Below are 57,421 nucleotides of genomic sequence, written 5' to 3' on the forward strand. Positions count from 1 at the left end.
GAGCTTTAAGTCACCGACGGTAACCCCTGAGATCTTCTCCATATCCAGTGTGGTCCCCTGACCATCCATCCGCCAGGTCTTCAGCAAGCCGTATTGAGTCAACGAATCCCCCCACCAGGATGGATTCAGCCTTCCCCGACGGTCACCGAAATCGCCGGGACTCGTCCAGGTGCCAATCTCCACGTCGTTGACCCATACCGTAATATCCGAAGGCCAGTTATTATCGTAATTCGGCGCCTCGGAGCACATTTCCATAGACAATTCCAAGGCATCGATGCGGGCATCCGGCGGTATTTCAAGCGGGAGCAAATATTCGAGATATCCTTTCCGCAGCCAGATAATCTGCGCTCCGATATGCTTGGGATGATAAAAACTTGAGGGTTCATCTTCCCGAACGATCATGCCGTCGCTATTCGCCATCCCGCAGGTAGGGTGTACCTCGCAATCACTGTAATGACCAATCGGCATCTCCATCTCGTAAGTACTCAGCGTACGTCTTGGAATAGTCTTCTCCACATTGAAGGTTATGCGGACGTCATCATAATTACGGCTGCATACCTTCATCGCGCCGCGCGAAGCCGGAAGCAGTGTGGTATTGATTAACCGGGCCGCTTCAAGTACCTTCACATTATTGGCAACCGTGGATACCGGAAGCTTGAGCGTTTCCGCCAGTTCCACGACATTCATATTCTTCGTGCTGAGCAGCCGGAGCATATCTACACGTGCACGGGTGGATAAAGCATGAGCAACCGTGACCAGCTTATCCGAATCATCAAAACTTAACTCCAGCATAGTAGTAGGTGTCCTCCATCTTCCGTCGATAATTACAATGATTTTACCTGAAAGCGCATTAGGGTTCAACATTATTGGAATAAAACATAATTATTGGAGCCCCGCCCTCTGCAGATGAATTAGTTCAACTTTATCCCCTATTCAGTCAATTTTCGCACCAAAGGACCGCAGGAACAGCACCGCCTGTTCACGGTCCATTCGCACTCCTTTGACATCCAGCGACTTCAAATCGACTCCCTCCAGATTAGCTCCGCGAAGATCTGCTCCAGTGAGCTTCACTCTGCTGAGAATCACCCGCTTTAGGTCACTACCCCTGAGATCAGCTTTCTCCAGTACTGCATCACTCAAATCCGCCTCACAAAATTTAACCTCGCGCAAATCCTGCCGGTTCAGCCGGGCATGCCGCAGATTGGTATAGGACCAGTCCCCTTTGATGATTGTAATCCCGTCCAGCTGGGCGGCGGCGAAGTCCGATCCGGTCATTTTACAGTCGGTAAATTTAGATACAAAGAGATTCGCAACGTTAAAATCACAATTCTCAAAAGCCGTCTCTGTATGTATTGAACCGTTCAGCAGCGCGCCCCGAAAGTCACACTCGATGAACCGGCAGTTGCTTGTCATTATTTCCTCCATGGAAGCATTGGCGAAGCTGCATTTGATGAAGATGCAACGGGATAGCTCCCCATGGCTTAATTCGCGGCCGCTGAAGTCCACCGCATCATAGGTTTGATCCTGATAGTGAAACAAAGTAAATCCTCCTCTAAACAATATTGAATCTGCAACAGAAATCCAGCGATTCGAGTCAATATAACCGTGTCACGAAGCCAAACTTACGATCATATTGAACTCTGGAACCGTATTCTAAAATAAGTATAACACGCCCCTGTCAAGCCCCCCCCTTTTGTATAAAGAACTCTAAAGTACACATCTCCGATCGACCTGTCAGCTCACAGTCCCAAAACGAAACTCAGGCTGTCGAGAAAATCTCGACAGCCTGCGGATAAGCCATTTATTCAACAGTACTAAACCCTGCCACAAGATCCATTCTTATTGACTGCGCTTATTATATCTGCCAAAGACTATAATGGTCAGCACCATACCGACAATGCCCATACCCGTTAGAACCCCTTGCACGAAATCCATCAGATTGCTCCCGTTAGACTGCATAATCCGACTCACTGTTAACGAAAGAAAAGAGACTGCAAACAGTATTGCTAAACTTTGCTGTTGTTTTTTACTCATTATTCCCGCTCCTTATTATGGGTTTTGAAGATGCGGTCTTAAATCTTGTACGCCTTCATCGCTTTGCGGATCTCCTTGATCGTCGGGCGTTTGCCGTACATCAGTACGCCTGTACGGTAGATCTTGGCAGCAAGCCAGCCCATACCGAGAATCGTCACCAGCAGAATCACAAGAGACATAATAATCTCCCAAGGCGCAATTTCACCTACCCCTATACGCAGCAACAGGGTCAGCGGCGCGGTAAACGGAACGTAGCTTGCGATCTTCACCAGTAGCGTATCCGGGCTAGAAATGCTGAACAGCGGAATGTAGAATGCTGCGAATGCCAGCATCATGATTGGCATCACGGCCTGCCCCAGATCCTCAGTACGGCTGACAATGGAGCCGACAGCAGCGTACATCAAGGCGTACAGGAAGTAACCTAGGATATAAAGAACAAGGCCGAGAGTCAGTAGACTCACATTCATCTGTCCAAGATCCAGGTCGTTATCCGTAAGAATAGACGCATTATGCGGCAGAGTCAGATTGGCAGCCACCGTTGCAGCAATAATAACGATCTGCAATAGTCCCACCATGAAAATCCCGAGCACCTTACCGAACATCTGCGCCAGCGGCGATGCGCTGGTAATGAGAATTTCCATAATTCGCGAGCTTTTTTCCGAAGTGACTTCTGCGGCAATCATATTACCTGTCATCATGATAGACATGAAGAATAACATCAGGAGTACATAAACAATCACATAATTAATGATTGGAGTATCCTTCTCTTCCTCGGCCCCGCCTGTACCATCTGTGCTAATCTGTTTCGTATCAATCATAACAGGTGTATTCATCGCGCTAATCTGTTCCGGCGTCAACTTATTACCGGCAATCAGCTGCGCGTTAACCTGCTGTAACGCAATTTGCAGGAACGATTGAACCTCACCTTCCAACTTCCCATCTTGACTATAGAAGGTTACGGAAGATAGTCCGGGATCGCTATCCGTTCCGAACTCAACATATCCATCCACTTTGCCGTCCTTGATGTCCTGCTGCAGCTTGGAATCATCGGCCGAAGTATACTGATCCACTGTGATTTCACTTGCAGGCTGCACACGTGATACATAACTCTTCAGCAGCTCTGAGGCCTGGTTGCCGCTTTGGGCCACCACCGCGAGATGCACACCGGCATTTTCGCCTCCGTCATCCCCCTGGAACATTTTAATCATATAAGGGATATTCATCCCGATGCTAAGCAACACCACCAGGATCAGTGTAATCACCATAAAAGATTTCGTTTTAACTTTGTTTTTAAAAGTGAAGCCGATAATGGTCCCCATTTTATTCATGAGATTCACCCACCGCTCTGATAAAGATTTGGTTTAACGTCGGTTCCTTGATTTCAAAATGTTCCACTTCGCCTTGTGCAATCGCGAGCTGAAGGATTCGCTGCGCCGCTCCCACATCATTGATCGACAGCAGATAACCCCGCTCCTGACGCTCTACACCGGTTACCCCAGCGATAGAATTTAACCCCGTAACCTCGCCTGCGGTACGCAGCAGCACTTCTTCTCGCGGATAACCCTTCTTGATTTCACGGATATCCCCCTGCACCACCGTATTGGAACGATCCATAATCGTGATATGACGGCATAATTCCTCAACATGCTCCATCCGGTGAGTGGAGAACAGGATACTCGTACCTTGATCGCGCATCTCCTTGACCGTATCCTTCAGCAGCTCCACGTTAACCGGGTCCAGACCGCTGAATGCTTCGTCGAGGATAAGAATCTGCGGCTTATGTACAACCGCTGCTATAAAGCCCATTTTCTGCTGATTACCTTTAGACAGTTCTTCAATCCGCTTGTTGTAATAATCCGGGACATCGAACCGGTCCAGCCAGTAGCGCAGGCTCTTGTCCGCCTCACTTGCCGACATCCCGCGCAGCCGGGCGAGATAAATGATCTGATCACTGACCTTCACCTTCGGGTAGAGTCCCCGTTCTTCCGGCAGATAACCCGTGATCTGCTGCAGCTCGCTGCTGAAGGCTTTGCCATTATACAGGATATTACCTCCATCCGGATAAATCAGCCCCAGCACCATCCGCATGGTTGTCGTCTTCCCGGCGCCATTCGCGCCGAGCAGACCGTAGATCTCCCCTTGCCCCACACTGAGATTAATCTTGTTCACTGCGGTTTTCTCCCCAAACTGCTTCACTACATTCTCCAGCTTCAATGCTTCCATGCCTTAATCCCCTCTCTTCAGGTCAACTAATTCCGGAACATAACCCTCAGTCCATAAGCTCAATATTTCATCCAGCTCTAAGCTTCGGCTCTTGATAAGCTTTACGCCCAAATCGTGCAGGCGTTTCTCAATTCTATGAAAATCTTCTGCGATAAAAGAAGCCACACCCGCCGTGTCCATACTCCAGTGAAGTGCATCCGGGAATTCTGCGGCTAATTCTTTAATCTCCTCTTCGCTATCTGCACCAACCCAAACCTCACTCCACTGACCATAAAGGCTGTCTTTCTCGGCCATCCCCAGCACCATTCCGCGATGCATCAGCACGATATAATCAGCCAGCTTCCGTACCTCTTCTACGATATGAGTCGAGATTAGAATGGTGGCTTCGTGTTCATTCATATATTTATGGAGCACTTCGATCATTAGCTTCCAGGCAAAAGGATCCAGCCCCGAGGAGGGCTCATCCAGCAGCAGCAGTTTCGGTTTCGGTGCGAGGGCGGCTGCGATTTCGAATTTCCGGCGCTCACCCTTGGACATTTTGCCAAGCTTCGAGTCCCGCGGCACTTCAAATTGATCCAGCAGCTTCAGAAAAAAATCATGATCCCACCGTGGATACCAATATCTCCGGAATCCTGCCGCCTCTTCCACAGTCCATCCGCTCTCTTCACTCAGCGAAACCTCGGGCACGTATACCATAGACTGGCGGAGCTGCAGCGGAATGGCCTCGCGGTACTTGTTACCGAACCACTCAATTTCGCCCTCTCCCGGATGGATCAGTTGCACTAGCAGCTGCATCAGTGTACTTTTGCCGGATCCGTTCTGACCCACCAAAGCGATGATATGTCCTTCAGGCAGATTCAAATTCAGAGGTCCTATCGTTTTGGTGCGGCGCTGTTTGCGCACATTCCTCAGTTCGATCGCTATTCGTGCCATACGGGCAGCTCCTCTCTTCACTCCGTCTTTTTATATATGCGCTTCACGATTTCACTAAACATTTCATTTAAATCTTCTTCACTGCTATGCACGGAACGAGCCAGCTCTACCGCTGCCTCAAGCGCCTTCATAACCGTATCCCGCTTATAGTCCAGGCGAGCACCCTCCCCTACATGCGACACAAAGGTTCCGGTTCCTTGACGCGTCCGCAGCAGTCCCTCACCCTCTAGATCCTGATAGACCCGACGGACGGTAATTACACTGCAGTTCAGGTCCCCGGCAAATTCCCGGATGGAGGGCAGCAATGTACCTTCTGCAACCACACCGCTGATAATCAAGGAGCGAAGCTGCATTTTGATCTGGTGATACAAGGGTTCTGCGCTGTTTTCGTTAATGTGAATCGGTATCGACATGGTACCACCGCCTTCCGCTCAAGTCCTGCCGGAGCACTGCCCGGTATTCGCGGCTCATTTGAGATCACGCTTCTTCAGGCGATGTGCCGTCCATTTAGAGAACAACTGCATGGATATAACCCCTGTCAGAAGAGTTGCCCACATAAGCGGGGACAATAACCCATCCTGGGAGCAGTTGATCGAATAGAACATCAGGTTTCCACCGCTGAAATTCACCAAGAACGAGATACCAATGCATATCCCTATAATGACGAACATATATCCGCAGTATGCCCTGCCGCTGCATAGCAGTTCGATGACGATATAGATCCCCGTAATTGCAAGCCCGAAGCCGACCCAAGTCAGCGCGAACGCCAGATAAGCTATAGGAGAGAGTTCTTCACGAATGCTGCCTGCGAGCCCATAAATCATTGCAAAGTACAGGATTCCGTTAAAGGTGAAAGATAATAACGCCTGAATTTTTCTTTTGCACAGAATAACCCTGATGGGAACCGGGAGGCTTCGCAGGTAAGCGAGCATCTTGGTATAGGAATCCTCACTCCAGTATTTGAACGAACGACGGGAATAAGTGAAACCCAGTATAGGCACCATTGTGATTAACATGAAATCACTTACTGCAGAACGGTCACTACTTCCTGCGGAGTCATTCAATATCATGGCGGTGAAGAAACTCAAGTAACTGATCATCGCGATGGAGAATACAAGCGTCCCTACAAGCCTTATCTTGTCACCACGTAATTCGCTGCGGATCATGAACCATGAATCCTTCAGAGTTGTTCTCATGACATTCTAACCTCGCTTTATTAAGAATAATTCCTGGTAGACCAAGATATTGTTATATCACTGTGATTACTGTATATATCTATATACACAGTATATGCCCTTTATTTTCCATCGTCAAGAGCTTTATTGTAAAAAAATTGAATCCACCCACAACCAGAGTAACAACAAAAGCAGCCTTCCCCTAACATAGGAAAAGACTGCCTTAGTTATCTTTATGTAGAAAATTACTGAGAATACGGGCATACTAAACTATTAGCAATGATTAATGCCGTGAATTGATGGGTAAAATATCAAAAAAATAGAATGTCGTACAATATCACTTATGCGACATTTTGCGTGCAAAAACAGTAGTTTTGGTATATTTATATGAGTCTTAATAACTATCCTAGTATTATAGGCCATTTGTATAATAATGTATAGTTATACTGGAAAAGCAACTTATACCTTGTCTAATTTTGTCTTTTTAATGGATGAAATCCCTTAAGCAATCCTCCACAAAATCAGGAGCGGCTTTTTGTATCTGTTGCACAGTGTGCAAATACCGCTGAGTAGTATTGATATGGGAATGGCCCAGAGTTTCCTGGACCTGCTGAAGTGAAGCCCCTTGTAAAAGAGCGAGTGTCGCATTCGTATGCCTGAGCCAGTGGGGTGTCAAATTCTTTTTTATATAACTGCTTCTGCCAGCGTCTTTAATAATCCGCTCCACCTGCCGCGAAGACAGCGGGAACAGCAGTAGCTCCGAATCCGGCGATACACCCCCGGAAAGTGAACGCGATAATTCAGCATACAACTCCCATAGAAGAACAGGCACTTTGATCTCCCGCATTTTACCGCCCTTAGCCTTCGTAATCGTAAGCCACACGGATGTCTCCAGCGGATCCCGCTGAAAATCCCCCCATTTTATTGCTGTCAATTCTGATACACGCAGCCCCAGCAGCACCAGAGTCAATCCGATTAAATAGTTTCGAAGGCTTTGTTTCTGCAATTGATTGAGCAAATCCCCCACTTCTCTTTTGGTGAGAAAGTTCCTTCTACTCGTAACTGTAATTGTCGGGATCCGTACGCTGGCGGTCGGATTATGACTGAAAATTGCGATATGCTGATCACTTCCCCATTTATAAAACGATTTTAGGGGAGCAAGAAAAGCAGCAATACTAGCCGGTGCCAACATCCGCGGATAGCTGTAACCACCTTTCGCCAGAAAGATCTTATAAGCTTCCATCTCCCTCCAACTAACATTTTTCAAGGGCTTCCCTGATATGAATTTACGAAAAAGCACAATGGCCCGCTCATAATTCCGCCGTGTGTTTTCGGTTCTGCAGCATGTTGCCAGAAACATTTGAACAATTTGATCGTCATTGTAAGAGGCTTCTCCGGTCTCAACCAACGATAGTGGATAATAGCTTGAATTCGTTTGTTCGGTGTTCATCCTAAATTCCTCCGTATGAAATAAATGTCGCATAAGTGATATTGTACGACATTGCACGACAGTTGGTCTGCCGTATTGGAGCGGGAGCATCTTAGGAGGGAAAGAATTGAGTGATTTAGCCGTACTTGTTAAGAAGGTGGAGATGGTACTAACTGAAGAAGCAACGGTGAGTATATGGATGGATTTCCTGCGTGACAAGCATCCTGAAACTCACCGTCATTCCGTGAGGGTAGCCATGCTTGCCGAAGAAATGGCACTAGAAATGAAGCTAAGTGTTAAGGACCGCAATGATCTCGTACGCGGATGTTTTTTGCACGATATCGGTAAATCATTTATACCCGTGGAGATCCTGGATCAAAAAGAGCCTCTAACTACCGAACAATGGGAACTGTTGAAGTTCCATCCCGTGCTTGGCGCCAATTTGGCTGGAGGCTTTCCGGGAATTGCTAAAGGGGTAACCGATGTTATCCGCTATCACCATGAAAGATGGAACGGTGAAGGTTATCCTTGTGGCCTGAAAGGCGAGAATATTCCTTTACTTGCCCGGATCTGTGCCGTTATCGATGCCTTTGACGCCATGTTATCCTACCGTATTTACCGCGAACGCAGCACCATTGAGCGGGCCAAAAACGAGCTACTCGCCGGTGCAGGCACACAGTTCGACAGCAACATCGTTAATATCTTCCTCTCCTTGACCGATCAGCAAATCACGCTGTAGGAAGAGTTCATGCGCATACTTATTTAACGCCATTAGCCTGCGCCCCGCACACACACCAACGTATAAACACTAGGGGCTACAGGCAATTCCGACACCCCAACATAATAAAAAGGCATTTGAAAGGTCCCCCTCCCAAATACCCCTTTTATTTATCCCCGGGTAGTAGCCCGCTTCTCTTAAGCCCCTAAAATAACTTCCCACACCGGTTTTGTATGGCCGCCCGGATACATCAGGTAGAGCAGCACGTACACCAATACGCCTGTAATTGCCGTGGCGAACCAGATCATCGCCGTAACACGGCCCCATTTACGATGTGTAGCATATTTCTCCTTGAAACCTAGAACCAGCGTGGTAATACCGAATACTGCAGCAACTGTCGCCAGAACAATATGAAAGATCAGAAACACATGATACAGCACCGATAAATCCTTCGGACCGCCCCATGCGGTATTTCCTACAAATGCCGTCCTTGATGCGTAGACGAGGAAGAACAGAATGGCAAAAACGGCTGCAGCGATCATTGTTTTCTTGTGCGCCTCGCGTTTGCCCTTAATGATGAGTCTCCAGCCAATCCCCACCAGCACCGCACTGATCACGATGAATGATGTACTGATCGTTGGAAAGAGCGTGAAAATATCCATGAGTATCCTCCTTGAAATTGGCCGGCTATACCCGGGTCAAGCTTCCGCCCCCTATGTCGCCAGATGACGAAGCGGCTTCTGAACCTTCTTGCCCGTTCTCTTTTTTATACCACTGATAGAACACAAAGCCAAGCATGGAGGCGAAAATAAATTCCTGAATGAACTTCATGGCGATACCGCCGACCTGCTGGTCCACTTTTGGAGACAAATATCCGAAGGTTGTCGGTCCGCCGAAGGCCTGGAGCAACGCTGCCGGATCTCCGGAAACACAATAGCCCATAGCACGCGCCCATGTAGCCGGATCACTGTAAGTAGCATATAACGGATGATCTGCAAAGATAATCAATCCGCAGGCTGGAGTCAGAAGAACCATGTTCAGAAAAATAAAGCCGATTTTCGCGAGTCCCGTGGCCATTCGCCGCTCTGGCAATGGGTTAACCAGTGTCCACCACATGAGCCCTGAAGCCAGGAACAAAACTGCGTAATACAAACGATGTACAGTGAAGTGCAGCATGACATAATCATGAATGGCCGGGATGTGATACAGGGAGAATAAACCGTTGAACAGGAGTGCCGCCACCACAGGTTGTGCCAGAAACGATAGACGCCGCAATGGATTTCTCTTCAACGCTGCACGCCACAGCCACTCCGGAATTCCCAGCATGATCAGCGGCACCGCTACCAGATAAGACAAGGCCATGCTGACCATGTGGAAAGAGAACATAATATGACCCAGCAGGCTGATCGGGCCGCCTTGAGCCAAATAAAGGGCCAGCATACCCGCAATAAATAATGTGCGCTTCCAAAGAGAAACCGGACCAGATCCGGTAAATCGGCCGGACAACGGACCAATGATCACAAAATAACCCGCCGTCACTAGTAGCATCACCGCCATAAACAACGGACTCCACAGCTCAGCAAAGCTAAATGAGTCTAATCCCAGCATTGTGTCCGCCTCCCGACCTGAATTAGGGATAATCAGCCTTCTTAATGTATGTATTCAGAGCCCCAGAATAAGCACAATGCATCGCTCTGGCTATGCGCGTTTTCCCGAATTTACCTTTCACTTACGTACCGGAGCAGAAAATGTCGAGGGAGTCCGTCAAACAGCCCCCGAATTACCCTTCAATCCCGATTTACCTATAAACCCTATAAATACTGGAGTTAATTTGACGAAAAAGGGACGTTTAGAGCACTTACATGGAAAAAGTGGAGTTAATTCCAGCGTTCTCACCCAAACAACTCCATTCCCAAGGATTTAAAGGTAGTTTTTCCATGTAAATCACCACGCATGAGAAATTCAATTAAATTAACGGTAGAAATTCCAGCTAATTGTGCGGAAACGCTGTACCCCTCCGATATTCATGCATGCGGCCGCCATTGGAGGAAGGACTTTCGCTTTTTTCCCGACTAATGGCTAAGGGGCTTAAATATCCTATCTACCCCAGGTCTCTTAATTTAAAAAAAGAGGGGGCTACTTAGGCCACCCTCAATCCTCTCACTCCGCTCAATCCCACCAGACCCAGTACAACGCCATCACAATGCAGGTCCCGGCGATAAAGAAACCTCCCAGCATAAAGATGATCGGCAGCATATGCCCTTTATCCTTGAGATGCATCCAGAAACCCATCTGCAGGATGACCTGAAGTACCGCCATCACCAGAAGTAGAATGACCGCAAACGTCGCATTAACCCCTCCGGCAGCAACCGCCGCAAAAGCGATCAGCGTCAGAACGATAGAAAATATAAAGACCACAATATGCCTTTGCGGGCCCTCCGGCCGGTGGCGGTGCTTGACTCCATTTCCTTGCGAGTGCTGTTCTGTCATCATGGCTTAGCCCACCTTTCCAAGCAGGTATACCACCGTGAAGATGAAGACCCATACGACATCAATAAAATGCCAGTACATGGCCGATACATAGATTTTCGGTGCGGTGACTACTGTCAGACCCTTGCGGGCCAATTGTCCGATCAACAGTGAGATCCACAGGATCCCGAAGGCGACGTGCGCACCGTGAAATCCAACCAGCGTATAGAAGGCCGAACTGAACGCACTGGTCGTCATACCGAACTCTTCATGTCTTACATACACGGAGAATTCATAAATCTCAAGACTGAGAAAGCCCAGTCCAAGCAATACAGTAATCACCAGCCAATTGCGGATCAGCGCCGGGCGGTTTCTGTGCATCGCCTGAATGGCGAATACACTGGTAAGACTGCTGACCAACAGCAGGAAGGTTGCCGCCGCAACCAGCGGAAGATGGAACAGTTCATTGGCCGAAGGCCCTTCATTCGTCTGATTACGGAGCGCCAGAAAGGTGGCAAAAAGCGTCCCGAACAATACCGACTCGCCGCCCAGGAACAACCAGAAAGCCAATACCTTATTGCGCCCCTCGGCAGTCGCCTTCTCCGGTTCGTGTGGAAGATTTCCGTTAACTGCTTCTGCATGTGCCGTTGTCATGACTTCTCACCTTCCTTCCAGCTCTTCAGGCTCGATATGCCAGCCGTGGTCGTCATATAACGAGCGGATCAGCATCGAACCAAACGTAATGAGAAGCCCGATTGCGATGACCAGATAATGATTGAAAAGAAAGTTCATAAAGACATTGCCGAAATCATCCCGGCTGAACATAAATCCGAGTCCGGCAATAAAGATCCCCACCGACATCACAAATGGCAATATTGTCGCAGAAGGCATATGAATGGAGCCGACCGGCTCCGCTGGAGTCATGGCTTTGTGCCCTGCTGTTTTTTCCTTCCAGAAAGCATCAATACCGCGTACAAGCGGCGTTTGTTTGAAGTTGTATTCCGGAGGCGGTGAAGGAATGCTCCATTCCAGCGTACGGCCGTCTTCCCATGGATCATCCGGAGCATCTGCAGGTCTTCTTGAAGTCAGGAAGATATTGGCGAGGAAGAAGAGCATCCCCACACCCATCAGCATCGCACCAATCGTACTGACCAGGTTCAGCAAGTCAAAATGCTGGTTAGGCAGATACGTGAAGACACGCCGCTGCATACCCATAAGCCCAAGGAAATGCTGTACAAAGAATGTCAGATGAAATCCGATAATAAACGTCCAGAAGGTCCATTTGCCCAGTGTTTCATTCAGCATACGTCCGAACATCTTCGGCCACCAGTAGTGAAGCCCCGCGAAGAGTCCCAGTACTAAACCGCCGACAATAACGTAGTGGAAGTGGGCAACGACGAAATAGGTGTCATGAAACTGAAAATCCGCCGGGGCCGAAGCCAGCATAACACCCGTTACGCCCCCCATAGTGAAGGTCGGAATAAAACCTGACGCGAACAAATTCGGGGTGGTGAACCGCACCTGCCCGCCCCACATCGTGAACAGCCAGTTGAAAATCTTAATTCCTGTCGGAACGGCAATCAGCATCGTCGATACTGAGAACAGCGCATTCGCTACCGGGCCGAGTCCCGTGGTGAACATATGATGCGCCCATACCATGAAGCCTAGAAAGGCAATAAGTATAGTCGCGAACACCATAGAACTGTAGCCGAACAGCCGCTTGCGCGAGAAGGTCGGAATGACCTCGGAGATAATACCGAAGGCAGGCAGGATTAGAATATAAACCTCAGGGTGTCCGAAGATCCAGAAGATGTGCTGCCACAGTACGGCATTACCGCCTGCTGTTACATCAAAGAAGTTAGCTTCTAATATGCGGTCGAAGGTGAGCAACACCAGTCCAACCGTAATAGCGGGAAAAGCGAACAGGATAATTGCAGAAGTTATAAATGTTGTCCATGCAAACATCGGCATCCGCATAAATGACATGCCCGGAGCACGCATCGTAATTACCGTAGCCAGGAAATTGATCCCGCCAATCAGGGTGCCAAGGCCGGCAATCTGCAGACCAATCGTATAGAAGTCCACCCCGTGTGTGGTGCTGTAGGCAGTAGTGGATAAAGGCGTATAGGAGGTCCAGCCCGCATCCGGGGCACCGCCCATAATCCAGCTCAGGTTAAGCAAGATACCACCGAACAGAAAGGTCCAGAAACCAAGTGCATTCAGAAATGGAAATGCAACGTCCCGGGCTCCAATCTGCAGGGGAATGACTGCGTTCATCAGCGCAAAGATTACCGGCATGACTCCGAGGAAGATCATTGTAGTCCCGTGCATCGTAATCAGTTCATTGAACGTCTGTGCATCCAGGAAATCATTCATCGGCTTGATCAACTGGATTCGGATCAGAATGGCCTCCAGGCCTCCAATTCCGAAGAACAGTCCCCCTGCCCACAGATACAAAATTGCTATTTTCTTGTGGTCTACCGTAGTGAGCCAATCCATCAGACCGGTGTGGCGTTTAACGCTGTGCCCATGTCCCAGCGGCTTGGTTGAATTCAAGGTATGTGCGTGAGCCAAGGTACTTCCCCCCTCATATACGAATATGCTGCTTCCCAGGCTGGGTCATTAGTCCAATTTATAGTTGGCCAAATACTCCGCGATGCCATCGATTTCCGCATCGCTCAGGCCGAGGTCTTTGGGGTTTGGCATCAGGTTTCCAGGTTTCACGCTTTGAGGATCATGCAGCCAGGTTTTAAGGTTCTCTTCCACCGGGGCTCCGTCCCCCCGTGTATCATCATTAATCAGGATGCCGGCAATGGCTTCTTTGGAACCGATACCCGTAAGGTTCGGTGCATTCATAATTCCCTGGTCTCCAACCGCATGGCAAGCAAGACATTGGTCTTTAAAGGTCTTAGCCAGCGCAGGATCTTCCGGAAGAACCGCAGGCGCTTTCATATTATCGATCCATTGATTGAATTCATCTTCACTTACGGCTTTTACTTTGAATTCCATAAATCCATGGGATGGTCCGCACAACTCGGCACATTTGCCGCGGTATACCCCTTCCTTAGGAGCACTGAAGCTGAAACGGTTAATGGTGCCGGCGGGGTTCGTGTCTATTTTGCCGGATAATGAGGGTACCCAGAAGGAATGCAGTACATCTTTGGTCTCAAGCTCGAAGGCAATGTCCTTACCGGCCGGAATAATCAAATCCTGCGACGTGATTACACCGTAATCGGGATACTCAAACTCCCACCAGTACTGGTGCCCGGTTACCTTCACCTTGATCGCATTTTTGTCATTCGCATGATCGTTCCCGGAGGCGAACACCTGCTTGACCGTCGGAACTGCCAAGACGATAACCAGAATCAGAGGAATAACCGTCCAGAGGATCTCCAGCTTAAAACTGCCTTCAATCTGCTCCGGGATCTCATTCTGCTCCGGCTTTCTGCGGTACCTGATCATGACATAAGCCGCAATCGAGAACACTATCAACAGCACAACGATCATTACCGTAATCGACAGTTTTATCAGGTCCAGCGAGCTTTCAGCCATAGGCCCTTGGGGTCTGAGCACGGATAAATCCTCACGGCCGCAGCCGGTAAGAAGGAGTCCGAACATGGTCATCAAGGGAAGTAGCCGCTTAACAGTCTGCCAAGTTTTCATCATTGATCTACCCCGCTTCATCCCGATTTCTTAGAATAATTAATTAGCTCTGTCAATTATAACAATCACTATTAATATAAGTTTATGGGGCTGTTTTGTCAATCGTTCACAACTAGTTCACAAAGTGTTCTAATATGAAAAAAAGGCTTGCCCCACTTGAATTTGCAATCGCTTTCATAAAAGTTAAACTTGTTTTTTGGACCATTAAAGCGCTCTCATAATGTCTTTTACCATTCTGTTCATTTGACAATTTTGTGAGAATTGAATCAGCCAACCCATACAAAAAAACCGATTCCACGGCAGCACGCTGCCGGGTCTCGGTTTATGAGAATCCTCATGGATGACATACATAAATGATTGTCGTCAAAGAAATGGTCAGAAGGCGCAGGCTCCATTATCTGTTACGATACAGATGAGTTCATCCGTACCAGCTCATGCTCCACAACCATAGTCAGCTCTTCTTCATAGCCTCCCGTTATCCGATACTTACGGACATATTCCTTAACGAATTTCTTGGGATCTTTGGGCCGGAAAATGCGTGTCATTTCCCGTAAACTTTCCTTGACTTCATTATGACCTTTACTTGCCATGATCAGTTCCCTCCCAAAACATTGAAAATGAATGCTCCGTTGTAGAGAATGCATGATGAAAGTAACTTCGTAATGCAAGAAAATACCACTGCTACGTTCACTTGCATTAGCCGCCTACACATATCCTGACAACGAGGTCTGGAGTATGTATGGATCGGTGAAGCAGGTTCGTCGTGATTTGGGCTGAGAGCTTAAGATGTTCTAATGGACACCTTGACACTATAGTTACCCGAAGAGCCAAAAACTGAATCACTCCTTTGGGGCCTTATCGTTATATTGTATCATATTCCAGATCAACTTCCAGCTTTCCTTGTAAATTGTACTCATGAAATATATTTTCGGTTTTACCGGCACAAAAATTTATATCCGCCGTAAATTTTTGCCCTAACGCCTCATAGGCTTGTAGTGAGAGACGGCCAGGTCATACATTCGAGAGAATCTGCCTGTGATCGCTCCCTGCCATTCATAAGGAGAGTGAGTGAATGTCCCCCTTCCGTTCATCGACTGGATTACCCGAACATGTTGCTGGCGCGTTATGTTATTTCTTCCCTTTTGTTGGAGGCATTGTGTTTCTCGCCTTGGAGAAACGAAGCCGCTTCGTCCTATTCCATTCCCTTCAGTCACTCATTGCTTTCGGAACACTGATGGTCTGTCATGTCCTGAGCGGCTTCATCCCCCTGCTCGGTCCTCTGTTGGCAGTCCTGCTCTCCCTGTGCAGCTTCGCGGTTTGGCTGCTGATGATTTATCACGCCTTAAGTGGAAGATGGTACAAGCTGCCTTGGGCAGGCCCCATTGCGGAAAGACAGCTGCGTCATTTCTGACCCGGTGGACTTCGTTCATGCAAAAAGGATTCCCTTTTCTCCAGTCACTCCTTACAATAGAATCAGGACAACACTGACTCTTTGGGAGCTGAAGAAACAGCATGTATTTATTTATTATTAATCCGCGTTCCGGCGGAGGCGCCGGGGAACGGACATGGCATACGGTGGAAGGTATTCTGCTGGAACGCCAAATCGCTTACAAAGCCTTATTCACCCACAGCGCAGAAGAAGCAGAACGCTGCGTACAGCAGGCATTGGATCAGCGTGAATCCTGGAAGGCTGCCGTCGTCATTGGCGGCGACGGGACAATTCACAGTATTTTGGGAGCCTTGCAGCATAGCCAGGTGCCAATGGCCGTTATTCCAGCGGGTTCAGGTAATGATACCGCACGCGGCTTCGGCATCCCTTTAACACCAAAAGCTGCGCTGGAGACAGCACTTGGCGATCATCTTCTCAGTGCCGATCTTCTATCCGGCGCTGACGGATATACACTTACTGCCGTAGCCAGCGGCTTCGACGCCCAGGTGGCGGAGAATGTGAACAACAGCCGCTATAAGCGGCTATGTAATGCCATCGGGGCCGGACGGCTGGCCTATATCATCGGTATCCTCCATACACTGATAACGTACAAGCCTTGCCGGGTAACTGTATCCTGCGATGGCACGGAACATATCTACGACAAGGCCTGGCTCGTCTCTGTCTGCAACTTGCCCAGCTATGGCGGTGGACTGCTGATCTGCCCGCAAGCCAAAGGCGATGACGGCCACTTGGATGTTTGTGTCGTTCACGGCTGCAGTGCAGGCGAGCTCCTTCGTCTGTTCCCTACAGTTCTGAAGGGCAATCACTTGTCTCTTCCCTTCGTCTCCATGCTGCGCGGCCGCAGCATCACTGTCTGCTTCGAGGAACCCCGTCACGCCATCGGCGACGGAGAGAGCATTGGCGCGAAGCCGCTGAACGTCCACTGCGATCCGGGTGCACTTCGGGTGCTTTCTCCACTGGGCAATCTTGCGGTGCTTTCTGAATTATCTAAAATTGATTTAAGGGACGTTGTTATTCACTAGAAACTCACATGTCAAAATACAACAAGCCGGAAACCGGGCCCTGGCCCTAAGTTTCCGGCTTGTTTATTCAGCTGAGAACAGTTGTTAAAGACCAGTCTTATCAGCCCGCAAATCCTTCATTATCCTCTACGAAAGTGACTACTCCGTCCTCCAAAGAGGCAATCCGCACGAGAGACTCTACACGGTAACCCGCCTCTTGCAGCAGCTTGTTTCCAGGCTGGAAAGATTTCTCAATCACAATTCCGATACCAGCCACGCTGGCACCCGCCTGTTCGACGATACGGGCGAGTCCAAAGGCTGCTTCCCCGTTGGCGAGGAAATCATCAACAATCAGAACCCGTTCTCCCGGCGCAATAAATTTCTTAGAGACCGTAATTTCATTGCTCTCTTTCTTAGTGAAGGAGTATACCTTCTCTACAAAGATATCTTCGGTAAGGGTCAATGACTTCTGCTTGCGGGCAAAAATCAGAGGAACTCCAAGCTCCAGGGCAGTCATGATTCCCGGCGCAATACCGGAAGATTCAATCGTCAGCACCTTCGTAATTCCTTCCTCCGCGAACCGCTGTGAGAATTCTCTTCCCACTTCACGCATTAAAACCGGGTCCATTTGATGGTTCAAGAAAGAATCCACCTTGAGTACTCCCTGACCGAGCACAATACCTTCATCCATAACCTTTTGTCTCAGCAACAGCATATGTACTCCTCCTCTCCATGCATGGACTCTAGCTTCCCGTTACAGGCCAAGCGGCTTCTGCGGCAATAAATTGCCTACAATGGATTTCAGCTCGCCTTCCTGTGACCCATTTTTTTCTTTCCCCGTATCAAAGCTGGTGATTCTGATTTCCGAATAATTGTCGGCCGGATTAACGGGCTTAAAGATCATTTTCTCGCGGTCCACCAGGGTAACGTTAAACTTCATGTCCTTAAACATTTCAACAAGCTGGTTTTCCCCGGGGCCAGAATCCTTATCGATAAATATCAGGCCGCGCAGGTCCTTGGACCCTTCCTTATGAAGCACTTCAAAATGAACAATACATTCCATGCTGTGCTCACCTCCCCATCATAATCTACAAGATCTATCCTGTTATTCTTCTTTGTCTTCAACCTTATCATTCTGTTCATGCACTACATACTTGCGGTAAATACTGGCGTAACGCTCACCGTACTTCCGTTCCAGCTCCGGCCCCATATCCTGCTCCAGTTCAAAAAGCACCATTTCCTGAGTAAAGTGGTTCAGCAGTAACTCAACGAGTACTGGATGCTCTGTAACAACCGCCTGTGCCGTCCCGTCCTCATAGCGCATGCCCAGCATGCACCAGCTCCGATCGATCACAAATGAGAATTTACGGCCATCCTTACGGGCAACTCCTCCATTCAGGGGCGCCCACGCCGGATAGGGCAGAGGTCCGGAATTACCGCCGGAGAATGCCCACAGGAGTTTCACCCCGCGCAGTTCAGCCTGCTCCAGCTCATTTCGGAGGAGAGAGGCCTCTTCCCTCCACATGTCGACCACAATCTCTTTACTGGCTGAATTCAACTGGCGTATCAAGGTCCCCAGTACGTTACGGTCGCCTTCCACATTGTAAAAGGACGGACTGACCGGGCCACCCCGGGGCATTTCGTTCTCCACGAACAATAAAGAGGTTTGAACTCGGCCGGAGATCATTACGGTTAGCTCCTCCGGCTCCAGTGCACTGTAACGGGCCGGTTCCCCTTCCCCACATCGGATATAACCTTGTTGGGTCAACCGCTGAAGAGCTGCATACACATTAGATCTGGATATGCCAAGCTGCTTGGCAACCTCATAACCCGAAGCTTGACCTTTAGCTGCCAGCTCCACCATAATTTTGGACTCCAATTCTGTGAAGCCCAGATTGCGCAGATGCTGCAGCAATTGTTCCATTTCGTTTGTCCCCCTAAGCTGACTTGCTGTTCACTATATTTGCTCTGATCCGCAGCGCGGACACCACATGGAACCTTTAGGGAGGTCTACACGGCAAATCTGGCATTTCACCGTATTCTCCGTCCCCGCTTCCTCAGATTCCGTCTCTATCATCTCACTAGCTTTCCAATCACGGATCCGGCGGTCCAGTTCAAGCTGTCTTTCCCGCTCCCTCTCCAGTTCATCATAGGCATATGGGATGTCTTTCACGGCTTGCAGATCTTCATCATACGACTTAAGCGGAAGCGGCATCTCCTCTTCTTCATCCTCAATTTCCTGGATATTGAATGGGAGCTCCTGCTCAGACTCTTTTCTAAGATTCAGCTCAGAGTGTAGCGGATGCCCCTCTTCCATTTCATCTTTCCGAAGGGCACCAGCGCTGGCTGTGGATGCTGGTGCCGTCTTAGCACTAACTTCCTCGAGCTTGCGGCCGCAGCTTGGACAGAAATTAGCTTCCAGCGTGGCAATGTTTCCGCATGCGCACAGCCGCTCATTTTTCAGTTCAGCAATGCGGCGGCGCACACCGTCGATCTCCTCTTGAAGTTTGGAGCACGTGCGTGAAATTTCAATCATTTTACTTTCGGCGAGAGACATGTCCCGCAACCGGTATCCTTCATAAAAAAACTTTCCCATTTTCATAAACTCATTTTCCATCTCATGCTCAATATCGGAAATCCGGCTGTTCAGCTTACTGATTTCCACCGAGCCTTGTGCTTTTTCGGTGACCCTGCTGGCACCGTCTTTAATACGCTGCAAAAAATTCATCGACAGTTCCTCCTTCTCCACAGTGAGAACAGGCAAATCGGCCATGTAACAGACCCTTCGCTCCAGACAATGCTGTAAACGTGACTCTATCATACCAAATGTGCCGGATAGATTCATTATTTGTCGATCGGTGTATAATACTAAAAATGATTATGGCCATTCTATCCAAAAGATGGAGGGATTCAGCTTGCCTTCAAATGATCAGAAGAAACGTTATTTCGTTTCAGTAAAGAGCGGACTCATCCAGGATGTGCGTAATGAGACAGGCGAGTTTGAAGTATGGCTTGCGGACGAAGAATTATCGGGTCTGCGCGATTCCCTGGATCAACTCGGACAAGATGAGGAATACAGCTTCCGGCGTGCTTTGGTTCCTTACAAATCCGCCGATCACGATGATGCCATCGACCAATACGACGAGAAGATCATCAGGTTATATCAATATATACGAACCTATGGAACAGATGAGACCCGGCAGGCCATTGATCAGATGGGCGTGATTTCTAAGCTGGAGAATTCAGGCTATGAGGACAAAGGCTACGGAGACGGGTCACCTACCAATAAATAAATTCATTATTATAGATTGAACTAGTCCCTGTACCTAATACAGCCCCGCTTCGGAACCTATTCCGGAATGGGGCTGTCCGTGCGCTGTAAAAAAGCTTATTGATTTTTGCTTCAACAGGGGTCTATCGGTTAAAATAGAGTAGGCAACAAATACGTACACCGGGAGAGTAATCGTGAAAGAAGAAGAAAGTACACAGCTTACACTGGGTCAGTTACAGGTACATGTTCAGGACCTCCGCAACTGGGAGAAACACGGTGAATTCACCAAGCAGCTTGATGAGCTTAAGCAATTGCCGGCCCTTTACCGCCTGGCCTTGAATGAACTGCAGAATAAAATTGACGTCATCAAGACCGAATGGCAAATCCGCGACGGTTTTAGTCCGATCGAGCATATCAAGTCCCGCATTAAGGAACCCAAAAGCATCCTGAAGAAAATGGAACGCAAGGGATACGAACTCAACCTTGATAATATGGAAGAATACATTCACGATATTGCCGGCATGCGCATTGTCTGCGCTTTTGTTAAAGATATTTACCGGCTCGTAGATCACCTGTGCGTTCGCGAGGACATCCGCGTGCTTGAGATTAAGGACTATATTGCCCACCCTAAGCCGAACGGATACCAGAGCCTGCATATTATTGTCGCCGTTCCGCTGATTCTTCTGGATGGAACACGCTGGGTCAAAGCAGAAATTCAGCTGCGTACCCTGGCCATGGATTTCTGGGCAAGTATGGAGCATATTCTCTACTATAAATTCGATAAACAGCTCCCGCCGCATGTGGCGGAAGAACTAAAGGAAGCCGCACGTGCTGCCGATGAGCTGGATCAGAAGATGCTTCGCCTGCGATCTGAAATCCTGGAACTGACTGAAGGCAACGGCAAAGAGAACAGCAAATCTGAATAATTTGAAACAACCTTTTTATTAGAACGTATTAAGGGCAATCCCGTTAACAGAATCCTCTGTGGCGGAATTGCCCTTTTTGTTATAAATCTCTGATGTGGAGGAGTCGCCTATGGGCATGCCAGAATTCGTTATGATTGTTCCGGCCATTTTCCTGGGGATTTGGGTTTTGATGTGCGTCGCAACTATTATTAATCCCCGTTTGGTATGGAAGGTAACCCAGAGCTGGAAAGCAATCAGGGAGCCGCACCCTGCGTATTTTTGGTTCGCGCGGATCATGGCTATCATCTTTCTACTGGTTGCCTCAGCCTTGTTCTTCCCTGTCTTCTATCATTGATATGAATCCCGCGGATCGCTATGGATGATTACGGAGCTGTGCCCGACGCGCGGCCGCCTCAGCTACACGGTGAGTAATATGCGCCAATCCTTCTTGAACCTTTGGCGTCTGCGGCAATAGCGGGCGCCAATCTTCGGTAGCCTCGGCTATAACCGGTTTGGAGGGGAAGGGGCGGTCCGCAACCTCATGGAACAAGGAGCCCGGCTGATGAAGGGAACCTTCTGCCGCAGCCTCAGCCAGCCACTCTCCCGATGCAACCGCAGGACCTTTCCGCTCCAGCCTGGTCAACTCGGCAGCAAGTTTTTCAGCCGGATTGCCCGTTCCGCTCCCGGCCTGAGTATCAGTCACTACCCTAGACCAATGGGTCAGGACGGTATCGATAAGTTCCTCTTTGGGCAGCCCTTTTAGCTTCAGCACAAGCAGCGGCTGCTCCATAAGAGCTTCCTTTACCTGATCCAGCAGTTCTTGGGCCGCCATTTCACCGTTAGTGTCCGACGGACTCAAGGTTTCTCCTGCAAATATTTCAAGGCTAGTGAACCACTCAGGAGCCTTGCCTCTCAGCAGCGAATACACCTCGGCGGGACTTTCTCCGAAACGGTGTATGATTTCTTGCTGCGTGGAAGGCGTCCATAATGAGACCTCCAGCGACAACCCAGGCGGTCTCCCTGCATCCCGTACCCAGCTGGCCTTCAGTACTCCAGGAGCCACCTCCAGCGAGATTTCTTTTTTCTCGTTCATTTCATCCCTCCCGCCCTCTTCGATCTCAATATCGATATCGATATTTATTACATCCAATCTTGTCCCTGCAGTTCAATAAGCTCTTTCAGCTCATGATTGGACATCTCCGTAAGCCACGTTTCACCCGATCCTACAACCTGCTCGGAGAGACTCTTCTTCCGTTCGATCAATTCATCTATCCGTTCTTCCAGTGTTCCCTGGCAGATCAGCTTGTGCACCTGAACATTCTTATGCTGACCGATCCGGAAGGCCCGGTCTGTCGCTTGATTCTCTACGGCAGGATTCCACCAGCGGTCATAATGCAGGACATGGTTCGCACGAGTTAGATTAAGACCAACGCCTCCCGCCTTGAGCGAGAGCACGAAGAACGCCGTTCCCTCTCCCTCCTGAAAAGAACGCACCATTTCGTCACGTTCCTTCTTAGGAACTCCCCCGTGCAGGAATAAAGGCGTCTGCCCGTAGCGCCGGGCCAGCCGGTTCACCAGCATTTCTCCCATCGCCACATACTGGGTAAATATAAGCGCCGATTCACCGAGCTCGGCAATGCTGTCCAGCAACTCAAACATGACCTCCATTTTACCTGAATGCTCCTGCTTATGAGCACGGCCCTCCTCTTTACGAAAGAGTCCGGGATGATTGCAAATCTGTTTCAGCTTGGTCAGTGACGAGAGCACAAGTCCTCTCCGGGCCATGCCGGAATGTTCGCCGATCACTCCCAGCATTTCATCCACAACCCCCTGATACAAGGCAGCCTGTGTTTCGGAAAGCGGACAATAGGATTTCAGCTCCAGCTTCTCCGGGAGATCCTTGGAGATATCCGGATCACTTTTGAGACGGCGCAGCAAGAATGGAGAAACCAAACGGTGCAGCTCCCGCAGCCGCTCCCCGCCTTCACCCGAACCATAACGCTGACGGAAGGAATGATAAGTACCTAAATATCCTGGATTCAGGAAGTGAAAAATAGACCAAAGCTCGCCGAGCCGGTTCTCAACAGGAGTACCAGTCATGGCAATGCGTTGAGGCGCTGACAGCTTCATTACACTTTGTGCCTGCTTTGTCCGGTGATTCTTGATATATTGCGCTTCATCCAGCACTACCGTCGACCATTTCACCCCGGCCAAATCCTCACTGTCCCTGCCCGCCAGATGATAGGTGGTCAGCACAATATCATGACTCTCCACCAAGGACACGAAGCTCTCACCACGAACCCTGCGCCCGCCGTGATGAATATGCACCGTAAGCGAAGGGGCGAACCGTTGGAGTTCCCTCTGCCAGTTGCCAAGCAGCGATGTCGGGCATAGAATCAGGATCGGCCCGAATCTCTCACCTGCTGGCGTGGTCAGTGCACGGTCAAGAAGGCATGTTATGACCTGCACTGTTTTACCAAGGCCCATGTCATCCGCCAGGCATACACCAAACCCCATACCGCTTAAAGATGCCAGCCACTGGAACCCCCGCTCCTGATAAGGACGCAGGGTTCCATGCAATCTCGGCGGAACCGGGCGTTGTGGAAGAGTACGAAGCATATCGCCATGCATCAAGGAAGCCAGCAGACCTGAGGTCTCCATCCCTGTAACAGACATGCCTTTCCACTGCCTGTCTTCTTCATCCTCTGCCTGTAGCCGCATCCATTCGGCTGCCGACATTTCTCCACTTTCATGCCGTTTCATATACCTTAGAACCTGGCGTATCTCCTTGGGGTCTACTTCAATCCATTCCCCGCGGAAGCGGACAAAGGGTACCCCCGCCTCCATAATCTCGGTTAATTCCTCCGCGGTGATCGACTCCTCGCCAAGGGATGCCTCGATCCGGAAAGAGATTAATTCCTCCATGCCCAGAGCAACCGGAGCAGGTCCATCCGCTTCAGCGTAAAGCTGCTGCATTCTCATCTTCATCCCTGTCCGGCGACGCCCTTCGCGGCTCCACCTGGAAGGCATTTGAATTGTTATACCCCGGGCCGTCAGTTGAGGAACCGTATCTTTCAGAAAGTAGTACAGCCGCTCGGGTTCCAGCTCCACGCCTACCGGCGCAGGATAATCTAAACTGCGTGCAATATCAGGAGATATCCGGGCTGCCCGGCCCAGCAGACTCAGAAGCTGTTCCTGGATGTTCCGGTAATGCTTACCCCATAGTGTGAATTCCCGTTCCCGGCTGCTCCAGATATGCTCAGCAGGCAACCAGAATTCGTTCTCCTCGCGCCCTTCCGCCCAAAAAGACAACCGCCAGGTTCCTTCATCATCAGCAGGAGGCTCAAGCCGCAGACCAAGTCCCAGCTGTCCACTCTGCGCCTCTTCCGTCTCTGAACGCGGCACATCACTTCCACCTGTTTCCGCTACAACGGCCAGCAGCTCCGCGACTTCCGCAGGCGTTCCCTGCACGGGAATATCTCGGCTGCCGGTAAGGAGGCTATTCCACCACAACTCCGTTAACGGTGAATAACCCCGGCGATAGTTGGCCTTATATGGTGACAGCTCACTCTCTATCCGGGAGATAACTCCCTTCACTTCAGCGCTAATAACCCCCTGTAAAAAGGAATAGAGCACATAGGCTCCCGCCTCCTCACGGGTTATTAAATCGGTGGCTTCCGCAGGCGGGCTGCCCAGTGCAAGCACCGGCATAGCGGCGGATAACTGAATAAATATCTTGTGGTGTTCCTCATTCCGGAAGGCGGGAACCCAACTGGACACCGCCGCTTGCTCTCCCCCCCGGCGGCGTGAGCCAACCGGGTTCAGTTGCGTGGCACCGGGTACAAATCCGCCCGTACCGAGCAGTTCAAGGGCAAACCGGGCCGCAGCGGCCCAATATCTCATTTCCCCACCCGGCTCAATGCCCTGTTTCAGGCACAGAGACTCATCCCAGGCGAGCAGAAGCTCCAAAGCCTCTTTAGGCGTAAGAGCCAGCCCTTCCAGCGTACGTCCGGGCATCTGCCGCCGTGCACTTTTCCCTTCAACTGAGGCTACGGGATATTTCACTTCAGCCAAACGCAGCGCAGCACCCGCAAAAGGACGCAGACCGCCCTGCAGTTCCAGCCGCTTGACCACTCGGGTCCAGGCATCTACCTTCGGTTCCGAAGTTTCGCCGGAGAAGCAGAACAATACATCTCCTAACCATATTGCATACAGATGCTTAGTCATCGTGATCTCCTGTCTTTTAAGCAAGCAGAAACGGTGCCTCCGTCCGAATTCGTGGCAGCACCGGTTCAGCGAGAAATATTAAGAAGCTACGCCAAAATGGAACAAACCTCCGCGCAGCTTATGAGTGCTTAAATAATACAAAAAAAGGTTTTACCTTCATCTTATACGAAAAGTCTCTGATTTAAAAACGTTTCTGTATATTTTCCTCCGGATTTCATGAGCTCCTATGAATTTTCTTATTTCAGGAGACTTTAATCATGGTATAATTGAGAAAATTTTACATAGGTGGTGAATACAATGGGATCTGATCATCCGCTAGTTCTACACAAACGTTCGTTTATACTAGCACTTAGTCTGCTGGCAATGTTAATCATACTCACCACCCAGTATCCCGGTCCTTATAATACAGCAGATACTTTATTCCATTGGCTTGGAATTCGGGCATATTCTCATGAAGCGACACGCACAGGAGTGAATTATTCAGGCATTTTCACGCTGATCCTATTTACAGGGTGCATCACACTTTTTAACCGCGCACTATCCCGGCACCGTATAATAATGTTCATCGCAGTCATGTTTCTGCTCTCCACAACACCCGGCTGGCTCGTCCATAGTTATCAGCGTTTGGCCGCCTCTGGTGTCTATGCCCTGGAGCTTGATCCGAAAAAGATTGATTGTAACTACGCATGGGACAACAATCGTTTTACCGTCACCTGTCAGATTCCCATCACGAACTATAGCGACAAAGCTATCAGCGTCCGGCCGGTACTCGATATTCCCCAGATTTACGGAGATCCCATGGCAAGAGGCCCTGTCTCTTTGACAGAGCTTACTCTTACGCCGCAGGCCAGCGGTGCGTATAACACAACGTTTGAACTTCTAACGGAACCGAACGGGGTAACCAGCGGAAGAAGAACAGGCGGCTTCTCCCTCACTCTTGATGATGGATCACACACACGTAACTGGGAGTAGAATGGCCGGCCGGGAGCTCGTCACTCTATATCCTTTCGGATAATGCTCAGGCTCCCGCCTTCAGAAGGATCAGCAACTTGGATGGTAATACCTTTTGCCCCTTCGTTCCGCACCCATCCTTCTGCCCCTCCTGCGAATTGCCGTGATGTAAGCTCCGGAAGACCTTCAACTGAAGTGATGGCAAAAAAGGGCCACATCAAAGAGAAACACAGACTAGCCCTGTCCGGCTTAAACTCCTCATGCCGATGAGGATAGGACCAGGAGATGACCAAGCTCCCTTCTCTCCCTGCCGCTTGTACAGCCAGTTCAGAATACCGCCCGTCCCTGTATGCAAAACTCACCCCGTCATCCTCATATAAACAATACTCCGCATGAAATCCTTCTCGGGCTTCCGCACCATAAAGGTGGAATGTCAACGCGGCCTCTCCCTCTTCCTCTGCATACTGCCGTAACGGCCCTTCCGCGAGAATCGCACCCGCCTTCACATACATCGGCATAATATGCAGCGGTGCAGCGGCCAGAATATGGCGCCCCCCACCCTGAACCTCCCCGTCCCAATAATCAATCCAGCACCCTTCCGGCAGGTACACCGAGCGGTGATCGGTATCCGGACGGTACACAGGGGCAATCAGTATATTGCTTCCCAGTAAAAATTGATCACAAAGATTGGTAACGCGGGCATCCCGAGGGTATTCCAGAATTAATGGACGGATGACCGGCATACCACTAACCTCAGCTTCCCGGAACAGATTGTACAGATGCGGCAGCCAGCGATAGCGCAGACCGATATACTCCCGCAGAATCCCTTCCACTTCTTCACCGAACGACCACGGCTCCTGGCGAAGTGTACCGATAGAGGAATGATTACGGCAATACGGGAAAAAGACTCCCATCTGCGTCCACCGCACCAGTAACTGCGCAGAGGTATGGTGAGCGAACCCACCAATGTCCGGTCCGGCGAAGGCCAGCCCAGACAGTCCCATATTCAGAACCATCGGCATAGCCATTGCCATATGCTCCCAGAAGCTGCGGTTATCTCCGGTCCACACGGCAGCATACCGCTGAATCCCGGCATAACCGGCCCTCGTCAACACAAAGGGACGTTCTCCCTGAAGATGCCGCACCATACCCTCGTAGGTCGCCTTGGACATCATCATCCCGTACAGGTTATGGTATTCCTCATGGGTCACAGGGCGGCCATTGTTAAAATGCATAACATCCAGATCCATGGTTTTGCTGTCATTAAATACAGCAGGCTCATTCATATCATTCCAAATCCCTTGAATACCAAGATCCGTATAATATTGATGCAGATTTCCCCACCAGAATGCGGTTCGTCCATCACTAAAGTCAGGGAAAGCGCTGATACCCGGCCACACCTCACCTAAAAAGATATCCCCCTCCAGACGGCGGCAAAAATGCTTATCCAGCACGCCTTCCTTATACACCTCATAATTGGGGTCTTTTTTCACACCGGGGTCTACAATGGGCACGATGCGCACGCCTAGTTTCTTCAGCTCCAATATCATGGCTTCCGGCTCCGGAAAGTTAACGGGATCGAACGTAAATACCTTGTATTCGTCCATATAATGAATATCCAGATAAATCACATCACAAGGAATCTTCTTCTCGCGGAAAGTACGGGCAAGTTGAAGCACTTCCTGCTGATTCATATAGCTGTAGCGGGACTGGTGGTAACCTATAGCCCATTTCGGAGGCAGGGCGATCCGTCCCGTCAGAGCGGTGTATCGTCTTACGACATCCTTCATCTCCGGCCCATGAATGAAATAGATATCATAGGCTCCCGTCACGCAACCGATCGTAAACGCCACACCGTGGGAACGCATATCGAAATTGCTGCGTCCAGGATTATCGAGGAACAACCCGTAAGAAAGCTCCCCATGCATATGAATCAGCAAAGGAATGGATTCGTACAGCGCTTCGATCTCCGGAAGATGCGGAGCGAACACATCCGTATTCCAGTTCGTATAGTGCTCCCCGCGCTTATCCAGAAAGCTGGATTTCTCTCCTAACCCGTAGAAGTGAGAATCCGGCTGCATGTCGTATTCAGCATGAATAGCCCCCCGCGGGTTCCCGCTCACCAGATTCTGCTGCATAATCACACGCCCTTGCAGGTCTTCTACGGCAATTAAGAATGACTCTTTCTCCAGACGTACCCGGATGGAACTGGTCGTGAAGATCAAACGTTCACCCGTCTCCTCGACCGGGAACAAATGCGAAATGAAGCTTTCCGGAAGAACAGCGGCTGTAGTTGTCAGATCCGGCACCAGGCCCTTGAATACCTTCATACGGAATACATTGTCGTTCAAAAAAATAAACACAATGCCCCCGCGCTCACCACGGCATATATACACATTCTCCGAAAGCTCCCAAGAGAGAATCCTGCCTAATGTATTCCACGTTTCCGTCATTGCAATCGGCCCCATTTTCTCTGGCCGTATCGCTTCGCTACTCTCCATATCCTGATCCTCCCTGGTTACCGACCGTTATTAATACATATTACCCAGTGCGGTAATATCACTATCCACAAAATTTTCATGACTCATTATTCATTTTCAAGCCACAAACAGGTCTGAACCAGCAGATATGCGGGTATATTCTATGTATACTTGTCAACGCACTCATCTCTGGGAGGTTATTCATGAACCGAAATCCTTACAAGTGGTGGAACCTTTTGCTCTATCTCGGGGTTATCATCGTCAATGCACTTTCGGTAACGCTGCCTTTGGGAGGCAGAAGCACGGGTGAAATTTCAGACATGTACTACACCTATCTCACCCCTGCGGGATACGCCTTTGCGATCTGGTCACTGATTTATCTTTTGCTGGGCGGATTCGTCATTTATCAGCTTCGTTCTTCACCCGGGGGCATAGCTGCAGGGAAATCCGCCGGGATATGGTTCATTTTAAGCTGTGTGTTCAATATGAGCTGGCTTATCCTGTGGCATTATCTGCACATTGAGCTCTCGCTTGCTGCAATGCTCCTACTACTTTTTTCTCTAATCGTAATCTACCGGAATACTCGAATTGCAGATATTCATACAGTCGGTTACACCTGGCTGGTCAAACTGCCCTTCAGCTTGTACCTTGGCTGGATATCCGTAGCCACTATCGTTAACGTGAGTATTGTGCTGCAGAAAAATAAATGGGATGGCTTCGGTCTCGGTGATTCAACCTGGGCCGTTATCATGCTCTGCGTCGGTCTGCTGCTGGCTATTCTTGTCAGCTACCCGCACCGTGACAGTATCTATCCTTTGGTATTTGTCTGGGCGTATGTCGCTATTGCCCTGGAGCATAAGGAAGCTGCCAATGTCTTTGGCACTGCATTGACGGCCGCCGGCCTTCTCCTGCTGTATAGCTTGTGGCTTCTTCTCACTCCTCGGCGCAAGATTTCTTAAGCCTCTGATGAATCACCCGCTTATCCACAGCACAACAAAGAGGCCGCCCCACTCGCATCATTATGCGGCGTAGGGCGGCCTCTTTGATTAGCCAAGCCTTTTGTACATTACTCAGGATTGGGTATAGAAATCCTTACTCTGCCTGAGGCAGATTATTTTTTTCGGGCAACCGCTTCGATCTCAACCAGACCGTCTTTCGGCAGACGTGCTACCTCAATTGCACTACGGGCAGGATAGGGCTCGGTAAAGAAAGAACTGTATACTTCATTAACCGCAGCAAAATCATTCATGTCCTTCAGGAACACCGTAGTCTTCACTACATGATCAAGCGATGCACCAGCTTCCTCAAGGATAGCCTTCACATTGGTAAGCGCCTGACGGGCCTGCTCCTGAACACCCTCCGCCAAATTCCCAGTTTCCGGGTCCAAACCCAGCTGTCCGGATGTATACACCCAATTCCCTGCCGCAATGGCCTGACTGTATGGGCCAATCGCGCCCGGCGCCTTACTTGTAGCTATCTGTTTCTTGCTCATAATCCTGCTCCTCCCACAATCTCTTTATTTTTCTCATTGTAAATCTGCTCTTCACTCATTGCAACACGCGGTAGTTTCTCCGATTAGGAATTCTGTTCTTTCCCCAGAACGTGAATCACTTCATTACTATAGACATGCACACCACGTGTACCAGCTAAAGCAATGTTAATCATCGCCCTTGCAACCGTCTTCCCCTGTATTGCCCGATACTTAGCTCCCTTGCCGGTTAGCATGAAATCCAGGCCCTTCATAAGCCCCGCTGCCACCCGCTCGCCTATTCTGAACTCCTGACGCTCGCCAAGGAGCAGCGAAGGACGGAAGATATGTACTCCCTGAAAATCCGCAGCAATCAGCCCTTCCTCCATAAGTCCTTTAGTACGGGTATAAAATGTACGTGATTTCGAATTCGCTCCCACCGAGGATACTACAAGGAACTGTTTAACCCCTTGCTTCTTGGCAAGAGCCGCAGCCTGCAGCGGATAATCAAGATCGACCACTTCGAAAGCACGTTGTGATCCAGCTTTCTTAATTGTAGTGCCGAGCGCACAGAATACTGCCGCTACCCCGCTGAAGACATCCTCGTAGCGCCCCAGCTCTCCCCAGTCGATGATCGTCTGTTTCAGCTTAGGATGCTCGAAGCCAAGCGGACGCCGCACCAGCACTCTGATCTCATCCCATTCGTTCCTTCCCAACAGATCCCGGGTAATTTCATTCCCTACAAGTCCGGTAGCACCAAGGACCAATGCAACTCTTGCCATGAACATACTCCCCTTTGTTATTCATCCTTCAGAATGCGTCTTCCCAGAAAGAAAGCTAGCAGAATCATCATGACCCCTACAAACAGTTGCATGCCATAAACCTGCGTCCACTTCGGCCAATCCTCTATCCATTCATAAATCTGCCCGCCGATCAAAGGACCGAAGAAGGAGGACAGGCCCGTAAGTGCTGCGAATAAAGCCATATACATGGGTCTTTCTTTCTTGGGAGTATCTCCAATGATGAAGTTGAAAGCCAGCTGGTTAAATCCCCCAACCCCTACACCGAATACAATATGGGCGGTAAACAGAACCAATAGCATTGGCAGAACCGAGAGCAGCCCCCATACCAACGATGAGGTTGCTATAATAGGCAATGTCCAAAGTAACAGCCGTTTATTGCTATACTTTGCATTCAGATTACCCCAGACATAGAAGCTGCCCATCATAAACAAAGTCTGCGCCACATTCAGTAGAGACAACGTTTCATAATTAATATGAAGCAGCTTCAGCATCACATATGAATAAAGTGGTACCGTTAAATTCTGCAGCAGCAGCCAGGCGGCAAGAAACAGTGTAGATTTCATAAAGAGTTTGTCACCGAGCGGTTTTTTAAACATCGGCAAAAACTTATTCTCTTCCGATTTCTCAAAATGTACATCCGGATAAAAGAACAACACGACAATATTGGCAGCCGCGAAAATCCATATGATCACAAACAAAATGAAAAAACCGTCTCCACCTGGATAACGGTCGAGCGCAATTCCCCCGCCGTACATGACAATACTACCCAAAGCATTCAGAACCGTATTGCGGATCCCGAAGTAACGCCCCCTTACACGAGAAGGCACAAGGTCACTGATAACAGAACTCCAGAGTACCGCCCCGCCTGTATTGGCGATGAAAGCGGTTGTATATAACGCAATAAATGCCATAACCCAATACTCTTTAGGGAACACAAAGGGGATCAGCCCTGTTGATGTCCATAAAATCCGATGCATGGTTACAAATGCGACCATCGTCCATTTACGGCTCGGTAATTTCTGTATGAGAAAGGCGATGCCGATTTGTGCGATATTCACTAGCGTAGTTAGTGCAAGCACGAAGCCGATTTCACTTGACGATGCGCCCAGATATAGCAGAAATCCCGTCAGAAACTGCCCCTGCAGCAGCACCTGGAAAATTGTCGCAGGGACACCTTCCCATGTGGCAATATACAGATTTCTACGCTGTTTAGAAATATGGCGTTTCCCTTTCGGGCGAATGAATGACCGCCTGCTCTTCATGATGTTCACTTAGGAATTACACTCCTTTGATGCGGCTTTGGCTTCATTCTACTCTCCATCGTAGTTCTGTCAATACGACAGAATTACAAATAACCTTGGAGCTCCTGCCGGATCACGGGATTGGCAGATAGAAGGAGAACGTACTCCCTTTACCCTCGTCACTCTTCAGTATGATGAAACCTCCCAGGAGTCTGGCCAGATCCCGGCTTATCGATAAGCCCAGACCTGTCCCGCCATATTGGCGGCTGATGGTTCCGTCCGCCTGCTGGAACGCTTCGAAGATTGAAATATGTTTATCCTTGGCAATTCCAATGCCACTGTCCTGAACCTCGAAGACAAGCCATTGCCGAAGCTCAGGGCCTTCATATCGGGTTTCTCCCCTTAAGTTCAGCGATACTGAACCTTGATCTGTAAACTTAAACGCGTTGGACAGCAGATTACGCAGAACCTGCTGCACCCTCTGTGGATCTGAATGTATGGTTTGAGGCAGATCCTCACTCACAGTAATCTTAAACTCGAGGTTCTTCTGACGGGCAATTACACCGAACTGCATAGCAAGCAGCTCCGGAATTTCACTGACATTCACTTCTTCGCTGGTTATCTCCAGACGACCGGCTTCCACCTTGGATAAGTCCAAAATATCATTTATAAGCAAAAGCAAATCTTCCCCTGAACGGTGAATGATACTTCCGTATAACATCATTTCATCCATGCTGAGAAACTCATCATTCTCCTCCATTAATTGAGACAAATTGATGATGCTATTCAGCGGCGTACGAAGCTCATGCGACATATTAGCCAAGAACTCAGATTTATACCGGGAAGCCAGCATCAACTGCTTTGCCCTTTCCTCCAGCACAACTTTATTCTTATGCAATTCTTCTGTCTGGGTGTAGAGCAGCTGGTTAGCCCGCTGAATTTGCAGATTCCTCTCCTGCTCCAGATGAAAATCTCGTACGATAAGTGCAAAGAGCATGCTTAGCGCCATCCCTGCAGGAAAAGTCACAGGCATAATTTCATTGATATATGTATGGACAGGAATGACACCAAAAATAGTAATATTAACGGCATTCATCAAATTCACTGTAAGAATTACAATCAGACCCTTACTAACCATCGAAGAAAAGGAACTCCGTACCCAATAGCTAAGAGCAGCACAGACTAACCCCAGGATACTCAGATTAATGACCCCGGCCGCAGCTGCCGCAGAAACCCCAAAAGTCAGACGCATCAATCCTGTGCCAACCCCAACCATCACAAGCATAAGGGGCTGCGGATATGCCAGCGTTGAAATAATCAGCGGAACAAACCTCAAGTCAAAAATAACATTGTCATCCAGCCTATATCCAAAGAAAGAGCTGATCCATCCGGCAAATATGGCCAGAATGACCCAGCTTACTTTTTTCACCTTAATAGAAGCGTAGGTAATCGTGTGTTTATATAGTAAGTTGGACAAATAAGACAACGTAATAAGCAGGGCGGTATTCACAAAAAATATTTTCAGATATTCCATAGACTCACTCCTGCTATAGTCACTATAATCTAGATTATCTTCATTCTATATCTTACCATTATTTTTAGCATTGCTATATAAAAGAAGAGTGCAAATCATATACGATTTGCACTCTTTTTTTGTGAAGTAAGCCACAACTTTGATGGACTCCATTTTGTTTCCTTAATCCCCTCTATTACTGGTTCCGTATACAAAGGGTCAATGGTGTCTTTCGTTAAGTTGTCCTCTTCTACTTCACCAGATGGAGGGAGGAAATAGTACCGGGAATGATAGGAGCACATAACGTCCCCCTGCTGGGTAAGGACCCTGTTTCCCTGGATCTCAACAATCCTGCCGGTTACCACATAGGACTTGTACATAAACATCGCCTCCCCTTACAATGTGATACCTGCTCCGGAACCTGTACCTTTGTACCTTTATCGAGGGATGAATCTTTCATTTGCTTGTATATTTGTCTATCAGCTTATCTTTCACATCGTCAAAGACGTCTAAAACATCATCTGTACGCTCGCTTCTCTGCTTTTTGGCTTCGCCCTGTCCATTGCATGATTATCTCCTTAGTTACCGGCCAATTTGGCGTGTGCTGATCTCAAAGGACTTGTCTTTATATTACCCTCAGCCCGTAACAGTGAATCGATATACACCCACAGGTAGACCTCGTCAGAAATAACGTCGGTTTTTGTCACATAATAGTCTTTAATAATCTATATCTATGCATTTTCAAATTTGATATAATCCATCTGTAAATAAATTTGTTTATGAACAAGTGATAGTTTTCACATAAGTTTGCCTGTTAATATGCTAGAATGCCATGTGATCTGAAAGGGAACATTTAAAATTTTTTATAATGCATGTCCCAAAATGTCATATTGCTGCTACAATGAGGTAGAATGTCATGCGTCGAAAGTGACAAATGTCATTTATAAAGTGATTTTTATCACTTCCATTTGCTATTAAAATGTTTTACATTTTAATATATATATTTTAAACTACTTTTTTGGAGGTCATATTTAATGAAAAAAGCTTCTCTTATTTTGTCGAGCGCATTGGTTCTCGGTCTGCTCGCTGGCTGCGGCAACAACAATAACAATGCTCCTGCTGCTACCAACGCCCCTGCTGAAACTGCTGCCCCTGCTGCAAACGCTGGTAACTCCGCGAATGCTGGTACTGAGGCTGGTAAATACCAAGATGGAACATACTATGGTACAGCAGAAGCTGACGCTAAAACTGGCTGGCAAACTTATGTACTGCTTACTGTAGAAGGCGGCAAAATCACCAAGGCTGACTGGAATGCATTCAACGTTAACAACGCTGGCGACCTGAAGAAAAAAGTTTCCGAAGACGGTAAATATGGCATGAAAGATAAAGGCGGCGCTCAAGGCGACTGGCATGAAGAAGCAGCCAAAGCTGAGGCTTTCCTGATCGAGAAACAAGATCCGGCTGCAATTACAGTTAATGCAGAAGGTAAAACCGATGCGATCTCCGGCGTAACTATGGGAGTTAGCGACTTCGTTGCTGCTGCACAAGCTGCTCTGGCTGCTGGCCCTGCACAAGCTGGCGCTTTGAAAGACGGCGGTTACCATGCTGAAGGCGAAATGGATGCTGAATCCGGCTGGAAATCCACTGTTGACCTGACTGTTGCTAACGGTAAAGTTGTTGCTGCTAAATTTAGCGGTGTAAATGCTGCCGGCGAAGATAAAATCCAAAACTCCATTGATGGCAAATACGGCATGAAAGCCGGCGGTGCTCAAGCTGAATGGCACGAAGAAATTGCTAAAGCTGTAGCTTACTACCTTGAAAACGGTGCTGCTCCTGCGCTTGATGCTGAGGGCAAAACTGATGCAATTTCTGGCGTATCCATCCATGTAGGCGAATATTTCACACTTGCAGAAAAAGCACTCGAAGGCGCGAAGTAATATCGCGACCCTCTTGCAGCTAATCAGATGAATGAGGTGAGTTTCTTTTGAAAAAAATAGTCATTTTGGGCGGCGGCTACGGCGGCGTACTCACGGCCAAAAAACTAGCAAAGAAATTTAAGAACAACAACGACATTGAAATTAAACTGATCGACCGGAATCCCTACCACACTTTACTGACTGAGCTGCATGAGGTTGCCGCAAACCGCGCTCCGGAGGATTCAATCAAGATCGATCTGAAGAAAATTTTTGCCGGCCTCAAAGTGGACGTTGTCCTCGATGAGATCAGCAACATTGATTTCAAAGGCAAGAAACTTCAATCCGAAAAAGCTACTTATGCTTACGATTACCTCGTAATCGGCACAGGAAGCAAACCAACCTTCTTTGGTATCCCGGGAGCAGAAGAGAATACCTTCCCATTCTGGTCTTATGATGATGCCGTTGTTCTGAAACGCCAAATTCGTGATATGTACACGAAGGCAGCGAAGGAGAAAAATGCAGCGGTTCGTCGCTCCATGCTAACCTTTGTTGTTGTTGGCGCCGGATTTACAGGTGTCGAGCTGATCGGCGAAATGGCTGAACAGCGCGAAGAGCTGTGCAAAGAGTTCTTCATCGATCCTTCTGAGGTTCGCCTGATCGTTGCTGATATGGCACCTAAGGTTCTGCCAATCCTTCCGGATAAACTGATTCAAAAAGCTGAGAAACACCTTCGCAAGCTGAACGTGGAAATCGTGACAAGCGCGAAAATCACTGAAGTTGGCAAAGGCAGTGTTGCTCTCGGCGAGAAAAACGTTGTGGATGCAAATACTGTAGTATGGACAGCCGGTGTCGAAGGATCCGAGCTTGTAAGTACTCTAGGTGATAACGTTCAACAACAAGGCCGCAAACGGATCGTTACAGATGAACACCTCGAAAGCGTAGACCACAAAAACGTATACGTTGTCGGAGATAACATCTTCTTCATCCCTGAAGGCGAAACCCGTCCTGTTCCGCAAATGGTTGAGAATGCTGAGCAAGCAGCCCCAGTCATTGCCGCTAACATTGTTGCAGATATTAACGGTACGGCTAAGAAAGCTTACAAACCGGCTTTCCACGGTACGATGGTTTCCATCGGCAGCCGTTACGGTGTAGCGAACGTTGGTCTTCCAGGCAAACTGTTCATGCTGACCGGATTCATGGCTATGCTGTCCAAACACTTTATCAATATGTTCTATCTGTCCCAGGTTGTTGGTTTCAACAAAGTATGGACTTACATGATGCACGAGTTCTTCCACGTTGAGAATCGTAAGAGCTTTGTTGGAGGATACTTCTCTAAACGTTCGCCTAACTTCTGGCTCGTACCTCTCCGCATGCTGCTCGGCGGCATGTGGGTATATGAAGGTATCGATAAGCTGAAGAAGATCTGGGAAGATCCGGATAAGATATTCCTGATTCCTGCTGCTCCTTACGCAACGGATGCTGCATCTGCAGCAAGTCAAGCGGTTGATGCCGTTAAAGATACGGTAGATGCTCAATCAGCAGCTTCGGCAGTTACAACTGCCAAAGAAGCAGTTCAAGCTCTTCCAGTTCCAGGTTTTATCTACGACACGACCAACTGGTTCATGGATCTGATGTTCTACAACACAGACGGAAGTTACACATTCCTGGCTAAATGGTTCCAAATCGGCATGGTATGTGCCGAAATCGTCTTCGGTGTTATGCTTATCGTCGGCCTGTTCTCCGCCATCGCATCCATTGCCACTATTGGTATGGCTGTCATGATCTGGTCAACAAAAATGGCTTCAACGGAAATGCTCTGGTACACAGCTGCTGCAATTGCTTGCATCGGCGGATCCGGAAGCGTGTTTGGTCTAGATTACTACGTTCTGCCTTGGCTCAAGAAACAGTGGAAGAAAATTCCTCTGGTAAGGCGCTGGTACCTCTTTACTGACTGATGTTAGTAAAGACCAGCGGGCTATAAGTTAATTATACTAACTGTCTATGTAGAAATTATGTGGACTCGATCTAAAATTAATATACTTTTTCTGGAGTAATGTGTCCCTTTGGGCACATTACTCTCCTTATTTAACAGTGGTTTTGTGGGGATGATCAAGGGATGGTCGCTTCGGCAAAACCGACAAGAAGGAGAGAATCTTGTGAACAGACAACTCATTGAAGATAGCTTCCGGTTGCTTCAGGCGGATATGTCACCGATCGCCGGAATTCAGCTTCAGCTCTCTCCGGCGGAATGTGAGCGTCTGCTACCTATACTTGAACGTCTTAATGTGGATAATAGCCGCAAAGCTCCTTTACTCGGCATTTACATCATTCTGACTTCGGCTGCACAGCGACACATCGAATGTACTCCGCATCATCCCAACCTGACCCGAAATATATTGGATGGAGATTATCTATATAGCTTTTACCTACAGTTTGCCGTGAAATACCGCGAACTGGATCTGGTTGCTTATTTAGCTCCTTCTATTAAAAAAATGCAAATTAGACGGTCAAATGGTGACTTGGCGGATTTCAATTTGGCAGCTGGAATGGAACAATTCCTGATGCAAGAGAGCCGACAAGAAGATCGAACAAGCAAAGCCATTTGACGGGTGGGATAGCATAGATGAAATTGCATGAAGCACTTAAGATTAACCTTGGAGAAATCGATCGTGAAATTGAACGTCTGGTAACCCGTGATAAAGACGTACCGAAGCAATCTCCGCTGTCCACAGGCATCCTGGAGCTAGTCGGTTCTGGGGGGAAACGTCTCCGTCCGTTAATGGTGATTGTCGGCAGCCGTTTTGGCACAAAGGCTCCCAATCGCCGGACCATGCAGCTGGCAGCTGCTTCCGAATTCATTCATGTTGCCTCGCTAATTCATGACGACATCATAGATTCCGCAGAGCTGCGGCGCGGTCAACCCGCACTGCATACCAAGACTGGGATTACCTCTGCCGTCCATATCGGCAACTATATGTCCGCCCGGGTGATTGAACTACTAAGTAAATATTCCGGCGACAAAAACCGCTATGTGCATGATCTATCCTCCGTGGCTACCGCCCAGCTATGTTTGGGTGAATACCAGCAGATGGAACATGCATATGACTACAACCTGACGATGGAGCAATATCTGGAGAAATCACGCAATAAAACAGCACTGCTTATGGCCACATGCCTCCGGGTAGGCGCGTTATCCACCGGAACTCCTGTGGAGGTTGCTGACCTCCTATACACCTTTGGGGAAGCACTGGGTATGTCATTTCAAATTCAGGATGATCTGCTCGACTTCACACAATCAGCGGATGTCCTCGGCAAACCGGCAGGCAGCGACCTTCGGCATGGTCAGGTTACATTACCTGTACTCATTGCCCTTGAGAACCCTCAGCTTGCCCCTCAGATCCGTACCATCGGCCCTGCATCAACTGATGCCGAGGTTACAGCTGTACTTGAACTCATTACCCGCGGCGACACCCTCTCCCGTGCAGAGGCAGTCAGTCAGGAATACCTTAACCGTGCTGCAGACATCGTCCGCCAGCTCACCTCATACCCGGCGCATGTTGATCTGGACACACTGCTGCAATACTTCGCATCTCGTGACCGTTAAGCTTCCTGAACCGCTAAAACTCTTCATTCCAAAAAGGTCCCCTTATGGGGACCTTTTTGCATTCCCTCAGCCCAATCCCCCATTCCTCTACTCAAGTTCTTATCCTCACAAAGACTTGTCTTTACCCGCTAAACAGCGAACGCAGCAAAGCGCCCGTGAGCGTATTTAGCATTCGTGTTTATGGTTTATGGTTTAGGTTTAGGTTTAGGTTTAGGTTTAGGTTTAGGTTTAGGTTTAGGTTTAGTCTTTAGTCTTTAGTCTTTAGTCTTTAGTCTTTAGCCCTTTAGTTTAAGGGGTTAGTCTTTCAGGGGTAAAATAAAAGGCAAGCCGCGTTTAGCAGCTTGCCCTTGCAATCCTGCCTGCCAACAAAGTGGAGCAGGCTGGATTGCTTTTATCTCACCCTAGGTCGGTTAGGATACGGAACGGAGAGGAATTTTTGGAACTGGAGAAGCGTTAGCGTTCGCCTTTATGGTTGGATTTCAACCGCGGCGCGGTTCAAATCCAGAAATCCAACCATAACAGCGATCGGAAGTCCAAACATTCCCGAAGTGACGCTCCCTAACCACCGGCAGGTGCTAGAGGTAAAAGTAATCCACCAGCGTACACAACAATATCACCATACTGATCACCTGATTCAAATTATACGAAGCCACCTTCATCAGTTGGCGGTTCGAAGGCTTGATAATCTGATGCTCCGTCATTAGGAGCACCGTGGCAATCCCAATCCCTACAAGATACATCCAGCCGAGATCACGCCATACATAGAGGAACAGCAGCAGGAGCACCATTATGAAATGTAGCGCCTTAGAGATGCGCAGCGCATTCTCAAGTCCGAAGAAACTGGGAATGGACCATAATCCATGCCTGCGGTCGAACTCAATGTCCTGCGTACCATAAATAATATCAAAACCTGCGATCCAGAGCATAACTACGGTTCCGATCACGAAAGGCGTAAAGGCAATATTCCCGGTCACAGCGAACCAGGCGCCGATAGGCGCTGACGCGATGACAAAGCCCAGGTACAGATGGCTGAGAAATGTAAACCGCTTAGTGTAGGAGTACGACGAGATAAGTACGATCGCTACTGGCGACAGCAGCAGACATAATAGGTTCAGCATGCCTGAAGCAGCGATGAACAGGATATAGTTAATGATGACAAACAGAACAACTTCCTTCTCCGCAACCAGCCGCTGCGGCAGGTGCCGGTGGGCCGTACGCGGATTTGCACTGTCAAAGGTCCGATCGACCAGACGGTTAAAGGCATTGGCCCCGTTCCGTGCTCCGATTAAAGCGATTAGCCCCCACAGCATAACATGGCCGGATGGCCAGCCTCCGGCTGCCCAGACCATCGAGATGATGGCGAAGGGCAGCGAGAACAAGGTATGGGAGAACATGACCAGCTCGGCGAATAGCTTCAGTTTCAGGGCTGTATTTTTAAACACATGGATTATAGCCATAACTTACCTCTTTCTTAATCTGCCGGGACTGCAGGTACAGAAAGACCTTCTGCCACCTCTGCCAGCACTTCATTCAATGTATCCAGCATTCCTTTAATATCTTCCTCTGTGATGATCAACGGAGGCTGGAAAGCCAGTACGTTGCGGCCAACACCGTTTTTGCCGATCAGATAACCCCGGTCCTTCATTCGCTCCAGAATGTCATCAGTCAAGGCGGCATTTCCTGTTGCATCTGCCCCCCGCAGCTCGGCTCCAAGCATAAGGCCAGTCCCACGAACTTCAGAGATCAATGACGGATAGCGCTGCTGAAGCATCTTAAGTCCTTCTTTCAGCATACTGCCACTACTTGCGGCACGTTCAGGAAGCTGCTCAGCAGCAATGAAATCAAGCACTGCCAGCGCTGTAACCGCAGAAACCGGATTACCTCCGAAGGTCGAAGCCGACGGTCGATTCAGCGAGAGTGCAATTTCATCCGTTGTAGCAAAAGCTGCCACCGGTACTCCGTTACCAAGTGCCTTAGCCATAGTGATAATATCAGGAACCACATCATAATGCTCCATGGCGAACATAACACCCGTACGCCCGAAGCCGGTTTGAATTTCATCAGCGATCAGGAGGACTCCATATTGATCCAGCAGCGCTTTGACCTCACGGAAGTACCAGGAGACCGGCATGATCATGCCACCGTTGCCCTGAATCGGCTCGGCAATCATCGCAGCAATGGTATCGCTTTTCTCCTTAAGGACTTGCTCCAATTCCTGAATAGAGCGTCTTGCAGCCTCTTCCAGTGTCATGTCCGGATGATACGGACGGCTGATGAAATCAACGGCCTCCTCCAGATAATTGTCGGTACGCCACATTTGCAGCCCGGTAACACTCATAGTTAGATTGGTACGCCCGTGTAAGCCGCTTTCCAGTGCGATGAACCCTTTACGCCCGGTATGCATTCTGGCAAGCAGCAATGCACCCTCATTGGCCTCTGACCCACTGTTCACGAAGAACGTGCGGCGAAGGCTGCCGGGAAGTACTTCCTCCAGCCGTTTCGCCAGATCGACGCCAGGCTGTGTCAGGTAGACTGTTGTTGTATGCTGCAATTGCTGCAGCTGTTCTATCGTTCGGGCGGTGATAGCCGGGTTGCAGTGACCACAGGCCACCACTGAGACGCCGGCGAAGAAATCCGTGTATTGCTGTCCATTCTCATCATATATAAACTGCATGGAGCCCCGCACCATTTGCGGCGCGTTACGGTAAAAATGCTGCGTGCACGGATAGAAGTATTGTTTGCGCCCCGCCGCTACAGCCTCTCTACCGATGAAGGTACTCTTTTCCATGTAGGCTTCCTCCCGCTTCCTCTTAATTAAATTGCAGAGAACCCAAAGTATAACCGGCATATAACGGCTTCATTCCGCCAAGCATATCCTCGCTGCCTGCTGTACCGTTTATTTTGTGCTGATAGGATAGAATAATTTCACGAAGCTGCTCCGGACTATAAGTAACGCCTTCAATGCGGAAACAGGAAATGCCGAGCCCGCTCATCTCATCCAGCATAGGCAAGTAGCAAAGCTCCTTGGAGAACAACAGATGGCAGCGTCCATGCTGGTCACGGTAGACCGGATTCTCGCCTTTATCCGTCATAAGCACAAGCACATCATTGCTGACATAACGGTTGTCTTCATGAGCGATAGGCTCCATCACTTCTGTATTCTCAAACAGGTCATGCTCCATGTACATAAGTGCAGGAGTCCCGTGAACGATAACCTCCAGCGGTAATGTAGATCCTGATATAAAGGTTGCAAAATGCTCCAGTGTCATCTCCGGGGATACAGTACTCCGCTCCAGCCCAAGGCCCGCGTAGAGTCCGGCTGCAAGTTTGTTGTACACATTCAGATTGGCATCACCAATCATCGGATATCCTGTTGTTTTAAACCGGCGGATCGCTCCCAGGTTCGTCACCATCAGGCCGTCAATCGGCAGGCGCTCTCCGCTAAGCAATTGGTCATATTGTGCAAAATGCTGCTCCGTCATCATCCGCGGCAGACCCAAGTACAACTTCGTTGTTCCTTTGATCGCACCAAGCGAAATAATATCTTGCTTCGTGAATGGACGGTCCGGTTGATAGACATCTCCGGAAAGATACAGATTCTCTACGCCCATCTCGAGGACTACCCGTGCCTGTTCCATATTGTTGACGCGTACAGCCAGTTCAGGTCTGCTGTTCTTGCTGATCTTCTCAGCCGACAACCGTTCACGCAGCTGCTGGACACGTTCGGCCGATAGTTCTTTTTCCGCGGTAGGCGTACTGAATACCTTGCCGGTGCTGTAGAACTTGCCGGTGCCCTCATAACGGCGGTTAATATTCGAAAGACCAGGTTTGCCAAAGGCATAGGCTGTCGAGAAATCGCGTTTGCGGTTTTTATAGAGGAGCTTGGAGTCCACGGTACGGTCAAAGCCGATCGGATCATCGATATAACGGTCGATAGCCTCACCGTAGCTGTTCGCCAGCATGACGACGAAATCTTTGTCACGCATCCGGCCTTCAATCTTAAAGGAGGTGATACCGGACTCGATCAGCTCCGGAATATTCTCATACATATACATGTCTTTAACGGCGAGCGGGTACTCCGTCGGGAACACATAACCGTCCTTCTTGATTCGGTAATCCCAGCGGCAAGGCTTCATACATTTACCGCGATTGCTGCTCATGCCGAATACCTGGGAGCTGAAATAGCAATTCGCCCCGTGTACGGAGCACATATCACCATGGACGAAATATTCCAGTTCCATTCCGCTCTGAGCGCTTAGCAGCTTGGCGGTATGCAGATCCATCTCGCGGGAGGTAACTACCCGGGTTACGCCAAAGTCACGCAGCGCATAGATCATCTCCAGATTATGGACATTCATCATAACGGAAGCATGGAGAGGAACGGTAAGTTCCATCTCGCGGATTAGTTCAATAACTGCCATATCCTGCACAATCAGTGCATCCGGGCGGACTTCATCCAGGAACCGCAGGTACTCCCGGGCTTCCTCCACATCTTCTTCACTGAACAGATTATTGACGGTGACATATACTTTTTTGCCTAGACCATGGGCGATATGAATCGCCTGCGCAATTTCTTCGTGCGACAGATTGTACCCTTTGCGCATCATTCTCATATTAAGTACAGGGCCACCGAAGTAGACCGCATCACAAGCCGAATGAATAACTTCCTGGAAAATTTCAAAAGTTCCTACGGGAACGAGTAATTCGATTTCCTTGCCATTAAAATAACGAGCCATTCTTATATCCTCCTAAATATCTGCTACCCTTGTGAATTACAACAGTGCGACCGCGAGTCCCATCACAACAAACATACTAATAAATACGCTATCCGCCAGCCCCCATCTAAGCCGATGATACTGGCTGCGCGGCGCGTCCATGCGGAAGCCTCTGGCTTCCATGGAATAGACCAGATCCTGCGCTCGCCGGAAGGCACTCGAGATGACCGGCACCAGCAGCGATACCATCATCCGTCCTTTGTCCTTAAGCGGCAGTTCTTTCAAATCGGCACCGCGTGAAGCCTGCGCCTTCATAATAATCTGCGTTTCATCGAGTATCGTCGGAATAAAGCGCAGTGCAATGCTTATCATTAAAGTAAGTCTATCCGGAGACAGTCCTAGCTTCTTGAACGGTAAAAGAATTCCTTCCAGCCCCTGATTTAGCCTTCCAGGTGTCGTTGTAAAGGTCAATAGTGCGGTAAAGGTGATGAGAAAAACCATCCGGATGACGGAAAATGAACCGAGCCTCAGTCCACCGTCATACAAGTGCAGAGAACCTAAAGAAAGCCAGATCTCTCCTTCTTTAACCGTGAACATCTGTACAATAAAAATAAACAACATCAGGTACCGCAAAGGTTTGGCAGCTTTAATGAAATATTTAAGCGGAATCCGCGTTGAAACCATCACGGTGATGGAGAATACCGCGAGCAGCGCCATCGCAGGCCAAGAGCGGGATAATAAAATTACAGCCACATACAATAACATTCCGGTAATCTTCGCACGGGGATCCAGCTTATGCACCCAGGAACCCGTCTCAATGCTGCGTCCAAGCAGCAGCTTCTCACTACTCATAGCCATCCCTCTTTCCGGTCTCCTGCCGTGATGATCCGGCAGGCAATGAGGCGATGAATTCGGCAAGCCCCTCTGCAGTCAGGCGAGGAGTCTCGCCTTCGAGATGGAAGCGGTCAGCAACCGCCCGCCAGTAACGCAAGGACTGCGGTACGGTAAGTCCGCAGCGCTCCAGTATAGACGGATCAGCCGCCAGTTCTAAGGTGCTCCCCTGAAATTCAGCATGGCCCTCCTTCAGAACAATCCAGCGGTCCGCTATTGGCAGCAGCTCGTCCATCCGGTGGGTCACAATGATAATGGTCCTTCCCTGTTCCCTGCATAGCTTCTCCAGCAAGGTGATCAGTTCAGCACGGCTGACCGGATCCAGCGTTGCCGTCGGTTCGTCCAGGACGACCACTTCCGGGTCCATAGCGAGCACTGAAGCAATGGCCGCCTTGCGCATCTGCCCCCCGCTAAGCCGGAACGGATTACGCTCCAGCAGCGCCAGATCCAGCCCCATATCGGTCATTGCCGAGCGTGCCCGCTCCTTCGCCTCTTCCAGTGACATGCCAAAGTTCAGAGGCCCGAAGATGAGATCCTTCTCGACTGTCTCTTCAAACATTTGCTGCTCCGGAAATTGAAAGACCAGCCCTACACGGCGGCGGAGCGGCAGCAGCCTTGGCGACTTCTCCCCGGCACGGAGTGTAACATCCAGTACTCTGACCGTACCCTCTGTGGGTTTGAGGATTCCATTAAACAACTGGAGCAAAGTCGATTTGCCGGAGCCTGTAGCTCCGGCAATCCCTACGATAGAGCCCTTTGGAATAGCAAGATCAATTTCATGCAGTGCAGTCTGCTTCCAGAGGCTGCGATCCGCGTACACATAGCTGACTTGCTGTAGTTCTATGGCCATAACTTATCGATCAGCTCCTTCTCACCGGCAGGCACGCCTGTATGTATTCCATGCTTCTCAAGCTCCCGTGCCAGGCGCCAAGGATATGGCATGCGCAGATTACATTCCTCCAGCAGCTTCTCATTACGAAACAGCTCCGCCGGGCTCATATCCCCGGCCAACCCGCCGCCATGCAGCGCGATTACCCTATCGGATGCCATGATCTCATCGGCGTCATGCGAAATCATCACAATCGTATATTTTCCTTCTGCCCGCATACGCTGCAGAATCTCCATAAGTTCATTACGGCTGCCCTCGTCCAACATGGAAGAGGCCTCGTCAAAGATGACGATGCCTGGCTCCATGGCAAGAATTGAGGCGATAGCCACACGCTGCTTCTGTCCACCGGACAGCTCTCCCGGATGCTTGGCAAGCAGATGGGCAATTCCCAGTTCCCCTGCATAAGCGTGCAAGCGCCGGCCGATTTCAGCAGGCGGCAGACAAAGGCCCTCCAGGCCAAATATAATATCTTCTTCGACGGTTGCGCCGATAAACTGATTGTCCGGATTCTGGAACACCATTCCGATAATCTGCCGTATTGCAGCGATATTCTCTTCGTTCAGCACAAGGCCGCCTACATTAATTTCTCCGTCGCTTTTCGGCAGCAGGGCATTCAGCAGCTTGACCAGTGTAGACTTACCGCATCCGTTGGCACCAATCAGACTGACCCACTGCCCCTGAGGAATGGTGAAGGATATATTTTGAAAGACAGGCTGGCTCGGATCATATCCGAACGATACATTCTTCAGCTCAATCACAGCCTGTCCCTCTTCGGCTTTCAACCCTTGCCCGCTATAGGTTTCATTCATGTTGTTCATCCTCCCGCGGCCCCGCTATCAACCCAGAAATTCTTCAAACAGCGATATCTTGGACAGAGACGCTACCAGGTAACGAACCGCAAATCCAACGGCGATGCCTGTGACGATTCCGGTTATGAGCAGCACCGGCAGATAAATTAGAATGCTTAAGGAATCAAAGATCATAGCCGCAGCCAGCAGCTGCCCGACATTGTGAGCCAGACCTCCGGCAATACTGATACCGATCAGACTGAAACTCTTTCCGCCAAACCGTACCAGTAAGAACATTACAAGAAAGCTGAGCAGCGAGCCGCATAAGCTGAAGAGCAGACTTGAGAAGGTACCGAGTATAAATGCCGTAAGCAGGGTCTTCAGAATAACCAGCATTAGTGCATCCCTGCCGCGTAAAAAATAAATACAGGTCAAAATCATAATATTAGCAAAACCCAGCTTAGCACCGGGCATCAGACCTATCCCTACCAAAGGAATCTGGGCCTCCAAAATACCGAGCACTACCGCCACTGCGGCAAAAATCGCTATGATTACCGTTCTTTTCAGCACTGTGGCTGATTCACTACTGGACATAGGCATCGATATCGTCCTCCCCCGACGTACTTGCGATTTCCACTAATACCCGATGCGGCAGGCAGACAATCGTCTGCTTAGGCTGGGTAATAAATCCGAAACCGAGACATACCTTATCGGGACAATCGGCATCATACATTTCCACGCCATAATCATGCACTTTCAGGATGTTGTAACCGCGCTCTGTGCGAATTTCAACGGTTTGTTCCTCTTTAGTCAATTGGATTGTCTTGAATTGTTTGCCGTCTACGGTTATATTAGCCACCCGGTTCTCAATTCCCGTTTTATCGTTATTGCCGGAAAACCATTTCGGTGCCAGAAAAGCAAGAGCAGCAACCAAAACGATGGAAATCAGCAGCACATCCCCACGTTTCATAAAATTCTCCCTTATTTTTTAATTAAGTAAATCCCAACTTATTAAGTATAACGGTCTATACCCAATCCTTCAATAAATGTCGTCGTTTATTGTCGTATTTGCACCATAATTCACAAAATAGGCACGTAAGATTTCCCGTGAACAATTACACTTATTATAGAAGAACTGCATCCCGAATCAAAATCACGATCGAACCCTTTCTCTATTCAAAATAATTTGCATTCATATCCAAAATGTGATATATTAATCTAATATTTGATTTCCCCATATCTTTTCCTATTGAAGAAGATGCTAACCGACTGGGTTACTGTTATATAGTTATCGGCGTTTCGGACACTTGTACTTACATTTTCTTTACAGGAAACATCCTTTTTATGAGACTAAATTCAAACATGGCAATCCGATTCACACTGGAGCGGCCGCGGAGCCGCAAGGACAAAAGAGAGGTAGGGCTTTTGTCGTATTGGAAGGATTATTCTCTCCACACGGCTGATGGAAATAATTAGGACTTATAAAGCCCGTTGCTCACGAACGGCGGGAGATTAAATATAAATAGCACGTGTCCCCTTTGCTCGGGATCAATTCGTGCATGCGTGGAGCAAATAGCGCCCGGTAACCGCAAATAAGCGGATACCGGGCGCGTCTACGTTTCAGGGGATCTTTTTGATAAACTCCGTAACCCAGAAAAAAAACCGGATGCATCCATTCCTGGATGGCACCCGGCCTAAGGAGATATATAAAAAGGTTAGAGTTAACAATTATAAAGTTAGAGTGATCAAAAGGTTAACAGCTGTAGCCAGCCGACCATAGAAATCCATAAAGGAATGCTTAGAAATATACCGAATGCCAATCCGCGTTTGAAACTGCCCTCTTCACGAACCTCGTGCGATTCTTGCACATCATACATTGCTAATTCCCCATTTCTCATAACTTTTCCCTGCAATTTAATCAACTTAATTTTAATATAATTCTTTAGACAGCTTTCGTTTGTGAACTTTGTCACATTTATCCTATTATTGAGAAATTTCATTGATTATTCGTTAAAGAACAGGTTAGAATACGAATATACGTTCTGTTTTTAAGAGGGGTGAACTCATGAACCGGGCAGGAAGCCAAGATAGCATGCTGGTCAAATCGTATGTTCTGCTCCCACTTATATTATCGGCTTTCGAGCGGGATTCTATAATTATTTCTGCACATATCCGGACACCAGCCCCCTATCTGGATATGCTCAAAACAGCTTCAGCCCAAGCGGCCGGTGATTTGCGGGATGTCCGCCATGAAATGAGAAAGCGGGGGATTAAGGTATATGAACAGGAACGGCTGCAGAAAGGAATCGAAGCCCGTTTCATCTGCAGGGGATATCATGACCGGATGCTGCTCTTGAATGATATTCTTGCCGCCCAGGCCGCTATCCATATGCGCAGGTATTTGGGAATCGATATCACTGCCTTTCGGAGCTTTGAAGAGCAATACCGGCTCATTCCGGAGACTACCGGAGCCCAAGACACCGGAAGTTCTGCACAGGCAAAAAATAGATCTTACCTTTGGGAGTAGGCAAGACCCGAAATCCATATACCACGAAACACTGGGGGGTGTTTGGTATAACCAATATAACTCCCCAACCTGAAAACCACCTGATGGCTACCTAAAAATTAGCTTAAAACTCTTCAGCCACTTCTTTCAGTACCGGATACTCCCAGAAACCGAGCCGTCCTTTGGCTGGTATCGGATGAACCAGGGGTGTCATCGACTCCAGCTTCCAGGCATAGCGCCCTTCACTGAAATCGCCAAAGACTACTTCATTATCGCTGATGCCGCCCTCACGTTCGGCAAGCTGTGCTGCCTCATAACACTCCGTCAGATTGCCGGCAGCTATGATGGACCCGGTTGGCAGATTATCAGCAGTATATCCGTGCCGGGCTAATACCGACCGGAAAGGCTCCTCCAGGCAGGCAGCCTTGTCGATTGTCTTCCCGGCATGAATCGCCAACTCCCCCCGGTAGCCTGTCTTCCAGGAACGAGTCTCAAACTCTTTTTCCCCCAGTGCAACCAGAGTGGCCCAGGGCTGACGTATGGTTAAGCAGCGCATGACGATAGTCTCCTTTCAGAATTCGTATGTTAGATCCCTAGCGGAGAACGGCAATAGCCTGTATTCATACCTAAGGAGTTATAGTGGTTTTTGATATTAACAATGGCTTGACCTTGGATCACTTGCGATACCAGCTGCTCTAGCCCCATGGCATCGACTGGTTTATTCTGCAGCAAATCTTCAAACGTTCGCTTAATTACCTCGGGATACATATTACCTGCCACACTTGAAAGCCCGTTACAACCGCCCTCTACGATATTGGCCACAAGATTTACATCCCCTGCCGCAAACCTGATGAATGAATCGGGAAAAGCTATGCCCTTGTGACGGTGAACGTCTCCGCCCTCTTTAAAACCAACTATATTATGATGTCTGCCAATCAGCTCATGAAGCGACTCGGGACTTAAATCAAATCCTGTCCGGGCCGGATTGTTATAGAGAGCGATCTTTTTTGTCGTGTGGGCAAGCAGTTCCTCCACATAGGCAATCGCCTGCTGCTGGGTTGGGCGGATATAAGGAGGAAAGCCGATCAGAATGGCCTGAAAGACTGAATGTTCAAGCGCCTGGACAAGCCGCACCGCATCCTTGGTTCTGACTGCAGAAACACCGAACATCAGTTCAACGTCGGCGAAGTTTTTTTGTTTAAAATAATCGATGATTTGCAGCCGCTCCTCAACGCTCATGGAGTGTTGTTCACCGGTGCTTCCGGAGATCAGCAAGGACTGGATTCCGTTACGCTTCAGGTGTTCAACAATCGGTTCAAACCCGTCTGGATTGAGACTCTCATCTTCGAGAAACGGAGTCGGGATTGCAACGTTTAAATTATTCATTCTTCTCATCCTTCCATCGTGACGTTGTCAGCAAAGTAAATTGTTTCGCAAGAAAATGCGGCGAGTAGGGCATATCATTTTTAAGCCACGAAATGATTACACCGATCAAAGCAGAAGAACCGTACCCTATGGCGATGTCTTTTTGAATCGTTGCCGTTAAGGTTCCCGGAATGCGGCTCCCCGTCTCCTCTATTCTAGCAGCAATCAATTCCGACAGCAGGGTCAACAGCCTTTCCGAAAAGTTCGTAATTCGCCGATAGACGAGAACAGATTTATAAAGCTTCGAATTGTCCGCAATATATTCCAGAAGCCTTATCAGTGGCAAATCCTCCTGTTCTGCAGAGGCCTGGTTCGGCGGTATCAAGTCGTGAAGTATCTGCTGCTAACCTTCTTTATCAAACGTACAAACGAGGCTTCGGAAATCCAGCCTAAAACATCATCAAGCATAAGAACCGTTACAGAATCATAATAACCGTCACGAAGATGCGGGTGAAAGCAATTGAACTGCCGGCCTGCGCTTCTTATCCAATTTCGGTTGTATAAGAAAGAAGCCGAGGTCTCCTGAAGAAGGGAGCCTCGGCTTCTTTGAGTTGATTATTTTTTATGATTACCTTGCACAGGGGGATTAACCGGAGCACCCTTGGCCGATACGCCTACACCATCTGTATACACCATTTTGCCGCCGTAGTATCCGGTTCCCAGCACAAGCCCACAGGAAGCAAGCGAAACAACCAAGTACAGCACCAGTGGAACTTTTACAAAAGCGCGTTTGCCTTTCCAGTACATCAGCAATCTCCATACAACAATCAGAGAAACTACCCAGGCGGTTATAGTGGCGAGCGTCTCGTGGGGTTCCAGAAATGAAGTCACACCGCGGGCATCATCATCCGGTCCAGTCGCTATAGCGACCCAAGCTCCCACTGCAGCAAGCAGCCACATCCATAACCCGCCAGCAGGATTCAAAGAACGTTTTTTCAGGGCTACCACCAAATCATACCCAAATCCGATGATGATCAGAGCAATAGGAAAATGTACGACAATAGGATGGATGTGATTAAAAACTTCAGTAAACATAATAAAACCTCCATTGTTTAAAGTGGTTGCCTTAAGATTCGTTTGGTTTCAGGAAGGATGACCGTAAAGGTGCTCCCCTGATGAAGAGTGCTGGTTACGACAATTCTGCCACCGTGCCTGCTGACGATCTCATGGGCGATAGCCAGCCCCAGTCCGGTGCCGCCATGTTCCCTTGTGCGGGCTTGATCTACCCGGTAGAACCGTTCGAACAAGTGGGGAAGATCCTCCTCTGAAATCCCGCAGCCTGTATCCTGAATGATTACATTCACAGTACCGTTGTCATTCCGGGTAATCCCCAGCGTGACTGTGCCTCCCTCCGCAGAATATTTAATGGCATTATCCAAGAGAATATACAGCACCTGGTCAATCTGTTCGCTGTCCCCGGTGCAGGTGAAGACTTCTTCGAGATTACCTATGTTCAACTGCAACTTAATCTTGTTCTCTTGCGCTACTAATTGCATTCTAGTGGCAGCGAACGAAAGAGAGTGCTGCAGATCAAAAACTTCCTGCCTTATGGGCAGCAGAGGCGAATCATTTCTGGCCAGCGTCAGTAATTGCCCGGTCAGGCGGGTCATACGCTGTATTTCTTCCTTCATATCCTGAAGCACAGTCTGATGGATCGGAGGGAGCTTATGACGTTCTTCCTCCAGAATATCCACCGACAACTGCAGGACGCTTAAGGGTGTTCTCAGCTCATGGGAGGCATAGGCCGTGAATTTTTGCTGCCGTGTAAACGCATGATTGATGGGCACCATGGCCCTTCCGGCCAAAATATATCCAATAGCTGTAGCTGCCGCAAGCAGGAGAATGGTGATCGCAATGAGGAGCATCTCCATCTCCTTTAGTAAATTTGCCTGCTTTGTAATTTCTTCACCCAGCAGGAGAACATGATTCCCCTGGTCACCGGCCGTCTTTCGCAGTACGGCATAAATGGTCTTTTGTTTACCAGAATCCTTTGTTAAATAGAAGAAGGATGTATTACTGTGAGCATCCAACTGCTGCTGATAGGACGGCAACAACAGCGGGTTGTCTCCCGCAGGTGACTGGGCGGTGATGGTCCAGGAGGTATCTGTTATGACAGCGAATTGGTCGCTTTGCAGATACTCCCATTCCATTCTGTGAGCGTCTGCCTGCCGCTGTTCTCGAATCTCCTCAGCATCATCAACTTGCGGCGATTGATTGAGCCACTCATCCAATGCCTTTTGACTAGCGGATTCCAGATTATGCCTCTCATCCCTGTGCATCACATCCGTCAGTACCCAATAGAAAGAAGCCGCCATGATGAGCAGAATCAATCCAATCATCGTACTGTAAAAAATGGTTAATTGCCTGCGGGTATTAGGTATCATCATGGTCAGCTCCGTTATCGATTAACCGGTACCCTCTTCCATGGACACTTCTAATCAGCTTCACAGTAAAGGGATCGTCGACTTTTTTTCGCAACAGCTTGATGACAGCATCAACCGCATTCAGAGTAACATCTGCGTCATTGCCCCACACATAATTGAGTATCCGCTCTCTGGAGAGCACAGTATTGGGATGACGAGCAAAAAACTCCAGCAATTGAAACTCGCGTTTGGTCAGAGTCAAGGGTACACCATCACGCTCTGCCTCCTGCGTATCAGGATTGAGCCGAAGACCGCTGACCGCATATCTTGTGGTATATCCCCGGGTCTGCTTTCTGCGGTCCAGAGATGTAATTCGGGCTAATAGTTCTTCGAAAGCGAAGGGCTTGATCATATAATCGTCCGCCCCTGTCAGAAGTCCGCTGACGCGATCCTCAATCTCACCGCGGGCCGTCAGCATCAGAATAGCCGTGTTGTCATTCAGACTTCGTTGCTGCCGGCATAGCTCCAGACCGGTTTTGCCGGGAAGCATCCAGTCCAGAATATAGAGATCAAATTCCGCGGTGGCAAAAAACATCTCCGCTTCTTCCGAATTGCGGGCCCATTCCGTCAGATGTCCTGCCAACTTGAGCTTGTACTGGATCATGTAACCAAACTTAGCGTCGTCTTCTACTAATAGAATGCGCATAATAGCCTGCTTTCTTAGTTCTTAATGTGTTTAGGTTATTTTCATTATAACGATTAAAAATGAAAAAATAATGAAAAAAAGCGCAACTTCCAGACTCTTGGAAGCCGCGCTATTCATTCTCAGAAAGGATGCTGGTGAAGGGAATTGAACCCCCGGCCTACGCATTACGAGTGCGTTGCTCTACCCCTGAGCTACACCAGCATAAAAAAACACATTTCCGTCAAACAAAAGAGATTATACAAGGCCGCGCTGAAAAATCAATCCTTTTTACCGGGCATCCGCAGCTTGCCTATTTCCACTAGTTCTCCAGTAGCTTGCGCTCTACGGCTTCAAGTTTGCTGCGGCTGGTGGATTCCTTGTCCCGGCGGTCGTCGATTTTGACAGAGGTCGAGACACGCTTGGCTCCGCCTGCAAAAGGGGACTCGTGCAGCGCCTCAACAGCCGCGAGAATACGTCCCAAAGAGCCCTCAATAATGGTCCCCATCGAGGTTAGTTCATACGTTATCCCCTCCACCTTCTCCAGCACACGCTGCATATCCGCTACATAACTACTGAGACTCGTGCTTCCTGTTCCAATCGGAATGACCGTTACTTCGGCAATAGCCATTTTGATCCCTCCTAAACCTTAAGTGTGGACTCTAGCGAGCCTATTCTATTGTATCAATTCCACTGTCTCCCCACAAACAGACCCAGTTATGGCTATACACGGGAGAGGAGAACCAGGACCAATGTACCCCCGAACAAGCGATCAAATTTTGGAGTGATTGTGGCATCTTTGCGGAGGTTTTATGAATCATTTTTGGCGGCTTCTCCTTCTTCCTGTGGATCAATTGTGGATTACCTGTGGACGGGCTGTGGATCAATTGTGGAGTACTTTCGCGAAGTCCGCATCCGGCGCGGATTTGTGAAAAACATGTTTACAAACACAATATATTGGGTTAATGTTATTCAACAACAACCAAATATAGTGGACACAGGCGCTTTAATTCGTTGATCGGATTTCAGCTTAATAGGGAAGTGCGGTGCAAATCCGCTGCGGTCCCGCCACTGTGAACCGGCTGCCCTCCGGCATTTCATGCCCAGGAGTGGACACCTCTGCAAGCAGAAACCACTGGGATGGCAACACGCCCCCGGGAAGGGGCTTGAAGAGGCCGGAAGCCAGGAGACCTGCCTGTATCCTTACGACACCATCTAATAATCCCTGCGGAGAACAGGAACGGTGTCCGAATGCGAACCAAATCAAGACAAGCCGCACGATCCGATGGGATTGCTGCGTTTACGCATACGGGCATTTCCTGCTTCCGCAGGAAATGCTTTTTTTATATCGAGAGGAGAACGGTACAATGACCTTGCTGGAGAAACGGTACAACGGCACACCAGATACCACGGAAGTTCTTTTGGAGGAAGTAGTCAGTCTGGGACGCGATATTATTGACAGCCTGGACCTGGATTTACTGCGCGAGAACGCCAATTTGAACGGAGAAAGCTTCTCCGGCAAGATGAGCAAGTTCGGCAGCGAGTACTCCAAATGGTACGCCCGTAACTTCACCATGCCGCCGCAGCTCGTACAGGCCATCGAGGACAATGTAGTATATGTGCATGACCTGGACCAATATGCCATCGGGACCACCAACTGCATTTTCATTCCGTTCGCCAAGCTGCTGCGTGAAGGCTTCAACACCGGGAACGGCAGTGTCCGCCCTCCTAATTCCATTATGACAGCGATGTCTCTGGTCGCGATTATTTTCCAGTCCCAGCAAAACGCACAATACGGCGGCGTATCAGCTAATATGCTGGACTATGATCTTGCTCCTTACGTCACCAAATCCTTCGCCAAGCTGTTCCGCAAGGGACTCGAGTATTTTGAAGAAGGACAAGCTGGCGACATTTCCGGTGATATCTCAATGAGCCGCAGCGACCTCGCGGAGCAGTATCCGAGAGCCTTCCGCTTTGCCCAAAAAGAAACCGAGAGCGAAACGCTGCAGGCCGCTGAAAGCATGATACATAACCTGAATACGATGTCCAGCCGCTCCGGCGGACAAATTCCTTTTACTAGCATTAACTACGGAACCTGCACCTCCCCTGAAGGACAGCTCGTCATCAGCTCCCTGCTGACGGCAACTATGAACGGGCTGGGCAGCGGCGAGACACCGGTGTTCCCGATCCAAATCTTCAAATGCAAACAGGGTGTCAACCAGCAGCAGGGCGATCCCAACTATGACCTGTTCCTGAAGGCTGCCGAGTGCTCGGCCCGCAGATTGTATCCGAACTTCGCCAATCTCGACGCGCCGCTCAACATGCAGTACTATGATCCGGCTGACCCGGATACAGAATTTGCAACCATGGGCTGCCGTACCCGGGTACTCGGTGACCGCTTCGGACGTAATCACTGCTCCGGTAAGGGCAATCTAAGTTTCAATACACTGAATCTTGTTCGGCTTGGTTTGGCCCATGGTACGGCCACTGGACGCCGCCTTGTCGCTGATGAAGATGGCTTCTACGATGATCTGGACTATTACATGGATATCGCATTAGAGGGACTTCTCCACCGTTTCCGGATTCAAGCCGCCCAAAAAGCCAAAGCCTCCGATTTCATGATGCGCGAAGGCGTCTGGGAAGGCGGCGAGACACTGGCAGCGGATGACCATGTTGGCGAGCTTCTGAAGCATGGCAGCCTGTCGATCGGTTTTATCGGAATGGCAGAGTGCATGAAAGCAATGTACGGCAAACACCACGCCGAGGACATGGATGTCCATGCCAAAGCCCTGGCGATCGTCCGCCATATGCGCGAATACTGCGACCGCAAGAGTGATGAGCTGAATCTGAACATCACCTTGTTCGCTACTCCGGCCGAAGGATTGTCCGGCAAGTTCACCAAGATTGACCGCAAAGTACTGGGCTCTATCCCTGGCATAACTGACCGGGAATATTATACGAATTCCTTCCATGTTCCGGTCTATTACGACCTGGCAGCTGCCCGCAAGATCAGCTTGGAAGCTCCGTTCCATGAGCACTGCAACGCCGGCGCTATTTCGTATGTGGAGCTGAACGGTAATGCCCGCAGCAACCCGGCGGCTTTTGTCAAAATCATCAAGTATGCCCTGGAGCAGCAAATCAGCTATTTCAGCATTAACCATCCGATTGACCGTTGCTCGAGCTGCGGCTATGAAGGCGTCATCGGCACGAACTGCCCATCCTGCGATGCCCATGAGGATCATGTGCATATCCGCCGCCTGCGCCGCGTGACTGGTTACTTGACCGGAGACTATCAAACCCGCTTTAATGCTGCCAAACAGGCAGAAGTAAGGGACCGGGTTAAGCATCTATGAACATTTGCGGATATTATCCGGAATCCATTAACGAGGGAGAAGGCATGCGGGCCGTGATTTTTCTGAGTGGGTGCCGCCATCGCTGCCCGGGCTGCTTCAATCCCGAGACGTGGAATTTTAATTTCGGGGATGTGTTCACACCGGAAAAGCAGTCGGAGATCATTGCCGAAATGGCTGCCAATCCGTTGCTGGACGGATTAACGCTTGCCGGGGGAGATCCCTTCTTCTCGGCAGGTGAGGCCGCGGAGTTCATCGAAGAGCTCCGGGCCACCCTTCCCGGGTTCCCCGTTTGGATCTACAGCGGATATACCTATGAAGAAATCACAGCAGTCACC

Annotated in this window: 58 protein-coding genes, 1 tRNA gene and 1 riboswitch (2 of these 60 only partly in view); of the genes, 15 read left to right on the plus strand and 44 right to left on the minus strand. The window is 49.1% G+C overall.

What is annotated here, in order from left to right:
* The 9 genes from ACAN55_RS02905 to ACAN55_RS02945 all read right to left on the minus strand — a co-directional run.
* On the minus strand, positions 1-792 hold the 5' portion of the coding sequence (locus ACAN55_RS02905) for an ArsR/SmtB family transcription factor (RefSeq protein ID WP_379128684.1). The gene continues 159 nt to the left of window position 1, outside the view; 792 of the gene's 951 nt are visible here — the first part of the coding sequence; the start codon lies at positions 790-792; its stop codon lies beyond the left edge, outside the window.
* Between the two features lie 141 nt (positions 793-933).
* Positions 934-1,539 (minus strand): pentapeptide repeat-containing protein, encoded by a 606-nt coding sequence (locus ACAN55_RS02910; RefSeq protein WP_379127861.1) that lies wholly within the window; start codon positions 1,537-1,539, stop codon positions 934-936.
* 300 nt (positions 1,540-1,839) lie between these two features.
* The gene (locus ACAN55_RS02915; RefSeq protein WP_379127863.1) at positions 1,840-2,034 is read right to left on the minus strand and encodes a hypothetical protein; all 195 of its coding nucleotides are present in this window, start codon (positions 2,032-2,034) and stop codon (positions 1,840-1,842) included.
* A 38-nt stretch (positions 2,035-2,072) separates the two neighbouring features.
* A complete protein-coding gene (locus ACAN55_RS02920; RefSeq protein ID WP_379127866.1) occupies positions 2,073-3,362 on the minus strand; it encodes an ABC transporter permease in 1,290 nt (429 codons plus the stop codon).
* A complete protein-coding gene (locus ACAN55_RS02925) occupies positions 3,355-4,257 on the minus strand; it encodes an ABC transporter ATP-binding protein (RefSeq protein WP_379127869.1) in 903 nt (300 codons plus the stop codon). The genes ACAN55_RS02920 and ACAN55_RS02925 overlap by 8 nt, the downstream gene beginning before the upstream one ends.
* Positions 4,258-4,260: 3 nt before the next feature.
* On the minus strand, positions 4,261-5,190 hold the full coding sequence (locus ACAN55_RS02930; RefSeq protein ID WP_379127871.1) for an ATP-binding cassette domain-containing protein: 930 nt from the start codon (positions 5,188-5,190) through the stop codon (positions 4,261-4,263).
* Positions 5,191-5,207: 17 nt separating this feature from the next.
* On the minus strand, positions 5,208-5,603 hold the full coding sequence (locus ACAN55_RS02935; RefSeq protein WP_379127874.1) for a GntR family transcriptional regulator: 396 nt from the start codon (positions 5,601-5,603) through the stop codon (positions 5,208-5,210).
* 54 nt (positions 5,604-5,657) lie between these two features.
* Positions 5,658-6,386: a hypothetical protein gene (locus ACAN55_RS02940; RefSeq protein WP_379127877.1), complete on the minus strand. Its 729-nt coding sequence runs from the start codon at positions 6,384-6,386 to the stop codon at positions 5,658-5,660.
* A 463-nt stretch (positions 6,387-6,849) separates the two neighbouring features.
* The gene (locus tag ACAN55_RS02945; RefSeq protein WP_379127879.1) at positions 6,850-7,815 is read right to left on the minus strand and encodes a tyrosine-type recombinase/integrase; all 966 of its coding nucleotides are present in this window, start codon (positions 7,813-7,815) and stop codon (positions 6,850-6,852) included.
* A 106-nt stretch (positions 7,816-7,921) separates the two neighbouring features.
* Here ACAN55_RS02945 and ACAN55_RS02950 point away from each other — a divergent pair, with 106 nt between their 5' ends.
* Positions 7,922-8,533, plus strand: coding sequence for an HD-GYP domain-containing protein (locus ACAN55_RS02950; protein WP_379127882.1), 612 nt, complete (start codon positions 7,922-7,924; stop codon positions 8,531-8,533).
* A 176-nt stretch (positions 8,534-8,709) separates the two neighbouring features.
* Here the strand turns inward: ACAN55_RS02950 and ACAN55_RS02955 are convergent, their stop codons facing one another.
* The 7 genes from ACAN55_RS02955 to ACAN55_RS02985 all read right to left on the minus strand — a co-directional run bounded on the left by ACAN55_RS02955 (position 8,710) and on the right by ACAN55_RS02985 (position 15,234).
* Positions 8,710-9,174: a DUF420 domain-containing protein gene (locus ACAN55_RS02955; protein ID WP_379127884.1), complete on the minus strand. Its 465-nt coding sequence runs from the start codon at positions 9,172-9,174 to the stop codon at positions 8,710-8,712.
* Between the two features lie 25 nt (positions 9,175-9,199).
* Entirely contained in the window at positions 9,200-10,120 is a 921-nt protein-coding gene (gene ctaG / locus ACAN55_RS02960) for a cytochrome c oxidase assembly factor CtaG (protein WP_379127886.1), read from the minus strand.
* Between the two features lie 561 nt (positions 10,121-10,681).
* Positions 10,682-11,002, minus strand: coding sequence for a cytochrome C oxidase subunit IV family protein (locus tag ACAN55_RS02965; RefSeq protein ID WP_379128686.1), 321 nt, complete (start codon positions 11,000-11,002; stop codon positions 10,682-10,684).
* 6 nt (positions 11,003-11,008) lie between these two features.
* Positions 11,009-11,635, minus strand: a complete 627-nt coding sequence (locus ACAN55_RS02970; RefSeq protein WP_379127889.1) for a cytochrome (ubi)quinol oxidase subunit III — start codon at positions 11,633-11,635, stop codon at positions 11,009-11,011.
* Between the two features lie 6 nt (positions 11,636-11,641).
* Positions 11,642-13,480: a cytochrome c oxidase subunit I gene (gene ctaD / locus ACAN55_RS02975; RefSeq protein ID WP_379128689.1), complete on the minus strand. Its 1,839-nt coding sequence runs from the start codon at positions 13,478-13,480 to the stop codon at positions 11,642-11,644.
* Positions 13,481-13,603: 123 nt separating this feature from the next.
* Positions 13,604-14,647, minus strand: coding sequence for a cytochrome c oxidase subunit II (coxB, locus tag ACAN55_RS02980; protein WP_379127892.1), 1,044 nt, complete (start codon positions 14,645-14,647; stop codon positions 13,604-13,606).
* A gap of 398 nt (positions 14,648-15,045) precedes the next feature.
* Positions 15,046-15,234: a hypothetical protein gene (locus ACAN55_RS02985; RefSeq protein WP_019913840.1), complete on the minus strand. Its 189-nt coding sequence runs from the start codon at positions 15,232-15,234 to the stop codon at positions 15,046-15,048.
* 482 nt (positions 15,235-15,716) lie between these two features.
* On the opposite strand from ACAN55_RS02985, the gene ACAN55_RS02990 reads away from it, so the two are divergent.
* Together ACAN55_RS02990 and ACAN55_RS02995 are read left to right on the plus strand one after the other, a co-directional pair.
* Positions 15,717-16,055, plus strand: a complete 339-nt coding sequence (locus tag ACAN55_RS02990; protein ID WP_379127899.1) for a DUF4870 domain-containing protein — start codon at positions 15,717-15,719, stop codon at positions 16,053-16,055.
* Between the two features lie 101 nt (positions 16,056-16,156).
* The gene (locus ACAN55_RS02995; protein ID WP_379127902.1) at positions 16,157-17,116 is read left to right on the plus strand and encodes a diacylglycerol/lipid kinase family protein; all 960 of its coding nucleotides are present in this window, start codon (positions 16,157-16,159) and stop codon (positions 17,114-17,116) included.
* A gap of 100 nt (positions 17,117-17,216) precedes the next feature.
* Here the strand turns inward: ACAN55_RS02995 and ACAN55_RS03000 are convergent, their stop codons facing one another.
* Genes ACAN55_RS03000 through ACAN55_RS03015 form a run of 4 tightly spaced genes read right to left on the minus strand, consistent with a single transcriptional unit; the run spans position 17,217 to position 19,868 of the window.
* Positions 17,217-17,810, minus strand: coding sequence for a xanthine phosphoribosyltransferase (locus ACAN55_RS03000; protein WP_379127904.1), 594 nt, complete (start codon positions 17,808-17,810; stop codon positions 17,217-17,219).
* A gap of 39 nt (positions 17,811-17,849) precedes the next feature.
* A complete protein-coding gene (locus ACAN55_RS03005) occupies positions 17,850-18,158 on the minus strand; it encodes a hypothetical protein (RefSeq protein ID WP_379127907.1) in 309 nt (102 codons plus the stop codon).
* A gap of 42 nt (positions 18,159-18,200) precedes the next feature.
* Complete coding sequence (locus tag ACAN55_RS03010) at positions 18,201-19,019, minus strand: TrmB family transcriptional regulator (protein WP_379127909.1); 819 nt, start codon at positions 19,017-19,019, stop codon at positions 18,201-18,203.
* A gap of 33 nt (positions 19,020-19,052) precedes the next feature.
* Positions 19,053-19,868 carry a zinc ribbon domain-containing protein gene (locus ACAN55_RS03015; RefSeq protein ID WP_379127912.1) on the minus strand — a complete coding sequence of 272 codons (816 nt, stop codon included), beginning with the start codon at positions 19,866-19,868 and terminating at the stop codon, positions 19,053-19,055.
* A gap of 142 nt (positions 19,869-20,010) precedes the next feature.
* Here ACAN55_RS03015 and ACAN55_RS03020 point away from each other — a divergent pair, with 142 nt between their 5' ends.
* The 3 genes from ACAN55_RS03020 (at position 20,011) to ACAN55_RS03030 (ending at position 21,626) form a co-directional block, all read left to right on the plus strand.
* A complete protein-coding gene (locus tag ACAN55_RS03020) occupies positions 20,011-20,388 on the plus strand; it encodes a hypothetical protein (RefSeq protein ID WP_379127915.1) in 378 nt (125 codons plus the stop codon).
* A 289-nt stretch (positions 20,389-20,677) separates the two neighbouring features.
* Positions 20,678-21,292: a GTP pyrophosphokinase gene (locus ACAN55_RS03025; protein WP_379128692.1), complete on the plus strand. Its 615-nt coding sequence runs from the start codon at positions 20,678-20,680 to the stop codon at positions 21,290-21,292.
* A 109-nt stretch (positions 21,293-21,401) separates the two neighbouring features.
* Positions 21,402-21,626 (plus strand): DUF6199 family natural product biosynthesis protein, encoded by a 225-nt coding sequence (locus ACAN55_RS03030; protein WP_379127918.1) that lies wholly within the window; start codon positions 21,402-21,404, stop codon positions 21,624-21,626.
* 18 nt (positions 21,627-21,644) lie between these two features.
* Here ACAN55_RS03030 and ACAN55_RS03035 read toward each other — a convergent pair whose 3' ends face one another.
* Entirely contained in the window at positions 21,645-22,421 is a 777-nt protein-coding gene (locus ACAN55_RS03035; protein WP_379127920.1) for a hypothetical protein, read from the minus strand.
* Positions 22,412-25,498 (minus strand): DEAD/DEAH box helicase, encoded by a 3,087-nt coding sequence (locus ACAN55_RS03040; RefSeq protein ID WP_379127923.1) that lies wholly within the window; start codon positions 25,496-25,498, stop codon positions 22,412-22,414. Before ACAN55_RS03040 ends, ACAN55_RS03035 begins: the two co-directional genes overlap by 10 nt.
* 297 nt (positions 25,499-25,795) lie before the next feature.
* Here ACAN55_RS03040 and ACAN55_RS03045 point away from each other — a divergent pair, with 297 nt between their 5' ends.
* Complete coding sequence (locus ACAN55_RS03045) at positions 25,796-26,470, plus strand: hypothetical protein (RefSeq protein WP_379127926.1); 675 nt, start codon at positions 25,796-25,798, stop codon at positions 26,468-26,470.
* A gap of 20 nt (positions 26,471-26,490) precedes the next feature.
* Here ACAN55_RS03045 and ACAN55_RS03050 read toward each other — a convergent pair whose 3' ends face one another.
* Entirely contained in the window at positions 26,491-28,950 is a 2,460-nt protein-coding gene (locus tag ACAN55_RS03050) for a glycoside hydrolase family 31 protein (RefSeq protein WP_379127929.1), read from the minus strand.
* 182 nt (positions 28,951-29,132) lie between these two features.
* Here ACAN55_RS03050 and ACAN55_RS03055 point away from each other — a divergent pair, with 182 nt between their 5' ends.
* Positions 29,133-29,888, plus strand: a complete 756-nt coding sequence (locus ACAN55_RS03055) for a tryptophan-rich sensory protein (protein ID WP_379127932.1) — start codon at positions 29,133-29,135, stop codon at positions 29,886-29,888.
* 152 nt (positions 29,889-30,040) lie between these two features.
* On the opposite strand, the gene ACAN55_RS03060 is transcribed toward ACAN55_RS03055, so the two are convergent.
* The 4 genes from ACAN55_RS03060 to ACAN55_RS03075 all read right to left on the minus strand — a co-directional run bounded on the left by ACAN55_RS03060 (position 30,041) and on the right by ACAN55_RS03075 (position 33,975).
* Complete coding sequence (locus ACAN55_RS03060) at positions 30,041-30,421, minus strand: RidA family protein (protein WP_379127934.1); 381 nt, start codon at positions 30,419-30,421, stop codon at positions 30,041-30,043.
* 83 nt (positions 30,422-30,504) lie between these two features.
* Positions 30,505-31,179, minus strand: a complete 675-nt coding sequence (locus tag ACAN55_RS03065) for an oxidoreductase (protein WP_379127937.1) — start codon at positions 31,177-31,179, stop codon at positions 30,505-30,507.
* A 17-nt stretch (positions 31,180-31,196) separates the two neighbouring features.
* Positions 31,197-32,462 carry an MFS transporter gene (locus ACAN55_RS03070; RefSeq protein ID WP_379128694.1) on the minus strand — a complete coding sequence of 422 codons (1,266 nt, stop codon included), beginning with the start codon at positions 32,460-32,462 and terminating at the stop codon, positions 31,197-31,199.
* 112 nt (positions 32,463-32,574) lie between these two features.
* Positions 32,575-33,975 (minus strand): sensor histidine kinase, encoded by a 1,401-nt coding sequence (locus ACAN55_RS03075; RefSeq protein WP_379127940.1) that lies wholly within the window; start codon positions 33,973-33,975, stop codon positions 32,575-32,577.
* A gap of 1,013 nt (positions 33,976-34,988) precedes the next feature.
* On the opposite strand from ACAN55_RS03075, the gene ACAN55_RS03080 reads away from it, so the two are divergent.
* From ACAN55_RS03080 to ACAN55_RS03095, 4 genes are all read left to right on the plus strand, one after another.
* Positions 34,989-35,891: an FMN-binding protein gene (locus ACAN55_RS03080; protein WP_379127942.1), complete on the plus strand. Its 903-nt coding sequence runs from the start codon at positions 34,989-34,991 to the stop codon at positions 35,889-35,891.
* Between the two features lie 47 nt (positions 35,892-35,938).
* Positions 35,939-37,825 (plus strand): FAD-dependent oxidoreductase, encoded by a 1,887-nt coding sequence (locus tag ACAN55_RS03085; RefSeq protein ID WP_379127944.1) that lies wholly within the window; start codon positions 35,939-35,941, stop codon positions 37,823-37,825.
* 201 nt (positions 37,826-38,026) lie between these two features.
* Entirely contained in the window at positions 38,027-38,476 is a 450-nt protein-coding gene (locus ACAN55_RS03090) for a hypothetical protein (RefSeq protein WP_379127947.1), read from the plus strand.
* 17 nt (positions 38,477-38,493) lie between these two features.
* Positions 38,494-39,474: a polyprenyl synthetase family protein gene (locus ACAN55_RS03095; protein ID WP_379127949.1), complete on the plus strand. Its 981-nt coding sequence runs from the start codon at positions 38,494-38,496 to the stop codon at positions 39,472-39,474.
* Positions 39,475-40,049: 575 nt separating this feature from the next.
* Here the strand turns inward: ACAN55_RS03095 and ACAN55_RS03100 are convergent.
* The 9 genes from ACAN55_RS03100 to ACAN55_RS03140 all read right to left on the minus strand — a co-directional run bounded on the left by ACAN55_RS03100 (position 40,050) and on the right by ACAN55_RS03140 (position 48,634).
* Positions 40,050-40,931: a UbiA-like polyprenyltransferase gene (locus ACAN55_RS03100; RefSeq protein ID WP_379127951.1), complete on the minus strand. Its 882-nt coding sequence runs from the start codon at positions 40,929-40,931 to the stop codon at positions 40,050-40,052.
* Between the two features lie 14 nt (positions 40,932-40,945).
* Positions 40,946-42,262, minus strand: coding sequence for an aspartate aminotransferase family protein (locus tag ACAN55_RS03105; RefSeq protein WP_379127953.1), 1,317 nt, complete (start codon positions 42,260-42,262; stop codon positions 40,946-40,948).
* A gap of 22 nt (positions 42,263-42,284) precedes the next feature.
* Positions 42,285-44,210 (minus strand): peptidase U32 family protein, encoded by a 1,926-nt coding sequence (locus tag ACAN55_RS03110; protein WP_379127955.1) that lies wholly within the window; start codon positions 44,208-44,210, stop codon positions 42,285-42,287.
* Positions 44,211-44,246: 36 nt separating this feature from the next.
* Positions 44,247-45,047 carry an energy-coupling factor transporter transmembrane component T family protein gene (locus tag ACAN55_RS03115; RefSeq protein ID WP_379127957.1) on the minus strand — a complete coding sequence of 267 codons (801 nt, stop codon included), beginning with the start codon at positions 45,045-45,047 and terminating at the stop codon, positions 44,247-44,249.
* Positions 45,034-45,930 (minus strand): energy-coupling factor transporter ATPase, encoded by an 897-nt coding sequence (locus ACAN55_RS03120; RefSeq protein ID WP_379127960.1) that lies wholly within the window; start codon positions 45,928-45,930, stop codon positions 45,034-45,036. The genes ACAN55_RS03115 and ACAN55_RS03120 overlap by 14 nt, the downstream gene beginning before the upstream one ends.
* Positions 45,921-46,778, minus strand: a complete 858-nt coding sequence (locus ACAN55_RS03125; RefSeq protein WP_379127963.1) for an ATP-binding cassette domain-containing protein — start codon at positions 46,776-46,778, stop codon at positions 45,921-45,923. The genes ACAN55_RS03120 and ACAN55_RS03125 overlap by 10 nt, the downstream gene beginning before the upstream one ends.
* Positions 46,779-46,805: 27 nt before the next feature.
* Entirely contained in the window at positions 46,806-47,357 is a 552-nt protein-coding gene (locus tag ACAN55_RS03130) for a Gx transporter family protein (protein ID WP_379127966.1), read from the minus strand.
* The gene (locus tag ACAN55_RS03135; RefSeq protein WP_379127968.1) at positions 47,341-47,727 is read right to left on the minus strand and encodes a NusG domain II-containing protein; all 387 of its coding nucleotides are present in this window, start codon (positions 47,725-47,727) and stop codon (positions 47,341-47,343) included. Before ACAN55_RS03135 ends, ACAN55_RS03130 begins: the two co-directional genes overlap by 17 nt.
* Before the next feature lie 775 nt (positions 47,728-48,502).
* Entirely contained in the window at positions 48,503-48,634 is a 132-nt protein-coding gene (locus ACAN55_RS03140) for a hypothetical protein (RefSeq protein WP_379127970.1), read from the minus strand.
* A 188-nt stretch (positions 48,635-48,822) separates the two neighbouring features.
* Between ACAN55_RS03140 and ACAN55_RS03145 the strand changes: the two genes are divergently transcribed.
* Positions 48,823-49,284 (plus strand): YhjD family protein, encoded by a 462-nt coding sequence (locus tag ACAN55_RS03145; protein ID WP_379127972.1) that lies wholly within the window; start codon positions 48,823-48,825, stop codon positions 49,282-49,284.
* A gap of 103 nt (positions 49,285-49,387) precedes the next feature.
* On the opposite strand, the gene ACAN55_RS03150 is transcribed toward ACAN55_RS03145, so the two are convergent.
* The 8 genes from ACAN55_RS03150 to ACAN55_RS03185 form a co-directional block, all read right to left on the minus strand.
* Positions 49,388-49,819, minus strand: coding sequence for an ASCH domain-containing protein (locus ACAN55_RS03150; RefSeq protein ID WP_379127974.1), 432 nt, complete (start codon positions 49,817-49,819; stop codon positions 49,388-49,390).
* Between the two features lie 29 nt (positions 49,820-49,848).
* Positions 49,849-50,649: a dihydrodipicolinate synthase family protein gene (locus tag ACAN55_RS03155; RefSeq protein ID WP_379127977.1), complete on the minus strand. Its 801-nt coding sequence runs from the start codon at positions 50,647-50,649 to the stop codon at positions 49,849-49,851.
* A complete protein-coding gene (locus tag ACAN55_RS03160) occupies positions 50,642-50,974 on the minus strand; it encodes a TetR-like C-terminal domain-containing protein (RefSeq protein ID WP_379127979.1) in 333 nt (110 codons plus the stop codon). Before ACAN55_RS03160 ends, ACAN55_RS03155 begins: the two co-directional genes overlap by 8 nt.
* A 269-nt stretch (positions 50,975-51,243) precedes the next feature.
* Positions 51,244-51,723 (minus strand): DUF2231 domain-containing protein, encoded by a 480-nt coding sequence (locus tag ACAN55_RS03165; protein WP_379127982.1) that lies wholly within the window; start codon positions 51,721-51,723, stop codon positions 51,244-51,246.
* 17 nt (positions 51,724-51,740) lie between these two features.
* The gene (locus tag ACAN55_RS03170; RefSeq protein WP_379127985.1) at positions 51,741-53,075 is read right to left on the minus strand and encodes a sensor histidine kinase; all 1,335 of its coding nucleotides are present in this window, start codon (positions 53,073-53,075) and stop codon (positions 51,741-51,743) included.
* Complete coding sequence (locus tag ACAN55_RS03175) at positions 53,062-53,757, minus strand: response regulator transcription factor (protein WP_379127987.1); 696 nt, start codon at positions 53,755-53,757, stop codon at positions 53,062-53,064. The genes ACAN55_RS03170 and ACAN55_RS03175 overlap by 14 nt, the downstream gene beginning before the upstream one ends.
* A gap of 129 nt (positions 53,758-53,886) precedes the next feature.
* Positions 53,887-53,958, minus strand: a tRNA-Thr gene (locus ACAN55_RS03180).
* 97 nt (positions 53,959-54,055) lie between these two features.
* On the minus strand, positions 54,056-54,364 hold the full coding sequence (locus ACAN55_RS03185; protein ID WP_379127991.1) for an MTH1187 family thiamine-binding protein: 309 nt from the start codon (positions 54,362-54,364) through the stop codon (positions 54,056-54,058).
* A gap of 351 nt (positions 54,365-54,715) precedes the next feature.
* A riboswitch (cobalamin riboswitch) is annotated at positions 54,716-54,946 on the plus strand.
* 154 nt (positions 54,947-55,100) lie between these two features.
* Between ACAN55_RS03185 and ACAN55_RS03190 the strand changes: the two genes are divergently transcribed.
* Together ACAN55_RS03190 and nrdG are read left to right on the plus strand one after the other, a co-directional pair.
* Positions 55,101-57,086, plus strand: coding sequence for an anaerobic ribonucleoside triphosphate reductase (locus ACAN55_RS03190; RefSeq protein WP_379127994.1), 1,986 nt, complete (start codon positions 55,101-55,103; stop codon positions 57,084-57,086).
* Positions 57,083-57,421, plus strand: partial view of an anaerobic ribonucleoside-triphosphate reductase activating protein gene (gene nrdG / locus ACAN55_RS03195; protein WP_379127997.1) — the 5' portion only. The gene runs 177 nt beyond the window's last position; the window shows 339 of its 516 coding nt (coding positions 1-339); the start codon lies at positions 57,083-57,085; its stop codon lies beyond the right edge, outside the window. Before ACAN55_RS03190 ends, nrdG begins: the two co-directional genes overlap by 4 nt.

The sequence above is a fragment of the Paenibacillus oryziterrae genome (genome assembly GCF_042610485.1).
Classification (GTDB): domain Bacteria; phylum Bacillota; class Bacilli; order Paenibacillales; family Paenibacillaceae; genus Paenibacillus_AQ.

Excerpts from the sequence above, each read along its gene's own strand:
- ACAN55_RS02915 (WP_379127863.1), bottom strand. The coding sequence starts at position 2,034 with ATGAGTAAAAAACAACAGCAAAGTTTAGCAATACTGTTTGCAGTCTCT.
- ACAN55_RS02920 (WP_379127866.1), bottom strand. The coding sequence starts at position 3,362 with ATGAATAAAATGGGGACCATTATCGGCTTCACTTTTAAAAACAAAGTT.
- ACAN55_RS02925 (WP_379127869.1), bottom strand. The coding sequence starts at position 4,257 with ATGGAAGCATTGAAGCTGGAGAATGTAGTGAAGCAGTTTGGGGAGAAA.
- ACAN55_RS02930 (WP_379127871.1), bottom strand. The coding sequence starts at position 5,190 with ATGGCACGAATAGCGATCGAACTGAGGAATGTGCGCAAACAGCGCCGC.
- ACAN55_RS02935 (WP_379127874.1), bottom strand. The coding sequence starts at position 5,603 with ATGTCGATACCGATTCACATTAACGAAAACAGCGCAGAACCCTTGTAT.
- ACAN55_RS02940 (WP_379127877.1), bottom strand. The coding sequence starts at position 6,386 with ATGAGAACAACTCTGAAGGATTCATGGTTCATGATCCGCAGCGAATTA.
- ACAN55_RS02945 (WP_379127879.1), bottom strand. The coding sequence starts at position 7,815 with ATGAACACCGAACAAACGAATTCAAGCTATTATCCACTATCGTTGGTT.
- ACAN55_RS02955 (WP_379127884.1), bottom strand. The coding sequence starts at position 9,174 with ATGGATATTTTCACGCTCTTTCCAACGATCAGTACATCATTCATCGTG.
- ctaG (WP_379127886.1), bottom strand. The coding sequence starts at position 10,120 with ATGCTGGGATTAGACTCATTTAGCTTTGCTGAGCTGTGGAGTCCGTTG.
- ACAN55_RS02965 (WP_379128686.1), bottom strand. The coding sequence starts at position 11,002 with ATGACAGAACAGCACTCGCAAGGAAATGGAGTCAAGCACCGCCACCGG.
- ACAN55_RS02970 (WP_379127889.1), bottom strand. The coding sequence starts at position 11,635 with ATGACAACGGCACATGCAGAAGCAGTTAACGGAAATCTTCCACACGAA.
- ctaD (WP_379128689.1), bottom strand. The coding sequence starts at position 13,480 with ATGGATTGGCTCACTACGGTAGACCACAAGAAAATAGCAATTTTGTAT.
- coxB (WP_379127892.1), bottom strand. The coding sequence starts at position 14,647 with ATGATGAAAACTTGGCAGACTGTTAAGCGGCTACTTCCCTTGATGACC.
- ACAN55_RS02985 (WP_019913840.1), bottom strand. The coding sequence starts at position 15,234 with ATGGCAAGTAAAGGTCATAATGAAGTCAAGGAAAGTTTACGGGAAATG.
- ACAN55_RS02990 (WP_379127899.1), top strand. The coding sequence starts at position 15,717 with ATGTCCCCCTTCCGTTCATCGACTGGATTACCCGAACATGTTGCTGGC.
- ACAN55_RS02995 (WP_379127902.1), top strand. The coding sequence starts at position 16,157 with ATGTATTTATTTATTATTAATCCGCGTTCCGGCGGAGGCGCCGGGGAA.
- ACAN55_RS03000 (WP_379127904.1), bottom strand. The coding sequence starts at position 17,810 with ATGCTGTTGCTGAGACAAAAGGTTATGGATGAAGGTATTGTGCTCGGT.
- ACAN55_RS03005 (WP_379127907.1), bottom strand. The coding sequence starts at position 18,158 with ATGGAATGTATTGTTCATTTTGAAGTGCTTCATAAGGAAGGGTCCAAG.
- ACAN55_RS03010 (WP_379127909.1), bottom strand. The coding sequence starts at position 19,019 with ATGGAACAATTGCTGCAGCATCTGCGCAATCTGGGCTTCACAGAATTG.
- ACAN55_RS03015 (WP_379127912.1), bottom strand. The coding sequence starts at position 19,868 with ATGGCCGATTTGCCTGTTCTCACTGTGGAGAAGGAGGAACTGTCGATG.
- ACAN55_RS03030 (WP_379127918.1), top strand. The coding sequence starts at position 21,402 with ATGGGCATGCCAGAATTCGTTATGATTGTTCCGGCCATTTTCCTGGGG.
- ACAN55_RS03040 (WP_379127923.1), bottom strand. The coding sequence starts at position 25,498 with ATGACTAAGCATCTGTATGCAATATGGTTAGGAGATGTATTGTTCTGC.
- ACAN55_RS03045 (WP_379127926.1), top strand. The coding sequence starts at position 25,796 with ATGGGATCTGATCATCCGCTAGTTCTACACAAACGTTCGTTTATACTA.
- ACAN55_RS03050 (WP_379127929.1), bottom strand. The coding sequence starts at position 28,950 with ATGGAGAGTAGCGAAGCGATACGGCCAGAGAAAATGGGGCCGATTGCA.
- ACAN55_RS03055 (WP_379127932.1), top strand. The coding sequence starts at position 29,133 with ATGAACCGAAATCCTTACAAGTGGTGGAACCTTTTGCTCTATCTCGGG.
- ACAN55_RS03060 (WP_379127934.1), bottom strand. The coding sequence starts at position 30,421 with ATGAGCAAGAAACAGATAGCTACAAGTAAGGCGCCGGGCGCGATTGGC.
- ACAN55_RS03065 (WP_379127937.1), bottom strand. The coding sequence starts at position 31,179 with ATGGCAAGAGTTGCATTGGTCCTTGGTGCTACCGGACTTGTAGGGAAT.
- ACAN55_RS03070 (WP_379128694.1), bottom strand. The coding sequence starts at position 32,462 with ATGAAGAGCAGGCGGTCATTCATTCGCCCGAAAGGGAAACGCCATATT.
- ACAN55_RS03075 (WP_379127940.1), bottom strand. The coding sequence starts at position 33,975 with ATGGAATATCTGAAAATATTTTTTGTGAATACCGCCCTGCTTATTACG.
- ACAN55_RS03080 (WP_379127942.1), top strand. The coding sequence starts at position 34,989 with ATGAAAAAAGCTTCTCTTATTTTGTCGAGCGCATTGGTTCTCGGTCTG.
- ACAN55_RS03095 (WP_379127949.1), top strand. The coding sequence starts at position 38,494 with ATGAAATTGCATGAAGCACTTAAGATTAACCTTGGAGAAATCGATCGT.
- ACAN55_RS03100 (WP_379127951.1), bottom strand. The coding sequence starts at position 40,931 with ATGGCTATAATCCATGTGTTTAAAAATACAGCCCTGAAACTGAAGCTA.
- ACAN55_RS03105 (WP_379127953.1), bottom strand. The coding sequence starts at position 42,262 with ATGGAAAAGAGTACCTTCATCGGTAGAGAGGCTGTAGCGGCGGGGCGC.
- ACAN55_RS03110 (WP_379127955.1), bottom strand. The coding sequence starts at position 44,210 with ATGGCTCGTTATTTTAATGGCAAGGAAATCGAATTACTCGTTCCCGTA.
- ACAN55_RS03115 (WP_379127957.1), bottom strand. The coding sequence starts at position 45,047 with ATGGCTATGAGTAGTGAGAAGCTGCTGCTTGGACGCAGCATTGAGACG.
- ACAN55_RS03120 (WP_379127960.1), bottom strand. The coding sequence starts at position 45,930 with ATGGCCATAGAACTACAGCAAGTCAGCTATGTGTACGCGGATCGCAGC.
- ACAN55_RS03125 (WP_379127963.1), bottom strand. The coding sequence starts at position 46,778 with ATGAATGAAACCTATAGCGGGCAAGGGTTGAAAGCCGAAGAGGGACAG.
- ACAN55_RS03130 (WP_379127966.1), bottom strand. The coding sequence starts at position 47,357 with ATGCCTATGTCCAGTAGTGAATCAGCCACAGTGCTGAAAAGAACGGTA.
- ACAN55_RS03135 (WP_379127968.1), bottom strand. The coding sequence starts at position 47,727 with ATGAAACGTGGGGATGTGCTGCTGATTTCCATCGTTTTGGTTGCTGCT.
- ACAN55_RS03140 (WP_379127970.1), bottom strand. The coding sequence starts at position 48,634 with ATGTATGATGTGCAAGAATCGCACGAGGTTCGTGAAGAGGGCAGTTTC.
- ACAN55_RS03145 (WP_379127972.1), top strand. The coding sequence starts at position 48,823 with ATGAACCGGGCAGGAAGCCAAGATAGCATGCTGGTCAAATCGTATGTT.
- ACAN55_RS03150 (WP_379127974.1), bottom strand. The coding sequence starts at position 49,819 with ATGCGCTGCTTAACCATACGTCAGCCCTGGGCCACTCTGGTTGCACTG.
- ACAN55_RS03155 (WP_379127977.1), bottom strand. The coding sequence starts at position 50,649 with ATGAATAATTTAAACGTTGCAATCCCGACTCCGTTTCTCGAAGATGAG.
- ACAN55_RS03165 (WP_379127982.1), bottom strand. The coding sequence starts at position 51,723 with ATGTTTACTGAAGTTTTTAATCACATCCATCCTATTGTCGTACATTTT.
- ACAN55_RS03170 (WP_379127985.1), bottom strand. The coding sequence starts at position 53,075 with ATGATGATACCTAATACCCGCAGGCAATTAACCATTTTTTACAGTACG.
- ACAN55_RS03175 (WP_379127987.1), bottom strand. The coding sequence starts at position 53,757 with ATGCGCATTCTATTAGTAGAAGACGACGCTAAGTTTGGTTACATGATC.
- ACAN55_RS03185 (WP_379127991.1), bottom strand. The coding sequence starts at position 54,364 with ATGGCTATTGCCGAAGTAACGGTCATTCCGATTGGAACAGGAAGCACG.
- ACAN55_RS03190 (WP_379127994.1), top strand. The coding sequence starts at position 55,101 with ATGACCTTGCTGGAGAAACGGTACAACGGCACACCAGATACCACGGAA.